At 73.5% G+C, this 57,671-nt stretch carries 35 protein-coding genes and 3 pseudogenes (1 of these 38 running past the window's edge); 16 read left to right on the top strand and 22 right to left on the bottom strand.

Features of this window, described 5'->3' with window-relative positions; genetic code table 11:
• The 6 genes from ACPFP2_RS20950 to alr all read right to left on the bottom strand — a co-directional run.
• A protein-coding gene (locus ACPFP2_RS20950; RefSeq protein WP_424090864.1) for an FAD-dependent oxidoreductase crosses the window boundary here: on the bottom strand, nucleotides 1–693 show its 5' portion. 522 nt of this gene lie to the left of the window's left edge; the window shows 693 of its 1,215 coding nt (coding positions 1–693); it begins with the start codon at nucleotides 691–693; its stop codon lies beyond the left edge, outside the window.
• Nucleotides 680–14,638: an amino acid adenylation domain-containing protein gene (locus tag ACPFP2_RS20945; RefSeq protein WP_424090863.1), complete on the bottom strand. Its 13,959-nt coding sequence runs from the start codon at nucleotides 14,636–14,638 to the stop codon at nucleotides 680–682. The genes ACPFP2_RS20950 and ACPFP2_RS20945 overlap by 14 nt, the downstream gene beginning before the upstream one ends.
• Nucleotides 14,639–14,712: 74 nt before the next feature.
• A complete protein-coding gene (locus ACPFP2_RS20940; RefSeq protein ID WP_424090862.1) occupies nucleotides 14,713–17,937 on the bottom strand; it encodes an amino acid adenylation domain-containing protein in 3,225 nt (1,074 codons plus the stop codon).
• Nucleotides 17,937–19,052 (bottom strand): acyltransferase domain-containing protein, encoded by a 1,116-nt coding sequence (locus ACPFP2_RS20935; protein ID WP_424090861.1) that lies wholly within the window; start codon nucleotides 19,050–19,052, stop codon nucleotides 17,937–17,939. Before ACPFP2_RS20935 ends, ACPFP2_RS20940 begins: the two co-directional genes overlap by 1 nt.
• A gap of 239 nt (nucleotides 19,053–19,291) precedes the next feature.
• Nucleotides 19,292–20,065, bottom strand: a complete 774-nt coding sequence (locus ACPFP2_RS20930; RefSeq protein ID WP_424090860.1) for a tryptophan 2,3-dioxygenase family protein — start codon at nucleotides 20,063–20,065, stop codon at nucleotides 19,292–19,294.
• Between the two features lie 178 nt (nucleotides 20,066–20,243).
• Nucleotides 20,244–21,347, bottom strand: a complete 1,104-nt coding sequence (alr, locus tag ACPFP2_RS20925; protein WP_424090859.1) for an alanine racemase — start codon at nucleotides 21,345–21,347, stop codon at nucleotides 20,244–20,246.
• 311 nt (nucleotides 21,348–21,658) lie between these two features.
• Between alr and ACPFP2_RS20920 the strand changes: the two genes are divergently transcribed.
• The 3 genes from ACPFP2_RS20920 (at nucleotide 21,659) to ACPFP2_RS20910 (ending at nucleotide 24,182) form a co-directional block, all read left to right on the top strand.
• Nucleotides 21,659–21,907: an acyl carrier protein gene (locus ACPFP2_RS20920; protein ID WP_424090858.1), complete on the top strand. Its 249-nt coding sequence runs from the start codon at nucleotides 21,659–21,661 to the stop codon at nucleotides 21,905–21,907.
• Nucleotides 21,904–22,452, top strand: a complete 549-nt coding sequence (locus tag ACPFP2_RS20915; protein ID WP_424090857.1) for a ferritin-like domain-containing protein — start codon at nucleotides 21,904–21,906, stop codon at nucleotides 22,450–22,452. The genes ACPFP2_RS20920 and ACPFP2_RS20915 overlap by 4 nt, the downstream gene beginning before the upstream one ends.
• A 113-nt stretch (nucleotides 22,453–22,565) precedes the next feature.
• Nucleotides 22,566–24,182, top strand: coding sequence for an AMP-binding protein (locus ACPFP2_RS20910; RefSeq protein WP_424090856.1), 1,617 nt, complete (start codon nucleotides 22,566–22,568; stop codon nucleotides 24,180–24,182).
• Between the two features lie 49 nt (nucleotides 24,183–24,231).
• Here the strand turns inward: ACPFP2_RS20910 and ACPFP2_RS20905 are convergent, their stop codons facing one another.
• From ACPFP2_RS20905 to ACPFP2_RS20895, 3 genes are read right to left on the bottom strand one after another with little or no spacing between them, the layout of a single operon-like run.
• On the bottom strand, nucleotides 24,232–25,413 hold the full coding sequence (locus ACPFP2_RS20905) for an acyl-CoA dehydrogenase family protein (protein ID WP_424090855.1): 1,182 nt from the start codon (nucleotides 25,411–25,413) through the stop codon (nucleotides 24,232–24,234).
• Nucleotides 25,410–26,312: a branched-chain amino acid transaminase gene (locus tag ACPFP2_RS20900; protein ID WP_424090854.1), complete on the bottom strand. Its 903-nt coding sequence runs from the start codon at nucleotides 26,310–26,312 to the stop codon at nucleotides 25,410–25,412. The genes ACPFP2_RS20905 and ACPFP2_RS20900 overlap by 4 nt, the downstream gene beginning before the upstream one ends.
• On the bottom strand, nucleotides 26,312–27,073 hold the full coding sequence (locus ACPFP2_RS20895) for a LuxR C-terminal-related transcriptional regulator (RefSeq protein ID WP_424090853.1): 762 nt from the start codon (nucleotides 27,071–27,073) through the stop codon (nucleotides 26,312–26,314). The genes ACPFP2_RS20900 and ACPFP2_RS20895 overlap by 1 nt, the downstream gene beginning before the upstream one ends.
• A gap of 367 nt (nucleotides 27,074–27,440) precedes the next feature.
• On the opposite strand from ACPFP2_RS20895, the gene ACPFP2_RS20890 reads away from it, so the two are divergent.
• Nucleotides 27,441–28,679, top strand: coding sequence for an alpha/beta fold hydrolase (locus ACPFP2_RS20890; protein ID WP_424090852.1), 1,239 nt, complete (start codon nucleotides 27,441–27,443; stop codon nucleotides 28,677–28,679).
• A 467-nt stretch (nucleotides 28,680–29,146) separates the two neighbouring features.
• Here ACPFP2_RS20890 and ACPFP2_RS20885 read toward each other — a convergent pair whose 3' ends face one another.
• Nucleotides 29,147–30,148, bottom strand: coding sequence for a beta-ketoacyl-ACP synthase 3 (locus ACPFP2_RS20885; protein ID WP_424090851.1), 1,002 nt, complete (start codon nucleotides 30,146–30,148; stop codon nucleotides 29,147–29,149).
• A 303-nt stretch (nucleotides 30,149–30,451) separates the two neighbouring features.
• On the opposite strand from ACPFP2_RS20885, the gene kynU reads away from it, so the two are divergent.
• Complete coding sequence (gene kynU, locus ACPFP2_RS20880) at nucleotides 30,452–31,717, top strand: kynureninase (RefSeq protein WP_424090850.1); 1,266 nt, start codon at nucleotides 30,452–30,454, stop codon at nucleotides 31,715–31,717.
• A gap of 102 nt (nucleotides 31,718–31,819) precedes the next feature.
• Nucleotides 31,820–31,945, top strand: a complete 126-nt coding sequence (locus ACPFP2_RS20875; RefSeq protein ID WP_424090849.1) for a hypothetical protein — start codon at nucleotides 31,820–31,822, stop codon at nucleotides 31,943–31,945.
• Between the two features lie 112 nt (nucleotides 31,946–32,057).
• Here the strand turns inward: ACPFP2_RS20875 and ACPFP2_RS20870 are convergent, their stop codons facing one another.
• The 4 genes from ACPFP2_RS20870 to ACPFP2_RS20855 form a co-directional block, all read right to left on the bottom strand.
• Nucleotides 32,058–32,765: a VOC family protein gene (locus ACPFP2_RS20870; RefSeq protein WP_424090848.1), complete on the bottom strand. Its 708-nt coding sequence runs from the start codon at nucleotides 32,763–32,765 to the stop codon at nucleotides 32,058–32,060.
• 32 nt (nucleotides 32,766–32,797) lie between these two features.
• Nucleotides 32,798–34,801, bottom strand: a complete 2,004-nt coding sequence (locus tag ACPFP2_RS20865; RefSeq protein ID WP_424090847.1) for a putative bifunctional diguanylate cyclase/phosphodiesterase — start codon at nucleotides 34,799–34,801, stop codon at nucleotides 32,798–32,800.
• 181 nt (nucleotides 34,802–34,982) lie between these two features.
• Nucleotides 34,983–35,534, bottom strand: a complete 552-nt coding sequence (locus ACPFP2_RS20860; protein ID WP_424090846.1) for a hypothetical protein — start codon at nucleotides 35,532–35,534, stop codon at nucleotides 34,983–34,985.
• Nucleotides 35,535–35,761: 227 nt separating this feature from the next.
• On the bottom strand, nucleotides 35,762–37,846 hold the full coding sequence (locus ACPFP2_RS20855) for an RICIN domain-containing protein (RefSeq protein ID WP_424090845.1): 2,085 nt from the start codon (nucleotides 37,844–37,846) through the stop codon (nucleotides 35,762–35,764).
• Nucleotides 37,847–38,594: 748 nt separating this feature from the next.
• On the opposite strand from ACPFP2_RS20855, the gene ACPFP2_RS20850 reads away from it, so the two are divergent.
• Both ACPFP2_RS20850 and ACPFP2_RS20845 read left to right on the top strand, forming a co-directional pair.
• The gene (locus ACPFP2_RS20850; protein WP_424090922.1) at nucleotides 38,595–40,112 is read left to right on the top strand and encodes a glycoside hydrolase family 27 protein; all 1,518 of its coding nucleotides are present in this window, start codon (nucleotides 38,595–38,597) and stop codon (nucleotides 40,110–40,112) included.
• Nucleotides 40,113–40,207: 95 nt separating this feature from the next.
• On the top strand, nucleotides 40,208–42,019 hold the full coding sequence (locus tag ACPFP2_RS20845) for a family 43 glycosylhydrolase (protein ID WP_424090844.1): 1,812 nt from the start codon (nucleotides 40,208–40,210) through the stop codon (nucleotides 42,017–42,019).
• Between the two features lie 88 nt (nucleotides 42,020–42,107).
• On the opposite strand, the gene ACPFP2_RS20840 is transcribed toward ACPFP2_RS20845, so the two are convergent.
• Nucleotides 42,108–42,659, bottom strand: coding sequence for a hypothetical protein (locus ACPFP2_RS20840; protein ID WP_424090843.1), 552 nt, complete (start codon nucleotides 42,657–42,659; stop codon nucleotides 42,108–42,110).
• Between the two features lie 157 nt (nucleotides 42,660–42,816).
• On the opposite strand from ACPFP2_RS20840, the gene ACPFP2_RS20835 reads away from it, so the two are divergent.
• Nucleotides 42,817–43,188, top strand: a complete 372-nt coding sequence (locus ACPFP2_RS20835) for an ArsR/SmtB family transcription factor (RefSeq protein WP_424090842.1) — start codon at nucleotides 42,817–42,819, stop codon at nucleotides 43,186–43,188.
• 53 nt (nucleotides 43,189–43,241) lie between these two features.
• On the opposite strand, the gene ACPFP2_RS20830 is transcribed toward ACPFP2_RS20835, so the two are convergent.
• Nucleotides 43,242–45,425: an MMPL family transporter gene (locus tag ACPFP2_RS20830; RefSeq protein WP_424090841.1), complete on the bottom strand. Its 2,184-nt coding sequence runs from the start codon at nucleotides 45,423–45,425 to the stop codon at nucleotides 43,242–43,244.
• A gap of 230 nt (nucleotides 45,426–45,655) precedes the next feature.
• On the opposite strand from ACPFP2_RS20830, the gene ACPFP2_RS20825 reads away from it, so the two are divergent.
• The 6 genes and pseudogenes from ACPFP2_RS20825 to ACPFP2_RS20800 all read left to right on the top strand — a co-directional run.
• Entirely contained in the window at nucleotides 45,656–46,885 is a 1,230-nt protein-coding gene (locus ACPFP2_RS20825) for a sensor histidine kinase (protein WP_424090840.1), read from the top strand.
• Nucleotides 46,882–47,559, top strand: coding sequence for a response regulator (locus ACPFP2_RS20820; RefSeq protein WP_424090839.1), 678 nt, complete (start codon nucleotides 46,882–46,884; stop codon nucleotides 47,557–47,559). The genes ACPFP2_RS20825 and ACPFP2_RS20820 overlap by 4 nt, the downstream gene beginning before the upstream one ends.
• Before the next feature lie 172 nt (nucleotides 47,560–47,731).
• On the top strand, nucleotides 47,732–48,574 hold the full coding sequence (locus ACPFP2_RS20815) for a MerR family transcriptional regulator (RefSeq protein WP_424090838.1): 843 nt from the start codon (nucleotides 47,732–47,734) through the stop codon (nucleotides 48,572–48,574).
• On the top strand, nucleotides 48,574–49,563 hold the full coding sequence (locus ACPFP2_RS20810; protein ID WP_424090837.1) for a BtrH N-terminal domain-containing protein: 990 nt from the start codon (nucleotides 48,574–48,576) through the stop codon (nucleotides 49,561–49,563). The genes ACPFP2_RS20815 and ACPFP2_RS20810 overlap by 1 nt, the downstream gene beginning before the upstream one ends.
• A 140-nt stretch (nucleotides 49,564–49,703) precedes the next feature.
• Nucleotides 49,704–50,645: pseudogene (locus ACPFP2_RS20805) on the top strand (ATP-binding cassette domain-containing protein).
• Nucleotides 50,642–50,887: pseudogene (locus ACPFP2_RS20800) on the top strand (ABC transporter permease); the annotation flags it as partial. The pseudogenes ACPFP2_RS20805 and ACPFP2_RS20800, both read left to right, overlap by 4 nt.
• Here ACPFP2_RS20800 and ACPFP2_RS20795 read toward each other — a convergent pair.
• Nucleotides 50,847–51,074 (bottom strand): annotated as a pseudogene (locus ACPFP2_RS20795) (AfsR/SARP family transcriptional regulator); the annotation flags it as partial. The pseudogenes ACPFP2_RS20800 and ACPFP2_RS20795 sit on opposite strands and share 41 nt — an antisense overlap.
• A 135-nt stretch (nucleotides 51,075–51,209) precedes the next feature.
• Nucleotides 51,210–52,289 (bottom strand): cation diffusion facilitator family transporter, encoded by a 1,080-nt coding sequence (locus ACPFP2_RS20790; protein WP_424090836.1) that lies wholly within the window; start codon nucleotides 52,287–52,289, stop codon nucleotides 51,210–51,212.
• A 60-nt stretch (nucleotides 52,290–52,349) separates the two neighbouring features.
• On the opposite strand from ACPFP2_RS20790, the gene ACPFP2_RS20785 reads away from it, so the two are divergent.
• Nucleotides 52,350–52,709, top strand: a complete 360-nt coding sequence (locus tag ACPFP2_RS20785) for an ArsR/SmtB family transcription factor (RefSeq protein ID WP_424090835.1) — start codon at nucleotides 52,350–52,352, stop codon at nucleotides 52,707–52,709.
• A 72-nt stretch (nucleotides 52,710–52,781) separates the two neighbouring features.
• On the opposite strand, the gene ACPFP2_RS20780 is transcribed toward ACPFP2_RS20785, so the two are convergent.
• The 4 genes from ACPFP2_RS20780 to ACPFP2_RS20765 form a co-directional block, all read right to left on the bottom strand.
• Nucleotides 52,782–53,624 (bottom strand): PhzF family phenazine biosynthesis isomerase, encoded by an 843-nt coding sequence (locus tag ACPFP2_RS20780; RefSeq protein WP_424090834.1) that lies wholly within the window; start codon nucleotides 53,622–53,624, stop codon nucleotides 52,782–52,784.
• 322 nt (nucleotides 53,625–53,946) lie between these two features.
• The gene (locus tag ACPFP2_RS20775) at nucleotides 53,947–54,954 is read right to left on the bottom strand and encodes a sugar phosphate isomerase/epimerase family protein (RefSeq protein ID WP_363875258.1); all 1,008 of its coding nucleotides are present in this window, start codon (nucleotides 54,952–54,954) and stop codon (nucleotides 53,947–53,949) included.
• 293 nt (nucleotides 54,955–55,247) lie between these two features.
• A complete protein-coding gene (locus tag ACPFP2_RS20770; RefSeq protein WP_424090833.1) occupies nucleotides 55,248–57,347 on the bottom strand; it encodes a ThuA domain-containing protein in 2,100 nt (699 codons plus the stop codon).
• A partial coding sequence (locus ACPFP2_RS20765; RefSeq protein WP_424090832.1) for an RICIN domain-containing protein occupies nucleotides 57,344–57,671 on the bottom strand: 328 nt, incomplete at its 5' end. The genes ACPFP2_RS20770 and ACPFP2_RS20765, both read right to left, overlap by 4 nt.

Here is a 57,671-nt window from a genome sequence, read left to right as displayed (position 1 = left end):
CGGGGCGTGCCAGGACAGCGTCCACGCGGCCCGGTCCCCGCCGATCGGGTAGACGCCCCCGCCGATGCGGGTGCTCTCGTCGTGGAACAGCAACGGCACCTCGGGGACCAGGCCCTGGGTGCCGGCACACACCCCACGGTAGGTGCTGCGGCCCAGGTAGACCGCGGGCACGTCGCCGCGCAGCCGGCGCAGCACGGTGGAGCGGACCCCGTCCGCGCCGACCAGCGCCGCCCCGGTCACCACGCCGCCGTCGACCTGCACCTCCACGCCGTCGGCGGTCTGCCGGTACCCGGTCACCCGACGGCCGTGGTGCACCGGCACGCCCCGTTCGGCGCAGGCGGCCAGCAGGATGTCCGCCAGGTCCATCCGCCCGACGGACAACGACGGCAGCGCGTCGGCATGGATGTACGGGTGGGTGCGCATGGCGAACCGCATCCGCCCCCGGGAGTCGAAGTTGCGGATCTCCACCACCCGCTCGGCGGCGGCCAGCAGCCGGGCCCCGAGACCCAGCCAGCCCAGCGGGGTCGAGGCGTTGCTCCACAGCGTCAACCCGCTGCCCGGCGCGGTGCGGATCTCCTCGGCGGTGCGGCGCTCGTACACCTCGACCGGGAGGCCGTGGCGGGCCAGGGCGAGCGCGGTGGTCAGGCCGCCCACCCCCGCCCCGGCGACGACGATCGGCCTACGCGGAACCATCGGTGCTCCCTTCGTCCGGGTGGCTCGGGCCGTCTGCCGGCGTATCGGCGCTCGCGCCGGGCGGCGGTGGCAGGAACCCGTCGGCGACCAGCGCGTCGAGGTAGCGGCCGAGCAGGGCGGTGTCGACCCGGGGCGGTGGCAGCAGGTCACCGGTCAGCTCCCGGGTGTTGCGGTCGTCGAAGGTGGGCTCGCCGGCACCGGTGACCCGTCCCTCGGCCAGCGGCGCGTACATGGCGAGCACCGGGCCGAGCCCGTCGTCGCCGGCACGAGCGGCGGCGGCGACGGCGTCGTACCACTCGGCGAGCGGCACCCGGCGCACCGGCCAGCCCCGGTCGGCGAGGGTGTCGGCCAGCAGCACCAGCGGCACCTTCGCGTCGAGGGCGAAGTGGAAGGTCCGGCCCAGCGCCTCCGGGCGTCGGGCCAGCGCCGTGATCGCGGCGGCGAGGTGGTCGACCGGCACCAGGTCGGTGGCGAGCCCGGTGTCGGGGACCGTTCCGGTGGCCACGCAGGCCCGGATCACCTGGCATACCAGGTCGTCGGCGCGCCAGGTGCCGGTGCGGGTGTCCCCGGCGATGCGGCCCGGCCGGTGGACGGTGACCGGGACGCCCCGGGCCCGCGCCAGCGCCACCACCTGCTCGGCGACCCATTTGCTGTGGTTGTAGCCGGTGTCGGTGGCCGGCGGCGGAACGTCCGGCAGCTCGTCCTCGCGCAGCACCGCGGTGGCGGGGTCGGCGTCGGTCGCGGCGAGCCCACCGAAGACCGACATGGTGGAGACGTAGTGCACCGGCACCGGCCGGTCCAGGGTGGCCAGGCGCAGGATCTCCACCGTGCCGGTCACGTTGCCGTCGCGGAGCATCGCGTACGGGCGCAGGAAGTGCACCACCGCGCCGCAGTGGTAGATCTCGTCCACCTCGCGGGCCAGCGCGGTGAACCGGTCCGGGGTGAGGCCGAGGCGGGGCGCGGCCAGGTCACCGGGGAACGCCCGGACCCGGTCCGTCCACTCCTCGCGCCAGCAGCGGTAGCGGCGCAGCTGCGCCACGAGCCGGCGGTGCGCGTCCGCCTCGTCGGCGCCGCGCACCAGACAGAGCACGGTGGTCCCGGCCTCGGCGAGCTGCCGCAGCAGGTACGCCCCGAGGAACCCGGTGGCGCCGGTGAGCAGCACGGTGCCGGGCCGCTCGGTGAACCGGGGTGCGCCGACCGGCCGGACGTCGTCGGGCAGCGCCACGTCGGCGCGCAGCGCTGCCGCGTGCTGCGCCTCGGCGGCGGCCACGTCGATGCTGCCCTGCTCGTCGAGCAGGTCGGCGAGCGCCCCGATCCGGGAGCGTTCGAACAGGACCCGCACGGGCAGGTCGACACCCCAGAGCCGGCGGATGGTGGCGTGCAGCCGGGCCGCGAGCAGCGAGTGCCCGCCGAGGGCGAAGAAGTCGTCGTCCAGGCCGACCCGTTCCACGCCGAGGGCCTCGGCGACCAGCCGGGTGAGCCGGTGCTCGGTCGGGGTGAGCGGCGGCACGTACCCGCTCTCGCCGACCGGTCCGGCCGGGGCCGGCAGCGCCCGGCGGTCCACCTTGCCGTTCGGGGTGAGCGGCAGGGCGGGCAGCGACACCACGGCGGCCGGCACCATGTACTGCGGCAGCCGCTCGGCGACGGCGGCACGGGCGGCGCGGACCAGGCCGTCGTCGGGGGCGTCCGAGGCGGGGACGACGTAGCCGACCAGCCGCTTGTCCCCCGGGCGGTCCTCCCGGACCACGGCCACCGCCTCGGCCACCCCCGGCGCGCCGCGCAGCGCCGCCGCGATCTCACCCAGCTCGATCCGGAAGCCACGCAGTTTCACCTGGTCGTCGAGGCGGCCGAGGAACTCCAGGTTGCCGTCGGGCAGGTAGCGGACCAGATCGCCGCTGCGGTACAGCCGCTCCCCGGTCGCCGGGTGGGTGACGAAGGCCGCCGCGGTCAGCTCCGGGCGGTGCAGGTAGCCGCGGGCCAGCCCCGCCCCGCCGATGTACAGCTCCCCGGGGACGCCGATCGGGCGGGGGCGCAGCCGCTCGTCGAGCACCCGCAGGACCGTGTTGACCACGGGACGGCCGATCGGCGGGTGCCCGCCGCCGACGATCTCGTCGGTGACCGTGGCGTAGACGGTGGCCTCGGTCGGGCCGTACCCGATCAGGAAGCGTTTGCGGCCGCCCCACCGCTCGGCGACCTCGGCGGGACAGTCCTCGCCGCCGGAGCCGAGCACCTCCACCGTGGGCAGGTGCTCCGGGTCGAGGTGGGCCAGCAGGGACGGCGGCATGAAGGTGAAGGTGACCCGCTGCCGGTTGATCAGGCCGACGATCTCCACCCCGCCGGCCAGGTCCTGCGCGGCGGGCACCACCAGCGGCACCCCGCCGAGCAGGGAGATCACCATCTCGAAGACGGAGACGTCGAAGCTGAACGGGGCGAACTGGAGCACCCGGCTCTCCTCGTGCAACCCGGCCAGGTAGCGGGTCAACCAGAGGTTCGTCACCGACCGGTGGGTCACCGCCACCCCCTTCGGGGTGCCGGTGGAGCCCGAGGTGTAGATGACGTAGGCCAGGTCGTCGGGGCCGCTGCGGCGGGGCAGGTCATCCTCGGGCAGCGCGGCCAGGTCGGCGGCGTCCACCGCGATCACGGTGGCGGTGGTCCCGCTCGGCGCGTCGGCGCGACCGGACCGGGTGAGCAGTACCGGCGCGCCGGAGTCGGCGAGCATGAACGCCACCCGGTCGGCCGGGTAGGCGGGATCGATCGGCACGTACGCGCCGCCGGCCTTGAGCACGGCGAGCACCGCGACGACCATCTCCACGGACCGCTCCACGAGCACCCCGACCAGCACGTCCGCCCCGACACCCAGCTCGACCAGCCGGTGCGCGAGCCGGTTGGCCCGGGCGTTCAGCTCGGCGTAGGTGACCGTCTCGGCGCCGAAGAGCACGGCGGGCCGGTCCGGGGTGGCGGCGACCTGGCGGGCGAACAGCTGCGGCCAGGTCGCGTCCGGCAGCTCCCGCACCGGGCCCCGCCCCCACGACTCCAGCTGGGTGGCCTCCTCGGCGGGCAGGTCCGGCAGCGCGGTGACCTGCCGCTGCGGGTCCTGGGCGAACTCGGCCAGCAGCATGCGCAGGTGGGCCAGCATCCGGTCCACGGTCGCCGGGTCGAACAGGTCGACGTCGTACTCGGCGAGCAGCCGCCAGCCGCCGTCGTCGGTGGGGACCAGGGTCACGGTGAGGTCGGTCTTGGCGGTGCCCGGGTCGAACGGCAGCGGCTCGGCGCGCACCCCGGCGAACTCCCGGTCGCCGGCGGCGACCCGCTCCACCAGTGCGAAGCCGACCTGTGCCAGCGGGGTACGGGACAGGTCGCGGGCCTGGCCGAGCCGTTCCACCAGCACGTCGAACGGCGCTTCCGCGCGGGCGTACGCCGCCAGGCACGTCTGCCGGACCCGACCGATCAGCTCACCGACTCCCGGCTCGCCGGCCAGGTCGGCGCGGAGCACCACAGTGTTGGCGAAGAAGCCGACCAGATCCTCGGTCTCCGGCCGGTCCCGCCCCGACACCGGTACGGCGACACCGAAGTCGGTCTGCCCGGCGTACCGGGAGAGCATGAGCTGGTAGGCGGCGAGCGCCACCATGAACGCGGTGGCGTCGTGGCGGCGCCCCACCTCGGTCAACCGGTCGACGAGCCCCGCCGGCACTCCGGCCTCCCGCTGGCCGCCCCGGTGGTGGCGGGTGGCCGGGCGGACCCGGTCGGTCGGCAGGTCCAGCACCGGCAGCCCGGTCAGCCGGTCGGTCCACCAGCGCAGGTCCTCGTCGAGGTCGCCGCGGTCCAGCCGGTCGCGTTGCCAGGCCGCCACGTCGGCGTAGCGGAGCTGCGGGGCCGGCAGGTCGACGGTGTCCCCGGCGACCCGGGCCCGGTACGCGGCGACCAGGTCGCGGACGATCACCTGGGTGGACCACTGATCGCCGACCGCGTGGTGCAGGGCCAGCAGCAGGTGGTGTTCGTCGTCGGCGACCCGGAGCAGGGTCGTGCGGACCAGCGGCGCCTCGGCGAGGTCGAACGGCGCGGTGAGCCGCTCCCGGGTGAGCGCGGCGAGCGCGACCGGGTCACCGCTCAGGTCGATTTGCTGCATCGGCACGTCCGACGCGGGGTGGATCCGCTGGGCGGGTTCGCCGTCCACCGTGTCGAAGCTGGTCCGTAGCGCCTCGTGCCGGGCGACCACGTCGGCGAAGGCGGCGTGCAGCGCCGCCGCATCCAGCGGGCCGCGCAGCCGTACCGCGCTGCCGATGACGTACGCCCCGGCGCTGTCCGGGTCGAGCTGGTGCAGCAGCCAGAGCCGGCGCTGGGCCGGGGAGGCGGGCAGCAGCCCGTCGCGAGGCGTCGCGGTCGGCAAGGGCTCGGTGCCCGTGCCGCCGAGCCGGTGGCGGAGCCGCTCGGCGAGCCCGGCGACGGTGGGCCGGTCGAACAGGTCCCGCACCCCGGCGTCGACGTGCAGGGCGGTGCGGGCACGGCTCATCGCCCGGGTCGCCAGCAGCGAGTGTCCACCGAGGTCGAAGAAGTCGTCGTGCACGCCGACGTCGTCGACGTCGAGCACCTGCCGCCAGATGTCGGCCAGGGTGGCCTCCACCTGGTCGCGGGGGGCGACGTGGCCGGCCTCGTCGCCGCCACGCCGGGGCCGGGGCAGGGCCCGCAGGTCGAGCTTGCCGTTGCCGGTACGGGGCAGCGCGTCGAGCAGGGTGAGGCTGGCCGGCACCAGGTACTCGGGCAGCAGCCGGCGGGCGTGCGCGCGCAGGTCGCCCGGCGACGGGTCGGCGCCCGGGCGGGGCACCACGTAGCCGGCGAGTTCGGTGTCGTCGGCGCGGCCGGCCCGGGCCACCACCACCGCGTCGGCGACGTCCGGGTGCTCCCGGAGCACCGCCTGCACCTCGCCCGGCTCGACCCGGAAGCCGCGGATCTTCACCTGCGCGTCGGCGCGGCCGAGGAAGTCCAGTGAGCCGTCGGGCAGCCAGCGGGCCAGGTCGCCGGTGCGGTAGAGCCGGCCGTCGAGACCGGCGTACGGGCTGGCGACGAAACGCTCGGCGGTCAGCTCGGGCCGGCCGGCGTAGCCGAGGGAGACGCCCGGGCCTGCGATGGCGACCTCGCCCGGCGCGCCGAGCGGCACCGGCCGCCCGTCCGGGTCGAGCAGCACGATCCGCAGATCGGGCAGGGGCCGACCGACCCGGTGCCGGCCGGGTTCGGCCAGCTCGGTGGCGTGGACCCGGTGGAAGGTGGCGTGCACGGTGGTCTCCGTGGTGCCGTACATGTTGATCAGCTCGGGGTGGTCGTCGCCGTACCGGTCGAACCAGCCGGTCAGCGCCGGCACGTCGAGGGCCTCCCCGGCGAGGACCACGTAGCGCAGCGCGGTCAACCGCTGCGGCTCGACGGCGTCGGCGGCGGCGAGCTGGCGGAACGCGGTGGGGGTCTGGCTGAGGACGGTGACCCGGTGCCGGGCCAGCAGCGCCCGCAGCTCGGCGGGCTCGCGGGCGGCCAGGTAGGGCACCATCACCACCCGGGCGCCGGTGAGCCACGCCCCCCACATCTCGAAGACCGACACGTCGAAGGCGACCGAGTGGAACATGCTCCACACGTCGTCGGGTCGGAACGCGAAGCGGGTGGCCGCGGCGGTGACCAGCCGGGCCACGTTGCGGTGGGTGACCATCACCCCCTTCGGACGGCCGGTGGAACCGGAGGTGTAGATCAGGTACGCGACGTCGTCCGGTCCGGCGGGTTCGTCCGCCGTCGGTTCCGGCTCGGCGGGCTCACCGGTCGGGGCGAGGACGGGGCCGGTGAAGCCGGGCGGCGGCACCACCGCGACCAGCGCCCGCACTCCGGCGTCGTCGAGGACGTAGCTCATCCGGGCGGCCGGCCAGCCGGGGTCCAGCGGCACGTAGGCGGCACCGGCGTCCAGCACACCGAGCACCGCGACGAGCAGGTCGAGGGTACGGTCGAGGTGGATGCCGACCCGGTCGCCGCGGCGGACCCCGGCGGCCCGCAGCCGCCGGGCCAGGCCGGCCGCCCGGGCCAGCAACCCGGCGTAGCTGAGCCGGTCGTCGCCGCATTCGGCGGCCACCGCGTCGGGCGTCCGGGCGGCCTGCTCACGGAACCACGCCGCGAGGCCGGGACGGTCGGGCTGCGGGTGCTGCCGCACCCACTCGTCGAGCAGCAGCCGGCGCTCGTCGTCGGTGAGGGCGGCGAGGTCGCGCACCGGGCGGGCCGGGTCGCCGGCCAGCTCGGCGAGGAGCAGGCGGAACTGGTCGGCCATCCGGTCCACGGTGACGGCGTCGAAGAGCTCCGTGTCGTACTCGACGCGCAGCCGCAGGTCACCGCCGTCGGGGTCGGGCACCAGCATGATCGACAGGTCGAACTGGGTGGTGCCGGGGCGCAGGTCGACGGGGGTCACCTCGACCGGGCCCATCGACCGGGCGGCCGGCGGGGTGTTCTGCGCCGCGAACAGCACGGTGAACAGCAGGGTCTGGGCCCGGTCGCGGGCCGGGCGCAGCTCTTCGACGAGCTGGTCGAAGGGGACGTCGGCGTGCGCGTACGCGTCCAGGCAGGCGGCGCGCACCCGGTCGAGCAGCTCACCGACGGTCGGGTCCCCGTCGAGGTCGGCGCGGAGCACCAGGTTGTTGACGAAGAACCCGACGAGGCCCTCCAGTTCGGTGCGGGAGCGGCCGGCGACCGGTGAGCCGACCGCGAAGTCCCGCTGCCCGCTGTAGCGGGCGAGCATCAGCTGGCAGGCGGCCAGGCCCACCATGAACGGTGTGGCCGAGCGACGCCGGGCGGCGTCGGTGACCCGGGCGACCAGGTCGGCGGGGATCCGGTGCCAGCGCAGGTCACCGCGCCAGGCGCGGGTGGCGGGGCGGGGCCGGTCGGTCGGCAGCTCCAGCGCCGGCAGTCCGGCGAGGCGCTGCCGCCAGTACGCCAGCTGCGCGGCCGCCTCCGGGCCGGTGCTCCACTGCCGTTGCCAGGCCGCGTAGTCGCCGTACTGGATCGGCAGGGCGGCCGGGGCGGCGCTGTCCGTGCCGGCGGCGTACGCGGCGACCAGGTCGCGGGCCAGGACCTGCACCGACCAGCGGTCGCAGATCGCGTGGTGCAGGGCCAGGTGCAGCACGTGCTGCGCGGCGTCGACCCGGATCAGGGTGACCCGCAGCAGTGGCGCGCTGCGCAGGTCGAACGGGACGCCGGAGAGGGCGGTGAGGGTCTCGTCGAGCCGGCCCGGGTCGGCCAGCTCGGTCACCTCCAGCGGCACGGTGAGGGCGGGCGCGATGACCTGCACCGGTTCACCGTCGGTCTCGTGCAGCGAGGTGCGCAGCGTCTCGTGCCGGGCCACCACGGCGTTCAGTGCGGCGTGCAGCACCTCCCGGTCCAGCGGCCCGGTCAGCCGCACCGCGCCGTCGACCGTGTACGCGCCCGCGCCGCCGGCATCGAGCTGGGCGAGGAACCAGAGCCGGCGCTGACCGGAGGAGGCGGGCAGCACGTACCGGCCGGCGAGGTCGCCGCCGACCTGCGGCATCCGGAACTGCGCGGGGATCGGCGGCGCGGTGGCGTCCCCGGCCGGCGTCGTGCTCGCCGGCGCGCCGGTGGGCGTGCCCTGCGGCAGGGCGGCGGCCAGGCCGGCCACCGTCGGGGTGGCGAAGACCGCCCGCACCGGCAGGTCCACCGCCACGGCGTCGCGGATGCGGGCGACCACCCGGGTGGCGAGCAGGGAGTGCCCGCCGAGGGCGAAGAAGTCGTCGTCGCGGCCGACCCGGTCCAGGCCGAGCACGTCGGCGAAGATCGCGGCGAGGTGTTGCTCGGCCGTCCCGCGGGGCGCGGCGTACGCGCCGACGTCCGGGCGCAGCCCGTCCGGGGCGGGCAGCTTCGCCCGGTCGACCTTGTTGCGGTTGGCGGTCAGCGGCAGCGCGTCGAGCAGCACCAGCGCCGACGGCACCATGTAGTCGGGCAGCCGTTCACGGCAGGCGGCGTGCAGCGCGGCGACCAGGCCGGTGCGGTCGGTGTCGTCCGGGTGGTGCAGGTCGGCGTAGCCGACGAGCCGCTGGTCGCCCGGGGTGTCCTCGCGGACCACCACCACCGCGTCGCGTACCCGGGGATCGGCGCGCAGCACCGACTCGATCTCGCCCAGTTCGATGCGGTGGCCGCGGACCTTGACCTGGAAGTCGATCCGGCCCAGGAACTCCAGCGTGCCGTCGCCCCGCCAGCGCACCAGGTCCCCGGTCCGGTACACCCGGGCGCCCGGCACCTCCGGGTGGGCGACGAACTTCACCGCGGTCAGCTCCTCGCGCCGCCAGTACCCGGCCGCCACGCCCGCGCCACCGATCCACAGCTCCCCCGGCACGCCCACCGGCACCCGCCGGCCGGCGTCGTCGACCACCAGCAGTTCGGTGTTCGCCACCGGCCCGCCCAACGGCAGGGGGTCCTCCCCACCACGGACGCGGTGCACCGTCGACCACACCGTCGTCTCGGTGGGCCCGTAGAGGTGCCAGACGCGTGCGCCTGCGACGTGCAGCCAGTGCGCCAGGTCGGCGGGGACCCGCTCCGCCCCGGCCAGGGCGGTGAACCCGTCCGGTGGCCGCCAGCCGGCCTGCTGGAGCAGCCGCCAGGTGGTCGGGGTGCCTTGGAGGTAGGTGACCCCGCTGCGACGCAGCCGCTGCGCCAGCCGCTCGCCGTCGACGACGGTGGCGTGCGGGATCATCTCGATGCGCGCGCCGACCAGCAGCGGCAGGTAGACGTCGAGGACCGGCATGTCACAGGAGAGGGTGTTGGCCGCGCCGACCACGTCGACGCCGGTCAGCCCGGGCTCGCGCATCATGCTGAGCAGGAAGTTCACCACCGGCCGGTGCGGCAGCGCCACGCCCTTCGGGTGGCCGGTGGAGCCGGAGGTGTAGATCAGGTACGCCAGGTCGTCGGGGCCGGGCCCGTCGGGCAGCGGATCGGTCGGGCGGGCGGCGATCGCCGTGCGGTCGGCGTCCAGCCGGACCACCGCGACCGACTCGGGCAGCTCGGGCAGCAGGTGGGCCAGGTCGGCCTGGGTGAGCACCGCCGAGGCGCCGGAGTCGGTGAGGATGAACGCCACCCGATCCGCCGGGAAGGCCACGTCGACGGGGACGTAGGCGGCCCCGGCGCGGAGCACGCCGAGCAGCGCGACCAGCACGTCGCAGCCGCGCTCGGCGAAGAGCGCCACCCGGTCGCCACGGGTCACGCCGAGGGCGCGCAGGTGCTGGGCGAGCTGGTGGGCGCGGACGTCGAGCTGCGCGTACGTCAGCGACCCGGCCTCGTCGGCGACCGCGGTCCGGTCGGCGAACGCCGGGAACCGGACGGTGACGTACCGGTCGAGGCTGGTCGCCGGCACCGGCGGCCGGACTCCGGTGCCCCAGGTGGTGAGGCGGGCCCGTTCCTCGGCGGGCAGCGCCGGCAGCGCGGAGAGCCTGCGGTCGACGTCGGCGGTGAGGGCGTCGAGGACCAACCGGTAGTGGGCGAGCAGCCGGTCCACCGTCGCGGCGTCGAAGAGGTCGGTGTTGTACTCGGCGACCACCTGCTGGGCGGTGGTGTCGGGGCCGGCGGGGAAGACGGTGAGGGTCAGGTCGTACTTGGCGGCGCTGTCCGGGGCGCGCAGCGGCGCGGCGGCAACGTCGCCGAGGCGCAGCGACGGGGTCGGCAGCGGCGCGGCGATGAACATCACCTGGAACAGCGGGCTGTGCGCGAGGTCGCGGTCCGGGCGCAGCCGTTCCACCAGCCGCTCGAACGGCACGTCGGCGTTGGCGTAGGCGTCCAGGCAGGTGTCGCGGACCCGGTCCAGCAGCTCCCCCACCGTCGGGTCGCCGGTGAGGTCGGTCCGCAGCACCAGGTTGTTGGTGAAGTAGCCGATCAACGGCTCCAGCTCGGGACGGTACCGGCCGGAGACCGGGGAGCCGACCGGCACGTCGAGGGTGCGCGCGTACCGGGACAGGGTGAGCGCGTAGCCGGCGAGCAGGGCCATGAACAGGGTGCCGCCGCGCCCGGCGGCGAGGGTGGTGAGGTCGGCGACGAGGCCGGCCGGGAGCTGCGCGGTGCGGGTGGCGCCGCGGTAGGTCTGTACCGCCGGGCGCGGCCGGTCGGTGGGCAGGTCCAGCACCGGCAGGTCGGCGAGCTGGCGTCGCCAGTGTTCGAGCTGGCGCCGCTCGGCGGGGCCGCCGGCCCAGCGCTGCTGGGCGACGGCGTAGTCGCCGTACTGGACCGGCAGGTCGGGCAGCGCCGGTTGCGCGCCGGCCGCCAGCGCGGTGTACGCGCCGGAGAGCTCGGTGGTCAGCGCCTCCACGGCCAGCCGGTCGCCGACCGCGTGGTGCAGGGTGACCAGCAGCGCGGCGTCGTCGTCGTCGAGGGTGGCCAGCACCACCCGCAGCAACGGCGGGGCGGTCAGGTCGAACGGGCGGGTGGCGGCGTCGCGGAGCAGGTCGGCCAGGGCCGCGTCGCGGTCCGCGGCCCCGGTCAGGTCCACCTCGGACAGCGGGGTCGGCACGTGCGGGTGGATCACCTGCTCCGGATCGCCGTCCACCGCCGCGAACCCGGTGCGCAGCGTCTCGTGCCGGCGGACCACCAGGGCGAGCGCGGCGCGCAGCGCGTCGGTGTCGAGCCGGCCGCGCAGCCGCAGCCCGCCGTGCAGGTGGTACGCGGCGGCGGTGTCCGGCTCGAACTGGGCGAGGAACCACACCCGGCGCTGCTGGAAGGAGGCGGGGAGCCGGAGAAGGCCGTCGGCGTCGGATGCTCGGGACGCCGGGGTGAGCTGCGGGGAGCCGGGCGGGCCGGCCAGGTCGAGCACGGCGGCGAGGCGGGCGACGGTGGGTTGGGCGAAGACCGCGCGGACCGGCACCTCGACGTCCAGGTCGGCGGCGATCCGCCCGACCAGTGCGGTGGCGAGCAGGGAGTGCCCGCCGAGGGCGAAGAAGTCGTCGTCGCGGCCGACCCGGTCCAGGCCGAGCACGACGGCGAAGATCCTCGCGAGTCGGTCCTCCACGGCGCCGCGCGGCGGCTCGTAGCGTCCGGCGTGCTGAGCGGGGTCGGGGGCGGGCAGGGCACGCCGGTCCACCTTGCCGTTCGCGGTGAGCGGCAGCGCCGGCAGCGCCACGAAGGTCGCCGGGACCATGTAGCCGGGCAGCCGGGCGACGCAGGCGTCACGCAGCGCGTCGGGCTCGGCGTCACCCACGTGGTACGCCACCAGCCGCTGGTCGCCGGGGGTGTCCTCACGTACCACCACCACCGTGTCGCGCACCCGCGGGTCGGCGCGCAGCACCGACTCGATCTCCCCCGGCTCGATCCGGTGCCCGCGCACCTTCACCTGGAAGTCCAGCCGGCCCAGGAACTCCAGCCGGCCGTCCGGCCGCCAGCGGACCACGTCCCCGGTGCGGTACACCCGGGCGCCCGGCGTCTCCGGGTGCGGCACGAACCGGTGCCGGGTCAGCTCGTCGCGCCGCAGGTACCCGGCCGCCACGCCCGCGCCGCCGATCCACAGTTCCCCCGGCACCCCGAGCGGGGTCCGGCGTCCCGCCCGGTCGACCACCAGCAGTTCGGTGTTCGCCACCGGCGATCCCAGCGGCACCGGGTCCTCCTCACCGGACACCCGGTGCACGGCCGACCAGACGGTCGTCTCCGTCGGCCCGTACAGGTTCCACACGGCGGCGCCCGTGCCGGTCAGGGCGCGGGCCAGGTCGGGCGGGAACGCCTCGCCGCCGCACCAGACGGCGAAGCCGGGGCCGGGGCGCCAGCCGGCGGCCAGCAGCAGCCGCCAGGTGGCCGGGGTGGCCTGCACCACGGTCGCCCCGGCCTCGGCCAGGTGGGCGGCGAGCCGGGGCCCGTCGGCGGCGACGGCGCGGGGCACCACGTCGACCCGGCCGCCGACGAGCAGCGGGCCGAGCAGTTCCAGGGCGGCGATGTCGAACGAGAGCGTGGTGACCGCGGCCAGCACGGTGTCCCCGTCGAGGCCGGGGCGCTCGGCGAGGGTGGTCAGCAGGTTGACCAGGGCCCGGTGCGGCACCGCGACGCCCTTCGGCGTTCCGGTGGAGCCGGAGGTGTGGATGACGTAGGCCAGGTCGTCCGGCCCGGGCCGCGCCGGCCAGTCGGCGGCGTCCGGCAGGTCGTCGTCGAGGCGCAGCACCGGCGGGCCGTCGGGAAGGGCGTCGGCGCTCGCCGCGTCGGCGAGCACCAGCGCGGCGTCGCCGTCGGCGAGCACGAAGCGCAGCCGCTCGGCCGGCAGCGCCGGGTCCACCGGCAGGTACGCCGCCCCGGCGCCGAGGACGCCGAGCAGCGCCGCCGGCAGGTCGACGTCGCGGTCCACGGCCACGCCGACGAGCTGCCCGGGGCGTACCCCGGCGGCGTGCAGGGCGGCGGCGATGCGCTGGGCGCGACGGACCAGGTCGGCGTAGCCGAGCCGGCCGGAGACGCCGGTCACCGCGGTGCGCTCGGGGTGGGCGGCGGCCCGGGCGGCGACCAGGGCGGGCAGGCTTTCGGCGGGCAGCTCCCGCCGCGGCCCGCGCCCCCGGTCGACGAGCAGCTCGCGCTCGGCGTCGGTGAGCAGCGGCAGCGCGGACAGTGGCCGGTGCGGGTCGGCGACCACCGCGTCGAGCACCTGGCGCAGGTGGGCCAGCAGCCGCCGGGCGGTGTGCGGGTCGAACAGCGCGGTGTTGTGCTCGACGGTGACGGTCAGGGCGCCGTCGGCGCGGGGCACGCAGGTGACGAAGAGGTCGAACTTGGCGGTCCCCGGGTCGACCCGGAACAGTTCGGCGGTGAACCCGGTGGCGGTGAGCGCGGGCAGTGGCACGTTGCCGAAGACGAACATCACCTGGAACAGCGGGCTGCGGGCCAGGTCCCGCTCCGGGCGCACCCGCTCCACCACCCGCTCGAACGGCACGTCAGCGTGGGCATAGGCGTCCAGGCAGGTGCCACGGACCCGGTCGAGCAGCTCGGCGAAGCCCGGGTCGGCGCTCGCGTCGATGCGCAGCACCAGGTTGTTGACGAAGAAGCCGACCAGGTGTTCCAGTTCGGGCGCGCGGCGCCCGGCGACGGGGGTGCCGACGGCGAGGTCGTCCTGCCCGGAGTGCCGGGCCAGCACCGCGGCGAAGCCGGTCAGCACGGTCATGAACAGGGTGGCCTGGTGGTCGCGGCCCCGCCGTTCCAGGGCGGCGACCAGCTCGGCGGGGAGGACCGTCTCGACGGTGCCGCCGTCGAAGGTCTGGGTGCTCGGCCGGGGGTGATCGGTGGGCAGATTCAGCGGCGGCAGGCCGGCCAGTCGCCGCTGCCAGTGGTCGAGTTGCCCGGCCTCCTCGTCGCCACCGACCCACTGGCGTTGCCAGGCGGCGAAGTCGCCGTACTGCACCGGCAGCTCGGGCAGCGCCGGTGGCACCCCGGCCAGGGCGGCGTCGTAGCAGGCCAGCAGTTCCCGGACGAAGACCGCGCCGGACCACTGGTCGTAGACGGCGTGGTGGAAGGCCACGACGAGCACCTGGTCGGCCGGGCCGAGGCGGTAGAGCACCACCCGGAACAGCGGCGGGCGGGTCAGGTCGAACGGGCGGCGCAGCAGTTCGCGGATCTCTGCGGCCAGGGCGGCGTGCACGGTGGCGGTGTCCGCGCCGGTGGGGACCCGGCCGGTGGCGTCGACCTGCTCCACCTCGACGGTCAGCTCGGTGGTGACGGCCTGCACGGGTTCGCCGTCGACGAGGACCAGCCCGGTGCGCAGGGTCTCGTGCCGGCGGACCATGGCGGCCACCGCCGCGCCGAGGGCGTCCACGTCCAGCTCCCCGGTGACGCGCAGCGCCCCGTGTTCGGTGTACGACGCGGCGCTGCCGGGTTCGAGCAGGTCCAGGAACCAGAGTCGGCGCTGCCCGTACGACGCCGGCAGCAGGTACGCCTCCCGGGTGCTGACCGGGTTGTCATCGACGCTCACGCGGACACTCCTCGCTGTGGTGGCACGGACGGTGCGGGGCCCGCGCGTCGGCCGGGACGCGCGGGCCGTCGGGGTCAGACCCGCTGGGCCAGCCGGGGTTGGCGGGTGATCACCGGCGCGGCGGCGCCCGGGCGCTGCGCCAGGTCGTCGATCGCGGTGGCCAGCCGCTCCAGGACGGGGTGGTCGAAGACCGCGCGGACGGGTACCTCCACACCGAGGCTGCCGCGCAGCTTGAACGCGACCCGGGTGGCGAGCAGGGAGTGTCCACCGAGGGCGAAGAAGTCGTCGTGCGCCCCGGCCTTCTCCACGCCGAGCATCTCCCGCCACGCCGCCGCCACCGCCTCCTCGGTGGGGGTGCGCGGCGCGACGTACTCCCGGTCGAGGTCGGGGCGGGCCCCGTCGAAGCCGGGCAGCGCGGCCCGGTCGGTCTTGCCGTTCGGGGTGAGCGGGAACCGGTCCAGGGTGACGAGGTGGGCGGGGACCATGTACTCCGGCAGCAGGGCGCGCAGCCCGGCGGTCACCTCGGCGTCCAGCACGGTCGCCCCGTCCGCCGGCACCAGGTAGGCCACCAGCCGGGTGTCCCCGGCGATGTCGCGGGGCAGCACCACGGCGTCGGCGATCTCCGGCCGCTCCCGCAGCACCGCCTCGATCTCGCCCGGTTCGACGCGAAAGCCGCGGATCTTGACCTGCTGGTCGGCGCGACCGAGGAACTCCAGCTCGCCGTCGTCGGTCCACCGGGCCAGGTCGCCGGAGCGGTACATGCGCTGCTCGCCCTCGCCGGCGTACGGGTCGGGCAGGAAGCGGGCGGCGGTCAGGTCGAGCAGGTTCCGGTAGCCGAGCGCGACCCCGGCGCCCGCGACGTGGATCTCGCCCCGCATTCCCGGCGGCACCGGCATGCCGCGCTCGTCGAGCAGGTAGATCCGCAGGTCGGGCAGGGGTCGGCCGATGTTGCTGCGGACCGGGCCGGTGAGGTCGGCCCGGGTGATCCGCCGGTAGGTGGAGTGCACCGTGGTCTCGGTGATGCCGTACATGTTGACCAGGTGAGGTTGCTCGTCGCCGTACCGGTCGACCCAGGGGGTGAGGGCCGGGATGTCCAGGTACTCCCCGGCGAAGATCACGTAGCGCAGCGGCAGCCGGGGCGCGCCCTCGGCCAGGGCCGGCGGCATGAACTGGCGAAACGCCGACGGGGTCTGGCTGAACACGGTGACCCGCTCGGCGGCGAGCAGGGTCAGCAGCGCCTCCGGGTCGCGTACCGCCTCGTGGGGCACGACCACGAGCCGGGCGCCGGTGGCGAACGCGCCCCACATCTCGAACACCGACACGTCGAAGGCGTACGAGTGGACCATGCTCCACACGTCGTCGCCGGTCAGCTCCATCCGGGTGCCCGCCCCGGCCACCAGCCGGGCCACGTTGGCGTGGCTGACCAGCACTCCCTTCGGGTGGCCGGTGGAACCGGAGGTGTAGATCAGGTAGGCGACGTCGTTCGGGGCGGGGCCGTCCGGCGGCGGGTCGGCCGGGCGGGCCGCGATGGCGTCGGCCTCGGCGTCCAGGTCGACCACCCGCCCGGCGAACTCGGGTACGACGTCGGCCGCCGCCCGGTGGGTCACCAGCACACTCGCGCCGGCGTCGGCGAGGATCCAGCGCATCCGTTCGGCCGGGTGGCCCAGGTCCAGCGGCACGTACGCGGCCCCGGCGGTGAGCACCCCGAGCACCCCGATCACGGTCTCCACCGACCGGTGCAGGCACAACCCGACCCGGTCGCCGGGGCGTACCCCGTTCGCGCGCAGGTGGTGGGCGAGCCGGTTGGCCCGGGCGGCGAGTTCGGCGTAGCTGAGCCGCTGTCCGGCGCAGACCACCGCGGTGGCGTCGGGCGTGGCGGTGGCCGAGCGGGCGAACAGCTCGGGCAGCGCGGCGACCGGCTGTGCTTCGGTGCTGTTCCAGTCCAGCAGGACCTGACGCCACTGCTCGGTGGGCACGATGTCCATGTCGCCCAGCCGCAGGCCCGGGTAGCGGGTCATGTTGGTCAGGGTCGTGGTGAACTGGTCGACGAGCCGGCGCACCGCGGTCTCGGTGAACCGGGTCCGGTCGTAGACCAGGCGGGGCACCGGCATGGCCTCCCCCGGCATGACGATCATCGTGATCGGGAAGTGCGGACGGCCGTCGTAGGTGGACTCCACCAACTCGACGCCGTGCAGCCCCAGGTCGGGCACGGGCACGTTCTCGAAGGCCAGGTCCAGTTCGAAGAGGGGGCGGTTGCCCGGCAGGTCGGCAAGCCGGCGCAGGTCGGTCAGGGAGATGTCGGCGTGCTCGCGGGCCTGGGCCATGTCGGTCTGCAACTCGTGCAGCCAGTCGATGAGCGGGGCGTCGTCGCGGACCCGGGCGCGCACCGGCATGGTGGCCAGCATCGGCCCCATGATGCGTTCACTGCCGGTCAGCGTCGCCGGTCGCTGGGTGCCGGTGGAGCCGGCGAGGACGTCGGCGCGGCCCAGGTGGCGGCTGAGCACGAGCATCCAGGCGCCCTGCATGACGGTGTTGAGGGTGAGGCCGTGCTCGCGGGCGAAGGCGGTCAGCGCGGGGATCTGCTCCAGCAACTGCGGCGTCGGCAGCACGGCGTGGGTGGGTTCGTCTACCGGCGCCGTCTCCGTCGGGCCCAGGCCCAGTTCCAGGGCGTCGGGGGCGGTGTAGCCGGCGAGGTGTTCCCGCCAAAAGGTCTCCGTCGCCGACCGGTCCTGCTGGGCCCACCAGGACAGGTACGCCCGGTACGGGCGGGCCGGCGGCAGGTCGGGGGTGCCGCCGGTGGCGTACGCGTTGTAGAGGGTGGTCAGCTCGGCGAAGGCCAGGCCGAACGACCAGCCGTCCATGAGCAGGTGGGAGAAGCTCCAGAAGAACTCCCACTCCTGGTCGGCGAAGCGGATCAGTCGCCCGCGCATCAGCGGGGCCTCGGCGTAGTCGAAGCCGGTCATCCGGTCGTCGTGGGCGAACCGGGCGAACCGGGCGCGCTGCTCGGCGGGGTCCGCGTCGCGCCAGTCCAGCACCTCGATCGGGAACGTGACGTCGCGATGCACCACCTGCAGGGCCTTGTCGATGCCCTCCCAGTGGAAGCTGGTGCGCAGCACCGCGTGCCGGTTGACGATGCTCTGCCAGGCGGCCCGGTACGCGTCGACGTCCAGCGGGCCGCGCATGCGCATGGTGACCTGTTCCAGGTAGATGCCGCTGCCCGGCGAGTACAGGTTGTGGAACAGCAGCCCCTCCTGGATGGGGGACAGCTCGTAGACGTCCTCGATGCCCTCGAGCTCCATCACTTTCTCCTCCCGGGCCGGGACGTGCCGGCTCGCGTGTGGTCGGGCGGGTGGGGTCGGTCCCGCCGGGAGGCGGGGTCGGCGAGCAGCGCCCGCACCGCCGCGACGGGATCCGGGTGACGCCGCGGGTCGGTCGGTCCGCCCTCGGGGCGCGGTGACAGGACGGACAGTGTCGGCAGGTCCGGGGTGACATGGCGCAGCAGGGCGGTCAGCGTGCTGCCCGGTCCCACCTCCACCGCCACGTCCCGGTCGGCGAGTTGCCCGGCCGCCTCGGCGAAGCGGACGGGTCGCCCGGGCAGTCGCAGCCAGTGCTCCCGGTCGACCGCCTCGTCGGCGCTGACCGGGCGCCCGCTGACCGTGCTGAGCCATCGGAGCCGCGGCGGGCGGGGCGTGGTCGCGGTCAGCGCCGCGGCGACCGGCCCGAGCCGGGACGGCACGTCGTCGGGGTACGCCGCGACCGGCACCGCCGGCCGGTGGCAGGTCACGTACAGCTGGGCGAGGGTGCGTTCCCACCGCCGCAGCTCCGGCCCGGGGCCGGCGACCACGCAGGACTCTGGCGTGTCCACGGCGACCAGCCGGACCTCGGGCGGCAACTGGCGGGCCGCGTCGACGGCGGACAGCCCGACCGTCATCGTCGCGGTTGGCGGCAGGTCGGCGCTGAGCCGGCCGTACGCGACCGCCAGGTGCAGCGCGTCGGCGGGGTCGAGGACCCCGGCCACGCAGGCGGCGGTGACCTCACCGACGCCGTAACCGAGCACGGTGTCGGGGGCCAGCCCGGCGGCGACGAGCAGCCGGGTCAGCGCGTATTGCAGGACGAACAGCGCCGGGGCGGCGCAGTCCGGTGGCACGACCCGGCCCGGCGGGCCGAGCAGCGCCGCGCGGACCCGGTCGTCGAGGTGTCCGGGCAACGCGGCGAGCGCGGCGTCGACCTCGGCGCGGACCGCCGGCTCGGCGTCGTACGGAGTTCGGCCCATGCCGGCGCCCGCGGCGGCCGGCCCGGGATAGAGGAAGACCAGCCGGGGTCGGCGGGGAGCGGCCAGGGTGACGTGCGGTGCCCCGCAACCGGCCGGTTCGGGCCGGTCCGCCCGCGCGGTGGGCCTCGGCGTCTCACTCATCAGGTCCCCTCTCCGCCGTGCCCGCGCCGGTCGGGGCGGATGCCGTCGGCTGCGGCGCCGGTCGCCGCAGCGCCGCCCGTGGGTCACGTTGCCGTCCGGTGCGCGGCCCGGCCGCCCTCGGACGGGGGCTCCGCCCGGGCACGTCCCGGCGGGGCCCGCCGGCGGTGCCCGAACGGCTACCCGCCGGGCGTCCGCCCGGCGGGTAGCCGTTGGGACGGACCGGGCGGCCACGGTGACGGTCACAGTCGGGTCCGCATCTCCCACAGCTCGGGGAAGAACCGTTCGTCGCGGCGGGACCGGAGATACTCGACGCCGGTGGAGCCGCCGGTGCCCGGCCGGTGACCGATCAGCCGCTCCACCGCCAGGGCGTGCCGGGAGCGCCAGAGCGCCCACGCCTCGTCGTGGTCGAGCAGCGCCTCGGCGACGGCGAGCGGGTCGCGGTGGGTGCGGCCGTCGCGCAGCAACCGGACCGGGTCGTCGACGCCCCGGCGGCGCAGCACCACCCGGAAGGCGTCACCGAGGCTCGGCTCGCGCAGCCGGCGCTCGAGCCGGGCGGCACCGGCGCTGCCCGGAGCGGCCACCCCGGCGTGTCCCCTGCGCCGCAGCCCGGACAGGTATTCGATCTCCCGGTAGCGGACGGACTGGAACCCGCTGGCGCTGCCCAGGTGGGGGCGCAGGCCGGCGAAGCCGGTAGGGGTCAGGGTGGCGAGGGTGTCGAGCTGGGTCACCAGCAGCCGGTCCACCGCGGCCACCCGACGCAGCCGGTGCAGCGCGTCGGGCAGGGCGTCGGCGAAGAGGGCGGCGCGGGCGGCGACCAGCTCGTGCAGGATCAGCTCGAACCACACCTCGAACGCCTGGTGCACCAGCACGAAGAACCGTCCGTCGGGGTGGTCCGGCACCGGTTCGGTCGCCGCCATCAGGGCGTCCAGGTGCAGGAAGGAGCCGTAGTCGACGGCCGCCGGGGCCGGCACGACTCCCCCGGGCTCCGCGCGCTGGTCCTGGTGCAGGGTCATCGCCGCGAACCGCCTCTCCGTCCCGGTCGGCGGCGCGGGCCGCCGCCGACGCCCGGCCGTGAATCTCGCACCGTCCCGACGCGGCGGACAGCCACCAACGCCCACGACGATCGGCGCGCGCCGCCCGCCCGGTCGACCGGCCCGATCGGGGCAGGCCCGGTACGCGACCCCGGGACGGTCAGCGGTAGACCCGGCGCACCCGCGCCCCGAGCCGGGTGAGCAGTTCGTTGGGGATGGTGCCGACGGCCGCAGCCAGCTCGACGAGCGTCGGCTCGCCCCCGGTGCCGGGGCCGAACAGGACCACCGGGTCACCGGCGAGCACCGGCGCGTCGGGCACGTCGAGCACGAACTGGTCCATGCAGACCCGCCCGCTGATCCGCCGGCGCCGCCCGGCGAGCAGGACCTCCGCCCGGTTCCCGGCGGCGCGGGGCACGCCGTCGGCGTACCCGGCGGCCACCAGGGCGAGGGTGGTCTCCCGGGTGGTGACGTACTCGTGGCCGTAGGAGACCGGTGTGCCGGCCGTCACCTGGCGGGCCAGCACCACCGGGGCGCGCAGGGTCATCGCCGGGACGAGCTCCACCGGGGGTGGTCCCGGCAGCGGGTTGACGCCGTAGATGGCGATGCCGGCGCGGACCAGATCGTAGGCGGTCGCCGGCGCGGCCAGCGCTGCGGCCGAGTTCGCCAGGTGGCGTAGCCGGGGGGTGATCCCGTGGGCGACGGCCACCTCGAGCGCCTCGGCGAAGAGCGCCACCTGCCGGTCGATGGACGGATGCCCCGGCTGGTCGGCGTTGGCCAGGTGGCTCCAGACGCCGACGACGTCCAGCTCGTCCCCGGCGGACTTCCCGGCGGCGAGCACCAGCTCCGGCCAGCGGGCCGGGATGGCACCGGCCCGGGCGCAGCCGGTGTCGACCTTGAGGTGCAGTCGGGCCGCCCGTCCGGTCCGGCGGGCGGCGGCGAGCAGTTCGTCGAGCACCCAGCGGTCGGAGACGGACACGTCGACGCCGGTCCGAACGGCCGGGGTGAGGTCTTCGCCGGGTCGGGGCAGCCAGCACAGCACCGGGGCGGTGATCCCGGCGGCTCGCAACGCCATCGCCTCCGGCAGGTACGCCACGCCGAGCCAGGTCGCGCCGCCGGCGAGGGCCGCCCGAGCGGCGGGGACCAGGCCGTGGCCGTACCCGTCGGCCTTGACGACCGCCATCACCTCCGCGGCGCGTAGCCGGCACAGCGCGGAGACGTTGTGCCCGATGGCCGCAAGATCGATCACCGCTTCGCACCCGAGCATGTCGCGACTGTGACCGAGGGTCCGGTGAGGACGCAGTACCTGATCGGGGCGTCCGGTGTGGCGCTCCGCGTGGTCGCGGGCGGCGCCGGAGCGCGGTCGCGCCCGGATGGGGGTCGGCGCGATCCGGTACCCCGACCGGGCCTGGTCGGGCACTCCGACCGCCACGCCCGGCCGGCCGCGACGAAGTGGGTCCCTCTTCCGGGGGTTCGCTGCCACCGGGGCCGGCCTAGCGTCCGGGACGCGGCTGCCCGTCCGCTCCGGACCGGGACGCCGACAGGTATCCGCGTGTGGCAGACCGGTGGGAGCGTGCAATGGACGAACAACAGGCGGTGGAACTGGTCATCCGGTTGGTGGCCCGGGGCCGGGGGGTGGACGCCCGGGCCCTGAGCCCCGCGACGAACCTGGTGGAGGACCTGGGTTTCGACTCTCTGGACGCCTCGGAGCTGCTCGCGGCCGTGCACACCGAGACCGGCACCCACCTTCCTATGTCCGACCTGTCCGACCTCCGCACGATCGGGGACATCGGGCATGCGCTGACCCACCAGGAGGCCACCCCGTGATCACTGCCACCGGCCGGCACATCGACCCCGAGGATCCGGTGTGGATCCTCAACCAGTACCGCGCCGCGGAGGTGCACGGCGCGGGCGCCATCATGCGGATGGCCCGGCTCGCCGACACCGCTCGGCTGCGCAGCGACCTGTCGCGGCACCTGCGCGACGAGGCGGTGCACGCCTGGCTGTGGACCCGCGCGATCGAGGACTTCGGCGGTGAGGTGGTGGAGGTGGCGCAGCCCTACCAGGCGCGTCTGTCCGCGCACTTCGGCATCCCCAGGACGCTGACCGACATGCTGGCGCTGACCCTGGTGTCGGAGCAGCGCGGCCTGTCCGAGTACGAGCTGCACGTGGGACAGGAGGACCTGCCGCAGGCGGTCCGGCGTCCGCTGCGCGCCATCATCCGCGACGAGGCCTGGCACGTCTCCTACATCGAGGAGGCGCTGCTCGAACGCGCCCGGGAGGACCGACGGGTCCACGACATCATCGAGCGGGCCCAGGAGGCCGACGTGCGGGCCGTGGCCGAACTGGAGGCCGAGGGGGCGACCGCCTGACGCCAGGTCGTGCCGGCTGCGCCCGCCGTGCGGGCGCAGCCGGTGTCCCGGCCGGCACCCCGCACCGGGGGCCGGCCGACCCGCCGTAGCCCTCGACGACGATTGGCGACCCCATGACCGAGCTCGACCTCTCCCCCACCCCTACCGTCACCTGGCCCGACAGCTACGCCACGGAGCCGGGCCTGAGCCTCGAAGAGATCGTCCGGCCGTACGGGTCGTCGACGGTGGTCAGCTTCCTCGCCGCCGACGGCACCCGCGACTCGGCCAGCTACGACCTGCTGGCCCGGCGGATCGCCACCGCCGCCCACCGGTTGCGGGCCGCCGGCCTGCGTCCGGGGGACCCGGTGGCGGTCACTCTCGCCAACGACCTGCCGACGGTGACCGCCGCGCTGGGGGTCTGGGCCGCCGGCGGCACCCTGGTCTCGCTGCCGCCGGCACCCCGGCGCAACCGGGAGGGGTACGCGGAGCGGTTCGGCGCGGTGCTCGACGCGATGGAGTGCCGGTTGCACCTCACCGAGGCGCCGGACGTGGCGCCGCTGACCGCCCGGGTCCGGGCTCTGCCGATCGCCGCCCTGCAGGGTGAGGAGCGCGTCGGTGACCCGGAGCCGGCCGTTCCGCGTACGGCGCTGGTGCAGTTCACCTCGGGCAGCATCGGCGCGCCCAAGGGGGTCGCGGTCCGCGGCGACACCTTCGCCGCACACGTCAAGATGATCAGCCGCTGCTTCGACCTCGACCCCGCCCGGGACACGGTGGCCACCTGGTTGCCGCTGTACCACGACCTCGGCTTCGTGTGCTTCTTCGGCTCGGCGCTCTACGCCCGGACCACCCAGACGCACACCGACCCGAAGGCGTTCGTGCTGGACCCGAGCCGCTGGCTGAGGCTGCTCGCGGAGGAGCGGGCCACGGTCAGCGGCGCGCCGAACTTCGGTTTCCGGCTCGCCTCCCGGGTGCCGTACCCGCAGGGGCTGGACCTGTCGGCGATGCGTTGCTGCCTGAACGCCGCCGAGCGGGTGGTCTGGTCGGACCTGCTGGACTTCCACGAGGTGGCCGGCCCGATCGGATTCCGGTGGGAGGCCGTCATGCCGGCGTACGGGCTGGCGGAGGGGACGGTCGGGGTGTCCTGCACCCTGCGCGACCGTGGTCCGGTGCTCGGGCCCGACGGGCACGTCTCGCTCGGCCCGCCGCTGCCCGGCAACCGGTACACCGTTTCCGGCGGGGAGGCCCCGGGCAGCCTGCTGCTCGACTCCGACTGGCTCTTCGAGGGCTACTGGACGGCCGACGGCTTCCAGCGGCGGGAGCCGGGGCCGTTCGACACCGACGACGCGGCCTTCGTGCGCGACGGCGAGTTGTTCGTGGTCGGTCGCCGGGCCGACGTGGCCTCTGTCTCCGGCCACAACGTCTTCGCCGAGGACGTCGAGGCGGTGGCGCTCACCTCGGGCGGCGCGGAGCTGCTGGGCTGCGCGGCGTTCAAGCACCGGGCCGAGGGCGGTGAGCGCTTCGGGCTGGTGCTGGAGATCTCCCCGCGGATGCGACAGGCCGCCCCGGAGTTGGCCCGCGCCGCGCGGCGGGCGGTCAGCGAGGCGCTCGGGACCCGGACGGCGCCGGTCCTGGTGGTGCAGCGGGGAGCGATTCCGCGGACCACGTCCGGCAAGCCGCGCCGGTCGGCGCTGCGGGAGGCGGTCCTGCGCGGTGAGCTGCCGCCGCGTCGGGTCCTGGCCACGCTGACCTGACGGCGGACCGAGGGGGTGGGGCGCAACCGGGCGCCGCACCCCTCGGCGTTCACGGTCGGGGTGTGTCGGCGGCGGTCAGCAGGTCCAGCTCCGCGTCGAAGCGGGGATCGGGCCGGAACAGCCGGCTGGCCAGCAGTTCGGTGAGCACCTCGTCGGCGCCGCCGCCGATGCGGGCCAGCCGCACGTCGCGCCACCAGCCCTCCAGCGGGAAGTTGGTGGTGTAGCCGCGGGCGCCGAAGACCTGGAGGCAGTCGTCGGTCACCCGCTCCACCGTGTCGCAGACGACCAGCTTGAGTGCGGCCACCTCGTGGGCGAATCCCTCCCCGGCGACCGCCCGGGCGACGGTGTCGCGCAGGGCGGCGGCGGCCACGCCGAGCCGGGCCTGGGCGTGGGCCAGTCGGTGCCGCACCGTCTGCTTGTCGAGCAGCGGCTTTTCCTCGATCACCCGGCGGCGGGCGTACGCGGCGGCGAGGCCCAGCGCCATCCGGCCGGCGGTGAGCAGCTGCGCGCAGATGGAGAGCCGTTCGAACTGCAGCAGCCGGCTGGCGTACGCCAGACCCATGCCGGGCGCGCCGAGCAAAGCGTGCGGGCCGAGCGGGGTGTCGAGGCCGACCTCGCCCACGTCGCACGAGCGCAGGCCGGCCGTGGCGAAGAAGCCCTCCACGCGCACGCCGGGCGCGTCCAGGGGCACCAGGAACAGGGCGAGGTCGCGAGGGCCGCTGCCGGCGACGCGAGCCACGGCCAGCAGGTGCGTCGCGGCCCCCAGGTTCGACACGTAGCGTTTGCGGCCGACCAGGCGCCAGCCGTCGGGCTGCGGGGTCGCGGTGGTGCGCAGGCCCGCAAGGTCCGAACCGCCGTGCGGCTCGGTCGCCCCGAAGCAGCCGACGGCCCGCCCGTCGAGCGCGTCGTCGAGCAGCGCCTGCTGGGCGGCGTCGGCGCCCAGCCAGCGCAACGCCCCGATGAAGACCTCGCTGTGCCCCATCGCGGCGAGCGCCAGCCCGCTGTCGAACTCGCTCAGTTCCTCGGCCATGGCGATCAGTCGGGGCACGCCGGCTGCGGCGCCGGGCAGCCACCGGTCCCGGAACACCCCGTGGTCGGCCAGGGTGGTGAGCACCTCCCGGGGGAGGTGCCCGGCTACCGCCCAGTCCCGCCGGTCGGGGCCGATGGCGGCGAGCGCGGCCCGCACCGAGTCCCGGTACGCCCGCTCGGTCACGGTCGCCGGCGGGCTCATCCCACCAGCTCCCGCCACTCCGGGTGAGCGGTGTCACGCCCGGTCGTGAGGTCGGCGTAGGCGGCCGCGAGCCGCTGGGTCACCGGGCCCACCTTGCCGCCGCCGACCGGGCGTCCGTCCACGCTGAGCACGGGGACGATCCCGGCGGCCGTGCCGGTGAGGAAGCACTCGTCGGCGTGGTACAGGTCGGTGCGGACCAGGACGTCGGCGCGGGCCGGTACGCCGGCCTCCGCGGCGAGGGTGAGGACGGTGTCGCGGACCACGCCCTCCAGGGCGCCCGAGGCGAGGTGCGGGGTACGCAGTTCCCCGTCCCGCACCACGAAGAGGTTGTGCGCCCAGCCGTCGGTGACGTGCCCCTCGGTGTTGAGCAGAATCGCCTCGTCGTACCCGCTGGTCAGGGCCTCCATCTGGGCGAGGTAGGAGTTGAGGTACTGGCCGGTGGCCTTCGCCGCGGGCGGCAGGACGTGCGAGGGCATCCGCTGGAAGCTCGCCACCTTGGCCTTCACGCCGTGCTCCTTGGTACCGCCGGCGAGCGGCCCGTCGGTGGAGGCGAGCACCGCCACCCGGTACGGCGCGGTGAGCGGGCTCTGGCCGGGGCCGAGGAAGACGATCGGCCGCAGGTACGCGTCGGTGAGCCCGTTGGCGCGGACCACCGCCCGGCAGGCCTCGGCGAGGTCGTCCACGCCGTAGGGCAGTCGGACCAGGTAGGTGGCGGCGGATCGGGCGAGCCGTCGCAGGTGGTCGGTGAGCCGGAAGATGGCCGGCCCCTGGGGGGTGCCGTGGCAGCGGACCCCCTCGAAGAAGCCGATCCCGTAGTGCAGGCCGTGCGCGCTGACGTGCACCTGCGCGTCGTCCCAGTCGACCAGGGAACCGTCCAGCCACACCCTGGCATCGGTCATCACGCTCTCCCTCCGTTGCCCCACTGCTGCTGCTCCGGCGCGGACACGATGCGACGGCGAAGGTTCACCACGGCAGGATCCGGAGGAGCAGCGCGCTCCTCGGCCAGCAGGCCGTGGTTCAGGGCGACGGTGACCGCGACCGTCCGGTTCGGACAGTTGAGCTTGGCCAGGACGTTGCCGACGTGCCGCTTCGCGCCGTGCTCGGAGATGCCGAGCCGACGGGCGATCTGCTTGTTGCTGAGCCCTTCGGCGAGCAGCTTAAGGGCCTGCCGCTCACGGGGCGTGAGCATGAACGGCGGGTCCGACCGGGGCTTGCCAGCGGTACGCAGCTCGTCGAGAATGCGCCGCGCCAGCGAGCCGGGGATGGGCATCTCGCCGTGCCGCAGCTTGCGCAGGCTGTCGGCGAGGATCGCCCGGTTCAGTCCTGGCTCGAGCAGGAACCCGTCCACGGGCAGGGCCGCGACCTCGGGCAGCAGCGCGTCCTCGGTCCGGCGCAGCAGGAACAGCGTCGACGTGCCGGCACGGGCGGCGGCGGCGAGCATGACGTCCGTGCCCTGCGCCGGCCCGTCCACCGCGACGATCAGGATCTGGTACCTCCCCGTCTCCAGCAGTCGGGTCGTGGCGTGCGGCTCGCCGCCCGCGTGCACGGCCGTCACCATCGGCAGGTCGGCCAGCATCTGGCTGAGACCGCAGCGGGTCAACTCGTTGTCGATGGCTACCAGGACCGCGACGTCGGCCGCCTGCGGTCGTGCCTCGCTCACCTCGTGCATGCTTCTCCTCCCCCGGGCCGGTGATGGCCCCTTCACGCACCTGGCATGCGGCATCGGCGGCCGGGAGCCCGGCCGCGTTTCGCCGACACTGTCGAGTGGGAACGTGACTGACCGAACGGACAGGGGCAGATATCCGTCCGCATCAATCATTTCAGCGAATGCTAACGGCGATCGGCCGTTCGCACCAGAAAAGCGAAATAGAACTGGGGGCGGGTCCGCGACGGCTCGGTGGGATCACGGTCTCGCTTAGCGACTTTCGCCACGGAGCCGGGGCGTGCAAGCATGCGTTGTGCCGACGAACTCCGCGACGAGGCGGGCGATAATGACCGTTCTGCGCACAGCAGGTGCATTAGCTTCGATGGCGATCGCGATCGGAGTCGGCTGGGCCGCGACCTTCGGCGCCGCGCGGTTCACCGAACGCCCTGCAGTCTTTCTCACCGCCGGCCTGTCGGGCTACGCGCTCGCGCTGGCGCCGGCCGTCTGGTGGCTCACCCGTCGCCCCGGCGGCGAGCCGTCCGGACGGCTGCGCGTCACGGCCGCCGCCGTGGCGGCGGCCGTGGTGCTCGTCCCGGCGGCGTGGGCCGCCCTGCACCCCGCGTACCCGAACGTCCCGGCCGCGCCGGCCGGTACGCGCTTCTGGACGCTGCCGGACGGCAGCCGGATCGCCGTGCTGCGGGTGCCCGCGCGCCCTCGGGTGACCGCCGATCCGGTGGTGTTCCTGCACGGGGGTCCGGGCGTCGCCGACATGGACCATGACGCGGCGGTGCTGGCCCGGCTGGCCGGCAGCGGCCGTGACGTCTGGCTCTACGACCAGGTCGGCGCGGGTCGGTCCAGCCGCCTGGCCGACCCGCGCGGGTACTCACTGGAGCGGGACGTGACGGACCTGGAGCAGGTCCGCCGCCTGATCGGCGCACCCCGGCTGGCGCTGATCGGCCATTCCTACGGCGCCACGCTGGCCGCCACGTACCTCGCCCGCCACCCCGAGCGCGTCTCCCGCGTGGTCTTCTCCTCGCCGGGGCGGCTGGTGCCCGAGGTGGGGGACGTGAGCGGGACCGGCATGGTGGGACGGTTGGACCTGCGGCACCGGCTGGCGGTGTTCGGCACCCTCCTGCGACCTCGGGCGATGTTGACCTACAGCCTGGTCAAGGCCGACCCCCGGGCGGCGTACGCGCTCTCCGGCGACGACGAGATGGACAGCCGGTTCGTCACCCTCCACCGGCAGTCGGCGCCCGGTCTGGTGTGCCCGGGCAGCCCGGCGCCGCCCACTGCGGTCCGGCCCGGCTTCTACGCCAACCAGGTGCCGCTGAGCAGCACCCGCGCGGCCCCGGACATCCGCCCCGCCCTGAGTCGGGTGCGCGTACCGGCCCTGGTCCTCAAGGGAGGCTGCGACTACCTGCCCTGGTCGTTCGCGGCCGACTATCGGCACAGCGTCCCGGGCAGCCGGTTGCTCTACTTCGACGACTGCGGTCACCAGCTCCACCAGGAGCGGCCCGACCGGTTCCTGGCCGTCGTGGGCGCGTTCCTGGCCGACACCCCGGTCCCCTGGCCGGCCTGGTCCGGCACCGGACCCCCCGCCGGCTATCGCGGGGCCCGCTGACCGGTTTCGCCCATCGACGGGCGGTGCCCCGGCAGTCAGCCGCGGGGCAGCACGGAGGCCGCCGAGCAGGAGGTTTTCCAACGTTGCAAATTGTGCTAGTTTCTGGCTACCCATCCGCCGCTCACCTGGTCATCGCGCGGTTTTTACATGCTGCGCGCAACCATTCGCGGTGCGCTCCACCAGAAGGTAGGGAACACCCTTACCCTGCGTTAAGGCAGGGTCGCCTCAACGCCCGATCGACACGCCCGGTTAACGCCACGCCCCACCGACTGGATTGTTGATCCGGCAACTATTGGTGGTCCCGCCTGCGCGATCAGCGCCCGTCCATGTGACACGGGCTGACGGTCGATACGGACCCGTCGGCGGGCCAGGTGACGTGGCCAAGTGGCGCAACCCGACGCCCGAGCGGCAACTCCGGGCCGGCGACTACGCGGCGACAGCCCCGCCGGCCGGCCCACCCCCGGTCCTCAGGGGAGCCGGACGACCTGACCGGCGTAGAGCAGCCCGGCGCCGAAGCCGAGCAGCAGGGCCAATCCCCCGCCCACCTCGGGTGCCCGAGCCACCAGCCGGTCCATCGCCAACGGCACGGAGGCGCCGGCGGTGTTGCCCAACTCCACCACGTCGCGCGCCACCACCACCGACGGCGGCAGCTCGAGCGCGTCCACCAGCGCGTCCGTGATCCGGTCGTTGGCCTGGTGCGGGATGAACGCGGCGAGTTCGGCGACCTCCACCCCCGCCGCCGCCAGTGCCGCCCGGGCCACCCCCTGCATCCGCGTGACCGCCCAACGGAAGACCGCCGGACCCTGCAGGCGCAAATAGGGGAAGCTCGCGCCACGGTCCTCCCGCAGCACCGACCACGATCGCGGCTGGGCGATGGCGTCGCCCCGGCCGCTGTCGGATCCCCAGACCACCGGCGAGATGCCCGACACCCGCGACGGTGCCACCACCACCGCCCCGGCACCGTCGCCGAAGAGAAAGGCCGACGACCGGTCGTGCGGATCCACGATGTCGCTCATCCGCTCGGCCCCGACCACCAGGACGTGCTCGGCGGAGCGGGAGGCGACCAGGTCCCGCGCCACGCCGAGGGCGTAGCAGAAGCCGGCGCAACCGGCGTTCAGGTCGAAGGCCGCCGCCACGTCCGCCCCCGGGCCGAGCAGCTGCGCGATCCGGGTGGACAGCGCCGGAGCCTGTCTCAGGTGGCTCATCGTCGTGGCGACGACGCAGTCGATCCGCTCCACCGGCAGGCCGGCGGCCGCGAGCGCCTTCGTGCCCGCGACGTACCCCATCACCGCCAGGCTCTCCTCCGGTCCGGCGAAGCGTCGCTGCCGGATGCCGGACCGCCGCACGATCCACTCGTCCGTCGAATCAATCCCGGCGCACACCTCCTGGTTGCTGACCACCCGCTCGGGCAGGTAGCCACCGACACCGACGATCGACGCATGCCGCACGGTCTGCCTCGACACCTCCATCAGCCCCTCCCTGCCCGAGGTCGGGCGCGGCGCCCGGCCGCGGGCGTCGTGCGCAGCCTGACCCGCCGTGGGCACCGCGGCGATCCCCGCCCGTGTGGCCCATCCGAGCCGGTGCCACCGAGACGATCGGGGTGCCCGTTCGCACTCCCCCGCGCGGTCACCCCGGCGATACCCGTCCTCCCGGGACGGACGCCCCCTCCGACCGGCTCGGTCGCGGCGGACCCGGCGGACCGGTCGGACGATCCGATCGGTCCCCGCGCCGCGTCCCCGGCTCCGGTAGAGCTGACGGTGAGGAGGCGGCCCATGAGCGACGACCATCCGCGGTACCTGGCGAAGGAACTGGACGCCAACGACCCGCTGGCGCACCTGCGTGACCGGTTCCTGATCGCCGACGACGACCTCATCTATCTCGACGGCAACTCCCTGGGGCGGCTCCCCGCAGCAACCCCGGCGCACCTCGACCGGGTGATCCGTCACGGCTGGGGGGACCGACTCGTCCGCTCCTGGACGAGCTGGATCGACTGGAGCCGCCGTATCGGCGACCGGCTCGCCGCCACGGCGCTGGGCGCCCGGGAGGGCGAGGTGGTCGTCTCGGACTCCACCTCCGTCAACCTCTACAAACTGGCCAGCGCGGCGCTCGACGCCGCCCCGGCCGGTCGGCGCACGGTCCTCGTCGACGCCGAGGACTTCCCCACCGACCGCTACGTCCTGCAGGGTCTGGCCGACGCCCGGGGAATGACGCTGCGGGCCCTGCGCTCCGACCCGGACGACGGGCTTCAGCCGGGCGAGCTGCGGGCGGCCCTGGACGGCGACGTCGCGCTGGTGCTGCTCTCCGCCGTGAACTACCGTTCCGGGGCGCTGCTCGACACGGCGACGGTCAACACCGCCGCCCGGGAGGCCGGGACGGTGGTGCTGTGGGACCTGTCGCACGCGGTGGGGGCGATCCCGGTCGACCTGGACGGCACCGGGACCGACCTGGCGGTCGGCTGCACCTACAAGTACCTCAACGGCGGCCCGGGCGCGCCCGCCTTCCTCTACGTACGCCGGGAGCTGCAACACCGGCTCCGCCAACCCATCCAGGGCTGGTTCGGCCAGCGTGACCAGTTCCGCATGGCCGCGGACTACGACCCCGCCCCCGACGTCGACCGGTTCCTGGTGGGCACCCCGCCCATCCTCGCGCTGGCCGCCCTCGACCCCGCCCTTGACGTCCTCGACGAGGCCGGCGTCGACCGGGTACGGCAGAAGGGGCAGCGCCTCGGCCAACTGATCATCGAGCTGACCGACGCCTGGCTCGCACCGCACGGCTTCCGGGTGGCCTCCCCCCGCGACCCGCGGCGGCGCGGCAGCCACGTCAGCCTGCACCACCCGGAGGCACTACGCATCTCCCGCGCCCTGGTGACGCAGGGCCGGGTGGTCGGCGACTTCCGCACCCCGGACCGGCTCCGGCTCGGCCCCGCACCCCTGTACACCCGCTACGTCGACGTCTGGGACGCGATGGACCGGCTGCGCGACATCGCGGAACGACGCGCCTGGGAGCAGGTGGCCGACGAGCCCACCCGGATCACCTGAGCTGCCGCTCGGCACGCCGGTGGCCGGTCGGGACCTGCCTCTGGAGGGCGGCCGGCCACCGTATCGCCGACCTGAGCGGACGTCCGGCGCTGGCTGCCCGTCGTGCGGTGGATCCAGAGCGCCGTCGGGGTGCGCGACCGTCGGGAGCATCTGCGGGCCGGGATGGCGACCACCCTGCAACGGCTGGACGCGGCGTTGATGCGGGAGAGCGCCGAGCGCACCGGCTGATGCCTGCCGCGCCGCAGTCGCCGGCCCAGGCAGCGGAGCCGGCAGTGGCCGCAGCCGGAGAACCGCGCGTCGACCCGGCTCCGGCCACGCGACCGGGTCGGCGCGCGGGTTGTCAGCTGCCGATCTTGGCCGGCCGGATGACGGTGAAGACGGCCCCGGCCGGATCGGCGAGCGCACAGACCCGGCCGGTCACCACGTCTCGCGGTGGCACCAGCAGCCGCCCACCCTGGCGTCGGGCCCGCTCGGCGACATCGTCCGGGTCCGCCACCGCGAGGTAGACCATCCAGCCGGACGGTAGCAGGGTGTCCAGCGGCGGGGGCGTCGCGAGACGCCCGGCGACAGGTGCTCCACCGACGGTGAACAGGGCGTACGAGTCGTCGGGGGCGCCGGGCGGCACGTCGGCGCGCAGGCCCAGGGCGTCGGCGTGGAACCGGTCGGCCCCGGCCGGGTCGTTGGTCATGTACTCGTACCAGCAGGGCCGGCCGGGGCCGGGGATCGTCGGGGTCGGGCCGGTACGCAGCCGGAAGCTCCCGCCGAGCGGGTCGTGCACCTCGTCCTCGGTCACCCGGGCTCCGGCCCGACCGGCTGCGGCCTGGACGCCCGCCACGTCAGCGGTGCCGAAGACGGTCCACCAGCGGGCCGGGGCGGGACCGGGGCGCAGCTCGGCGGCGGGAGCGCCGTTCACGGACGCGGTGAAGCCGTCGGCGGTGGCGGTGTACGTCCAGCCGAGCAGGTCGTGGTAGAAGGTGCGGGCGGCGTCGAGATCGCTCGTGACGAGTTCGGCGCCGGCGGGGATCGGTGATGTGAGGGGTGCGTTCACCTGATTCTCCAAACCGGACGGCTGATCAGCGTTCAGGATGCCCTATGGGCGGACTCGACGGTGCTGCTGCCCCGCCACTCGTCGGGTCCTCGACGCAGCAGCTCGTCCAAGGGGATCGGCCGGCCGAGGTGGTAGCCCTGCCCGGCGTCGACGCCGAGCATTCGCAGCGCCGGCACCAGCGCGGCGTGCTCGACCGACTCGGCGACCGTGCGCATGCCCAGGCCGTGCGCGGCGCGGACGATGGCGTCGATGAGCACGGGATCGGCACCGCCGTGATCGGCCTGGCGAACGAAGTCACCCGCTATCTTCACGGTGCTGAAGGGCAGGTGCTTGAGATAGGAGAACGAGCCGAAGCCGGCGCCGAAGTCGTCCAGGCTCAGCCGGCAGCCGGCGTCGCGCAGGGTGCTGGCGAGGTGCCGCACCGCGGCGACGTTGGTGATCGCCGCGGTTTCGGTGATCTCCAGACCCAGCCGGCTCGCCTCGATGCCGGCGGCGCGCAGCGTCCGCACCACCCAGTCCCCGAAGCCCGGCGACTCGAGGGAGCGGGCGGAGATGTTGATGTCGAAGCGCATCCGTGCCGTCATGGCCACCGGGTGGGCCAGCGCCGCCGTGGCGGTGGCGACCACCCAACGGTCGAGTTCGCCGATGAGGTCGTCACGTTCCACCGTCGGCAGGAACTCGGCCGGCGACAGGGTGGGCTCCTCGCCGTCCCGCAGCCGGATGAGCAGCTCGTGACTGACCACGTCACCGGTGCAGAGGTCGATGATCGGTTGGGCGTCGAGGCGCATCCGGTTCTCGTCGAGGGCCTTGCGGACCCGGGTGACGACGTTGACGCGCTGCACGGCGTGCCGGTACTGCTCCGGCAGGTAGAGCCGGGCGCGGTTGCGGCCGGCGTTCTTCGCCTCGTACAGGGCGAGGTCGGCGTGGGCGAGCATCGTGTCGCGGGTGTCGCCGGGTTCCAGCGAGGCGGCCCCGATGCTCAGGGTCACCCTCAGCCCGGTGCCGGCCAACGGTACGGGGGTGCGGACGGTGGCGTTGCACAGCGTCTCGGCGGTGGCGAGGGCGTCTTCGGCGTACGCCCCGGGCAGGACGACGGCGAACTCGTCGCCCCCGAGCCGGCCCAGCACCGTACCGGGCGGCAGTTCGCGCAGGAGCAGCCGGGCCAGGACGCGCAGCACGTCGTCGCCGACCGCGTGCCCGTGCACGTCGTTGATGTCCTTGAAGTTGTCTATGTCGATCAGCAGCAGCGCGCCGGGCCGCTCCCGCGGCTCCGCGAGCAGGTCGTCGAGGCGGGCCAGCAGGGCACGCCGGTTCGGCAGGTCGGTCAACGGGTCACGCTCGGCCAGCCGGGTCAGCTCGTCCTGGGCGCGCTGCATCGCGGTGATGTCGTGGGCGGTGCCCAGCACGCGCACCGGCGCGCCGGTGGGGTCGGTGAAGACCTCGCCGTAGCACTCGAAGACGCGCAACGTCACACGGTCGGCCAGGTACATCCGATGTGTGTAGGAGAAGGACCCACCGGTGCGCAGCGCCGTCTCGAGCGTCCCTTCGATCATGGCCACGTCGTCCGGGTACAGCATCTGCCGGTACGATTCGTAGTCGAGGTCCGTGCCGGGCGGCAGGCCGAACATCTGCAGCAGCACATCGCTCCAGATGACCGCGCCGGTCAGGACGTCCCACTCCCAGGTGCCCACCTTGGCGAGCTGCTCGATGTGGGCCAGCCGCCAGCGGTAGTTGCGCCCACGGTCGCGTTCCTGCCGCTCTGCGCTGACATCGCGCATCTCGTACAGTCGCAGCGGCTGCCCCTCGTGCTCCACGCCCTGACACCGCACCTGCAGCCACCTGGTGGCCCCGTCGGACCCTCTGACGGGCAGCTCCACAGCGGACTCGCCGGGCTCGACCTGCCCCAGTGGCAACTCCCCCAGCCCGACGCCCAGCCGGCGGCCCGCCAGGTTGCACCAGAGGCACCTGCCGTCAGGGGCGAGTATCGCCAGGCCGGTGGAGGCGGTGTCCGCCGCGAGTGCCGGCAAGGTGCTCAACTGGGGGCCACCCACTTCCTCCGCCGATTTGGGCGCAGCACGACGACCACCCACGGACGGTCATCCTGGCGCGACGGGGAGTCTACCGACCCGACCCGTCGATCCGCTCGATGCACCCGGGACGAGTAGGGGTACCGACGCCGGCGCGGTCTCGTTCGTCCCCGGCCTGGAGCCGCCCTGATCAGAACCACTGCTGGACGACAACCGCCGCGCCGCCGCCGTTGTCGCCCAGGTTGTTGTCGTTGAAGGTGAAGACCAGCTGCGGCGCCGGATCGCCATTGCTGGAGAACAACATGCAGTCGCTGTCGGTGCCGACCGGGAACCAGGAGCTGGACCCGTAGGTCCGGCTGGTCTTCTTCATCCACACCGAACCCCCGGTGACCCGGGCTATGAGCGCGTACCGGGGAGCACCGGGCGCCGGCCATCCGCCGGCGGTGGGCGCGGCCGGTAGCTCGCCGGCGATGCTCTTGGTGGTGCCCCACGCGTCGATCCGGATGCTGCCCTGCGCCTTCACCCGGAAGGCGTCCCCGTGGATGATGCTGATGGGCGACGCCCACGTCGTCTGCCGGTTCCCCGGCGCGGGCCAGGCGGCGGGGTCCTGGTGCTGCGCGGTGGTCGAGTCGTAGCAGCTGCCCAGGGCGGTGTCGGCCGCCGCCGGAGCAGCCGGCAGCAACGTGACCGTGAGCGTCAAGGTGAACGCGGTGACGGTCGAGATGATGGTTCTGGCCCGCATGGCGGCTCCTGTTGGAGAGCCCGCCCACGGCGGTCGCGGGCGGTGGAGCCCAGTGTGTCCCACCCCGACAAGCAACCTGCGGCGCGGGAGGTCCGTTCAGCGCCTGCGGCAGCGCGGAACGGACCTCCCGGCAGGTGCCGGCCGGGGTGGGAGGGTCCAGATGCGTCTCCTCGCCCGTCCCGGACAGATCCGGGCGATCCCGTACGATTTCTAGATCCTGACCGGTGTCACGGTGTGGTCAGGGCGAAGCGGCGCACCGTCACCGCACCGCCCAGTGACTGGGTGGCGTAGTTGAACATGCCGAACCGGTATCCCATGAAGAACTGCCAGGCGTTGTTGAGGGTCAACGCGTTGCCCAGCGGTGTGAACGTGACCCCGTCCGTGCTGTACGAGAACCTCGCCTGCCGACCCGAGCCGGGCCGGATGTCGGCGTTGGCCCGCAACCAGATCCGCCCGCCGGACACCGGGGCGCCGGCGATCTCGGTGCCGGTGCCGGTGGTGTTCCAGTTGTCGGTGCCCATGGTCAGGCCGTTGGTCATGACCACGCGGGTGGCGCCGTTGTCCCGTTTGACGCCGATCCACGCCGACGTGTCGCGCAGCATCGCGAGCCCGGCCCGGTCACCGTCGCGCATCGTGGAGTAGTCCAACTCGATGGTTCCCGTCGAGGTCGGTCCCTGGATCCGGTGGGTCAGTGTGTTGCGGGCGCGGTAGAGGTCGTTGGTGACCGAGGCGGTCTGCAGGCGTAGGCCGTTGTTCACCGACCACCGGCTGTTGTCCGGGTTGTGGTTCCATTCGTACTGGACGCCGAGGGTGGTGCCGGGGAAGGTGTCGGTGCCGGTGAGCGGCTTGACCGGACGCAGCGGCAGCGGGTTGGGGTAGTTGACGCCCCAGGAGCCGTTGACCGTCTTCACCTGCGGCCAGCCGTCACTGGTCCAGGTGATCGGCGCCAGCGTCGGCATCCGGCCACCCGGGTACGCGTCGGTGAAGGCCATGTAGTACCAGGCGCCGTTCTGGGTCTGCACCAGACCACCCTGGTGGGGCACCCCGCCGCCGGTGATCGGACCGGGCATGTCGAGCAGCACCTGCCGCTGCTCGTACGGGCCGAACGGGCCGTTGGTGGACTTGAGCACGTACTGGCCGTTGGCGGGGCGGGTGAGCCAGATGTAGTAGGCGCCGTTGCGCTTGTAGAACCGGGCTCCCTCCAGCGTGCCGATGCTCGACGGCGTCTGGTACACCTGCTGGGCCCGCACCTGGGTACGTCCGTCGGCGGACAGCTGGGCCACGCTGATCGTGCCGTTGCCGTACGCGACGTACATGGTGTCGTTGTCGTCGATCAGCATCCCGGCGTCGTAGTAGCAGTTGGGGATGGTGGCGTGCCGGCTCCAGGTGCTGTCGACGGCCGACGCGGTGTAGATGTGCGTCTGGGCGAAGTCGATGCAGCCGGCCCAGTAGAAGGTCCGGTTGCTCGGCCGGTAGTTCAGGGTCGAGGCCCAGATCCCGTCGACGTACGCGTGGCTGCCGTTGGCCATGTCGTACTTCGATCCGAAGTCCAGCCGGGGCACCGAGTGCCCGGCGAACTCCCAGTTCACCAGGTCCCAGGACCGCAGCACGGGCGCGCCGGGCGAGTAGTGCATGGTGGAGGCGGACATGTAGTAGACGTCGCCGACCCGGATGATGTCGACGTCGGCGAAGTCCTGCCAGACGGCCGGGTTGGTGAAGGTGCCGCCAGGGTTGCCGGGGTCGCCGACGCGGACGAGTTGCCACTGCTGGTGGCTGCCGTTGAAGTCGTCGTACTGCACGATGTTGCCGCCGTCGGCGGTGGACGCGTTCTGCACCTCCATCACCTTGTTCGAGTTCCGGTTGATCAACCGGACGTGCCCGTCGGTCGAGTCCGCCAGCCGGAACTGCTGGTTCGTCCCGTTGTGGTCGGCCCACTGCACGATGCTCGCGCCGTTGGCGGTGGAGAAGTTGTAGACGTCCAGCACCTTGCCCGAGTGCCGCGACTTCAACCGGTAGAACCCGCCTCCGGAGTCGACGAACTGCCACTGCTGCTGGTTCCCGTCGTTGCGCGACCACTGCGTGATCCGCGCCCCGTCGTTCGTGGCGAGGTTGTACACGTCGAGGGCCTTGCCGCTGTTGCGGTTCACCAACACGTACCAGGCGTTCGTATCCACCGTCGCCGCCGAGGCCGGCGACGGCGCGATGCCCACCAGGGCACCACCCGTCACCATCGCCGCGGCGGCGGCAGCGACCCGCCACAGCCATCCGCGTCGACGCGGTACGGCTCGCGGGAGCCCACCGATGGCAACCATGACTCTCCTTCGATGACAGGGACTGGAAGCACGGGTCGCCGTCCCGGCTGCCCGGACCGGCCGGGTCGGCGGCGCCGTGCGGCGCGATCGCTGACGTGGGCGCCCCTGCCCGGGAGGCGCACGGCGGGATCGGCGGTGCCGGATCAGCCTCCGGCCCGGCTCGGCGCCGACTTACCCGTCCATCGACTGTGAGCGATAACATCTTGCTAGTCAAGATGTAACGCTCAGGTGAGCACGGCCGTCCGGCCGCGCGCTCACCGTGACGACCGGCCAGGATGGACCCCGCCGGCCTCCGACTCCCCACATCAGCGACGGCTCGCTCGCCATTGATTTACATTGATTGATGTCAGCGCTAACATGCTTGCCATCACCACGCGGTACCGGCCACCCACCACGGCAGCCGCCACCAGGGCCGACGGACGACGACCGACACGACTCGACGTCGTCCCGGTGATGCCCGGCCACCACCCCCTGCGGGAGCGGCGGACCGGGGCGGGCCCGCCGTGCACGATGACGCCGGCGCAGGGCACGCGGGCGCCGCGTCCGGGCCGCCCCACGGCGGTCACTCCCCGGTGCCGGTCACCAGCACTGACGAATCGACGAGGAGGAGCACGTGCGTAGACCGAGCAGATGGCTCACCGCCGTCCTGGGGGTCCTGGCGGTGGCGTTCGCGTCGACCGTCGCCGGGACCGTCGTCTCGCCCCGCGCCGCGCAGGCGCTGAACAACGGTGTCGCCCGCACGCCGCCGATGGGCTGGAACACCTGGAACACCTTCGGCTGCAACATCGACGAGACGCTCATCCGGCAGATGGCCGACGCGATCGTCGACCACGGTCTGCGCGACCTCGGCTACAAGTACGTGGTCGTCGACGACTGCTGGTTCGACCCGAACCGGGACGCGCAGGGCAACCTCCGGGCCCACCCGCAGCGCTTCCCGAGCGGGATGAAGGCCCTCGGCGACTACCTGCACTCCCGGGGCCTGTTGTTCGGCATCTACCAGGCGCCGCTGGACCAGACCTGCGCCCAGTACTTCGACGCCTTCCCCGGCTCCACCGGCAGCCTCGGGCACGAGTACCAGGACGCCCGGCAGTTCGCCGCCTGGGGCGTGGACTACCTGAAGTACGACTGGTGCTCCCCCACCGGGACCATCAACGACCAGGTGGCGAGGTTCGGCATCATGCGCGACGCGCTGGCGGCCACCGGCCGGCCGATCGTCTACAGCATCAACCCGAACAGCATCCACGAGAAGACCGGGCCGCAACGCAACTGGAGCGACGTGGCGAACCTCTGGCGGACCACCGAGGACATCACCAACGCGTGGAACACCGGCCAGACCAACGGCTACCCGATGGGCATCCAGAACATCGTCGACGTCAACGTGCCACTGGCCGGCTACGCCGCACCGGGCGGCTTCAACGACCCGGACATGCTGGAGGTCGGCAACGGCGGCATGACCGACACCGAGATGCGCAGCCACTTCGCGCTCTGGGCGATGATGGCGGCGCCGCTGATGATGGGCAACGACCTGCGCTCGGCCAGCACGGCGACGCTGAACATCCTGAGGAACCAGAACCTGGTCGCGATCAACCAGGACACCCTCGGCCGCCAGGCGGTCCAGGTGTCCCACGACGGCACCCGGCGGGTCCTGGCCAAGCGACTGGCCGACGGCGACGTCGCAGTCGCCCTGTTCAACCAGGGCAGCGCCACCACGACGATCTCCACGACGGCGGCGGCGGTCGGCAAGACCGGCACCTCGTTCACCCTGCGCGACGCCTGGACCAACGGCACCTCCACCACCACCGGGGCCATCTCCGCGAGCGTCCCGGCGCACGGCACGGTGGTGTACCGGGTCACCGGCGGCGGCACCACCGACCCGCCGGCCCCCACCACGTTCCGGCTGCGCAGCGAGTCGGCCGGGCGGTGCCTGGACGTCGACAACGCCAACACCGCCAACGGCACCGGCACCCTGATCTGGGACTGCCACGGCAACGCCAACCAGCAGATCAGCCAGAGCGGCCAGACGCTGCGGATCCTCGGCAAGTGCCTGGACGTGCCGACGAACGCGGCCAACGGCACCCGGGTGCAGATCTGGGACTGCCACGGCGGCACCAACCAGCAGTGGACGTCCAACGGCAACGGCACGGTGAGCAACGTCCGCTTCCCGTCCCTGTGCCTGGACGTCAACAACGGCGGCACCGCGAACGGCACGACGGTGATCCTCTGGTCCTGCCACGGCGGCACCAACCAGCGGTGGACCCGGGTGTGACCGGCGGCTCGAGGAGCACCAGCGCAGCAGCCCTCGACCGTCGTGCGGTGGTCGACGGATCCGGAATTCCGCTCACGACACCCTGGGGGTACGCCGTGAAACCGACAGTCGCACGCCGGGCCAAAACGAGACTCCGGTCGGTCGTCGCCGCGCTCGCCGGCCTGATCTGCGCCGTCGCCCTGCTCCCGGGCACGGCGCAGGCCGACAACCCGATCGTCCAACACATCTACACCGCCGATCCGGCACCGATGGTGCACAACGGCCGGGTGTACCTCTACACCGGTCACGACGAGGACGGCTCCACGTACTTCACCATGCGCGAGTGGCGAGTGTTCTCCTCCGCCGACATGGTGAACTGGACCGACCACGGCTCGCCGATGAACCTGGGCACCTTCTCCTGGGCGGACGCCAACGCCTGGGCCGGGCACGTGATCCCCCGCAACGGCAAGTTCTACTGGTACGTGCCGGTGCGGCAACGCTCGAACGGGCAGATGGTCATCGGGGTCGGCGTCGCCGACAGCCCGACCGGCCCCTTCCGCGACGCCATCGGCAGGCCCCTGGTCGGCAACGGCGAGATCGACCCGCACGCCTTCATCGACGACGACGGCCAGGCGTACCTCTACTGGGGCAACCCGAACCTGTGGTACGTGCGCCTCAACCAGGACATGATCTCGTTCTCCGGCGGCCCGACGCAGATCCCGCTCACCACCGCCGGCTTCGGCACCCGCACCGGCAACCCCAGCCGCCCGACCCTCTACGAGGAAGGGCCGTGGGTCTTCAAGCGCAACGGGCTCTACTACACCGTCTTCGCCGCGGAGTGCTGCTCGGAGTTCATCGGCTACTCGACCGCGCCCGGCCCGACCGGGCCGTGGACGTACCGGGGGACGATCATGCCCCGACAGGGCACCAGCTTCACCAACCACGCCGGCGTGATCGACTTCAGCGGCGGGTCGTACTTCTTCTACCACAACGGCGCGCTGCCCGGCGGTGGCGGTTACACCCGCTCCGTCGCGGTGGAGCGCTTCACCTACCAGGCCAACGGCATGTTCCCGACGATCACCATGACCACGGCGGGCGCTCCGCAGGTGGGCACGCTCAACCCGTACGTGCGCCAGGAGGCCGAGACGATCGCCTGGGGGTCCGGGATCGAGACCGAACCGGCCGGCGAGGGCGGCATGAACGTCGGTTGGATCGACAACGGCGACTACATCAAGGTCAAGGGCGTCGCGTTCGGCACCGGCGCGACCTCGTTCTCCGCGCGGGTCGCCTCCGCCACCGCCGGCGGCCGGATCGAGGTGCGGCTGGACAGCCCCACCGGCCCGACCGTCGGCACCTGCGCCGTCACCGGCACCGGCGGCTGGCAGAACTGGGCGACCACCACCTGCGCGGTCAGCGGAGCCACCGGCACCCGGGACCTGTACCTGCGGTTCGCCGGCGGCAGCGGAAGCCTGTTCAACATCAACTGGTGGCAGTTCGGCGGTGGCGGCGTCACGACGGCGTACCGGATCACCAACCGCAACAGCGGACAGGTCGTCGACGTCCAGCAGCCCAACCTCGACAACCTCGCCGTGATCGGCCAGTGGACCAGCAACGGCGCCGCCTGGCAGCAGTGGCGCTTCCTCGACGCCGGCAACGGCGCCGTGCGCCTGCAGAGCGTCAACAGCGGCAAGTGCGTCGACGTGCTGAACGTCTCGACCGCCGACGGGGCGCAAATCGTCCAGTACACCTGCCACGACGGCCTGAACCAGGCCTTCACCTGGCGGTCGACCGGCGACGGCTACCACCAGCTGGTCAACGTCAACAGCAACAAGTGCCTCAACGTGGTCGGCGGCTCCACCGCTCCCGGCGCCGCCCTGGAGCAGCGGACGTGCAGCTCCGCGACCAGCATGCAGTGGTCGCGCGGCTGAGGGCGTCACCCGATCGTGATCCCGGCCGGTCGGGCCGGCCGGGATCACCCCGGGCTACCGTCCCGCCGCTCGACGCCCGTCGAGCGGTTCAGAACCACTGCTGTACGACAACCCCGGCGCCGCCCCCGTTGTCGCCGAGGTTGTCGTCGTTGAACGTGAAGACCAGCTGCGGCGCCGGATCACCATTGCTGGAGAACAGCATGCAGCCACTGTCGGCGCCGACCGGGAACCAGGAGCCGGACCCGTAGCTCCGGCTGGTCTTCTTCACCCACATCGAGCCGGCGGTGACCCGGGCGATGAGCGCGTACCGGGGCGCACCGGGCGCCGGCCACCCGCCGGCGGTGGGCGCGGCCGGTAGCTCGCCGGCGATGCTCTTGGTGGTGCCCCACGCGTCGATCCGGATGCTGCCCTGCGCCTTCACCCGGAAGGCGTCCCCGTGGACGATGCCGATCGGCGACGCCCAGGGCGTCTGCCGGTGCCCCGGCGCGAGCCAGGCGGCGGGGTCCTGGTGCTGCACCGGGGTCGAGTCGTAGCAGCTGTCCAGGGCGGTGTCGGCCGACGCCGGACCGGCCGGCAGCACCGTCACCGTGAGCGCCACGGTGAGGGCGGTGACGGCGGAGAGGGTGGTCCTGACCCGCATGGCGGCTCCCGCTGCCGGGCCCGCCGACGGCGGTGGCGGGCGATGGCACCCAGTGTGTCCCACCCCGGCAAGTCACCGGTCGGCACGGCCTCCCGGTCGTGAACTGACGGCGACACGGTTGCGGAACCGCCAGTCAATCGATGCGGCGGGTGCAACTATGGGTGCCGTGGGAACTGCCAGAACTGCTGCGCCTGCCATCTCGCCGCTGACCGGTGAGCCGATCAAGCGTGCCGATGCCGAACGGCTCGCCGGAGTGCTGAAGGCACTCGCCGACCCCGCCCGGCTACGACTGCTCAGTCTGATCCAGTCCGCCCCGGAGGGCGAGGCGTCGGTGAGTGACCTGACCGCGCCGCTCGGGCTCTCCCAGCCGACCGTGAGTCATCACCTCCGGATCCTCACCGAGGCCGGTCTGCTCGAACGTGACAAGCGCGGCGTGTGGGCGTACTACCGCATCGTGCCGGCCGCGATCGCGGCGATCGCCGACCTGTTGACGCCACCACGTAAGCGGGCGACGAAGAAGGTTCGCTGAGCGGCGATCGCACGGCTACGTCACGAGCGACCCGCCGGACTCACGCCGGGCCACTACCCGGGAACGTGTAGCGAACCGGCAGCCGCGGGTGAGTCAGGTGACGACGGCTCGGGTGGCGGTGCGAGGTCGACGCGGTCCGCGCCCACGTGCGGCAGTCGCCGGTCAAGCCAGCGGGGCAGCCACCAGTTCGCGTGGCCCAGCAGCGCCATGGTCGCCGGGACCAGCACCAGCCGGACGATCGTCGCGTCGAGCACGATCGCCGCTGCCAGACCGAGGCCCATCATCTTGGTCAGCGGGGAGGGACTGGCGACGAAGCTGAGGAACACCACCGTCATGATCAGCGCAGCGGAGGTGATCACCCGCCCGGTGCCCGCCATGCCCCGCGCCACCGACCGGGTGTTGTCACCGGTGGAGTCGTACTCCTCGCGGATGCGCGAGAGCAGGAACACCTCGTAGTCGATGGAGAGGCCGAAGAGCACCGCGAAGAAGATCGTGGGCATCGGGGAGACGATCAGATAGGTCCCGTCCAGGCGGAAGAGGTCGCTGAACCAGCCCCACTGGAACACGGCGACCACGACACCGTACGCGCCGCCGATCGACAGCAGGTTCACCATGACGGCCTTCAGCGGCACCGCGACGGAGCGGAACACCACCATCAGCAGCAGGAACGACGCGGCCAGGATCACGGTGACGAAGATCGGCAGGGTGTCGGCGAGCTGACGGGTGAGGTCGTCGGTCACAGCGGTGAGGCCTGACACCGCGACATTGCCAGGGACGAGGTCACGCACGCGGGCGAGGGTGTCGGCCGTGGCGGCGTCGGACGGCGCGGTGGTGGGCAGCACGGGCAGCACGGCCGTGTCCGCAGTCGGGGAGATCTGCGGCTCGCCGACCGTGGCGATGCCCGGGTCGGCGGCAATGCGCCGGGAGAGTTCCGGGATGGTCTCGAGATCGACGCCGGGGGCGCGCAGGTCGGCGACGAGCAGCAGTGGGGCGTTGACACCCGGGCCGAAGCCCTCTGCCAGCAGGTCGTAGGCGCGGCGGTGGGTGGTGCCGGTCGAGTCGTCGCCTGCGTCCGGAAACCCCGTCTGCATCTGCAGCGCCGGGGCGGCGAGCACGAGCAGCACGGTGGCGGCCACGCCCAGACAGGGCCATGGCCGGCGGGAGACGCGATGGGCGAAGCGCCACCACACCGTGTCCTGGACCGGTCTGGTCGGGCGGCGGCGCCGTCCGAGCCGTCCCGCGTCGATGCGTTCGCCGAGCAGTGACAGCAACGCCGGCAGCAGGGTGAGGGCAGTCGCCACGGCGAACAGCACCACCAGCGAGGTGCCGAGGCCGATCGAGGCGAGGAAGCCCACCCCGGTCAGCGTGAGGGCGGCCATCGCGACGATGACGGTGCCGCCGGCGATCAGGACGGCGGTGCCCGACGAGCCCATGGCGTCGGAGAGTGCGAGGCGGTTCTCCTGGCCGGCGGCCCGGTTCTCGCGGTAGCGGGCCACGATGAACAGGGCGTAGTCGATACCGACACCGAGCCCGATCATCGCGGCGATCGTCGGTGCCGCGGTGGAGACGTCCATGACATCGGTCAGCAGCACGATGGCGCCCATGCCGGTGGCGACCGCCACCACCGCCAGCAGGACCGGGACGAGTGCGGCCACGACCGTACCGAACGCCACGACCAGGACGACCAGCGCGGCCAGCAGGCCGGCCAGCTCCGCGCCGGACGTCTGCGTCTCGGCGTTGATGAACGCGGCGTCGCCACCCAGCTCCGCCACGACGCCGGCGTCCCGGGCCGGGCCCATCGCGTCGACGATCGCGGCGAGTGTCTGCGGGTCGACCTCCGCCGCCGACATGTCGAAGGTGATCACGGCGTAGCCGATGCGTCCGTCCGGGGACACGGTGCCGGTGGTGAAGGGGTTGGCCACCGCGATGACGTGCGCACGGTCGGCGATCCGGGCGACCGCCTCGTCGACGGCGGGTCGGTGGTGTTCGAGGCGCTGTCCCGTCGGTACGGCGAACACCGCCATGGCACTGCCGCGCGACGCGTCGGGAAAGCGTTCCTCGAGCAGTTCCATGGCCTTCTCGCTCTGGCTGCCCGGAGCGACGAGGTCGTCGACGAACGGACCGCCGAGCGTACCGGCCAAGGCCAGGACGACGGCGGTGAGCAGCCCCCAGATGGCGATCGTGAACCTCGGTCTACGGGCGCTCGCGTCACCGACGCGGCGGACGAGCTGATTCATGGCAGTGCTCCTGTGCGACAGGCGGCACCCGCTCATCGGGCACCGCGCCGTGGATGTCGACTGTGCGCGTCGGCACCCGGTGCTGTCGCCCGCCCGCAGAGGGTGCGGTGTTCCCCCGCAGGACGGGATCCTGCCGGGCGGATCCGCCACCGGCCTCCGCCTCGCGGCGGAGGCCGGGATGCGTCTGACGGCGGGTGACCACGACTTCGGTCCTCACGTACGGTGAGCCGGTGTCCGCTGACGCAGTGATGGCGAGCCGTGCGAAACTGCCCTTCGGTGCGGTGTCCGGAAGCACCCCGAAGGGGTTCCGGGGCCCGTTCGCGCGCTGGCCGCGCGTCGCGGACGGCGTCCTCGCGGTGGTGATCTTCCTCGCGACGGTGTTCCTGGTGGACGGCCCCGGCGACACGATCGCCGTCCGGGAGGTCGGCGACGTCCCGGTTCCCGCCCTCCTGATCTTCGCCCTGGCCGGCGCGGCGTTGTGCTGGCGTCGGCGCGCGCCCACGCTGGTGCTGGGCGTGGCGGTGCTCGCCTGGACGACGACACTCGGAACCGGCTACGCGGACCTGGGCGGGGTGACCATCATCGCCCTGTACGGCGTCGGGCGGTACCGCGCCCCCGACCGGTGGAACTACGTGAGTCTTGCCGCGGCCGTCGCCCTGGTCGTCGTCGACGGCCTGACCCGCCCCACCCCGGTGGGCGAGGTCGTCACCGGCGGCGTCGTGATGCTGGGGGCGTGGTATGTCGGGCGTCGCCTGCGACTGCGCCAGGAACGCGCCGCTCAACTGCTGCGGGACCAGCAGGCCGAGTCCCGCCGGATCGTCACCGAGGAGCGGGCCCGCATCGCGCGGGAGCTGCACGACGTGGTCGCCCACCGGGTGAGTCTCATGACCGTGCAGGCCAGCGGGGCCAGGGCGATCGCGGCCGAGGACCCGCAGGCTGCCCATGACGCGATGGGAGCGGTGGAGGAGGCGGGACGTCAGGCGCTCGACGAGCTGCGTCATCTGCTCGGCGTGCTGCGCCCGGAGAGCGACAGCGACGGCCTGGGCCCGCAGCCCGGACTCACGGGTCTGCCCCGCCTCGTCGAGCAGATCCGCCGTGCGGGGGTCGACGTCACGCTGGTGACGGACGCGCTGCCGGACAGGCTCGCGGCCCGCACGGAGCTGTCCGCGTACCGGATCGTCCAGGAGGCGCTGACCAACGTGCTCAAGCACGTCGGTCCCGGCGCCCGCGCCGAGGTCCGGCTGCGCGCCGAGCCGACCGCGCTCGTCATCGAGGTACGCGACGACGGTCGCGGCAGCACGCTCGTGCCCGAGCCGGACGTCGCCTCGGCAACCGGCCATGGCGTCGTCGGGATGCGTGAACGGGCACTGTTGCTGGGCGGCAGCCTCGAGGTGGGGCCGAGCGCGGAAGGAGGCTTCCGGGTACGGGCCCGGCTGCCGATCGCCGGTGAGCCGACGTGAGCATCCGGGTCCTCGTCGTCGACGATCAGGCGCTGGTGCGCGGGGGCTTCGCGATGGTCCTGCGGGTCCACCGCGACATCACGGTCGTGGCCGAGGCCGGGACCGGCGTCGAGGCGATCGAGGCGGCACGCCGGCATCGTCCGGACGTGATCCTGATGGACATCCGGATGCCGGAGATGGACGGCCTCGAGGCGACCTCGAGGATCCTGGCCGAGGCCGACTGGGACGTACGAGTGCTGATCCTGACCACGTTCGACCCCGACGAGTACGTCTACCAGGCGCTACGCGCCGGCGCGAGCGCCTTCGTCCTCAAGGACATCCCCGCCGACCAGCTCGCCACCGCCGTACGCACCGTCGCCGACGGCGGGGCGCTGCTGGCGCCGACGATCACCCGGCGGCTCATCGGCCGGTTCACCGAGCACCACACCGTCGCCCCCGCCGTCTCGCGTCGGCTGGAGCGCCTCACCGACCGGGAGCGCGACGTGATGGTCGCCGTCGCCCGAGGAGCCAGCAACACCGAGATCGCCCGGCAGCTCTTCATCGGACCCGCGACCGTCAAGTCGCACGTGTCGAGCATCCTCACCAAGCTCGGTCTGCGTGACCGCACCCAGGTTGTCGTCTTCGCGTACGAGAGCGGACTGGTCAAGGCCGGTGACCACGACATCGGCCGATGAGCCGGGCGGTGGTGCGGACGCCGATCGCCGGGAGCGCGGCCCGGAAGCACGCGCCCGCGGCACCTGGCTCACCGGACTCGTTGCGCCATGATTCGTTCCGTGGCCGGTGCGGCGGGGACCGGGCCGGGTTGACTCTCTCCCGAGGGGAGGGTCGAGGGTATGGGAGGCGTCGGTGACGGGCTTGATGCCGATCGGGGTGTTCGCGCGAGCGACCCGGTTGTCCGTTCGGGTGCTGCGCAACTACGACCGGCTGGGTCTGCTCGTCCCGGCGAGGGTCGATCCGGACACCGGCTACCGCCGGTACAGCGTCGAGCAGTTCCCGCGCGCGGGGCTGGTCCGGCGGCTGCGAGAGTTGGAGGTGCCGTTGCCCGAGATCGCCGAGATCCTGGCGGCCGACACCCCGGAGCGGGCCGGCGCCGTCATCGCGCGGCACCGGGAACGCGTGGCCGCGCGGGCGGCCCGGCTCGACGAGATCGCCGGCCGGCTGGAGGTGGTGCTGGCCGAGCCGGGGCGGGTGTCGGGCTGGCTGGAGGTGTACGAACGGTGGCGCGGCGCCCAGCCGACCGCCCGCATGCTGGTGCGTACCCCGCTGAGTGGGCTGGCCGAGGTGCTGGCGCCCGGGTTCGCGCGGCTGTTCGCCGGCCTCGCCGAGCAGGGGATCGCCCCGGCGGGACCGGCCGGGACCCGTTACCTCGGCGACGACCTCGACGCGGCGGAGGTGGAGGTCGAGATGTTCGTGCCCGTGGCGCGAGCGCCCCGCACGACCGCGACGGTCGCGGCCGGGCAGCTGCCGGCCTGTCTGCTCGCCGCGACCGTGCACGAGGGTGGCTACGACGCCATCGACACCGCCTACCGGTCACTGGGGCGGTGGATCGCCGAGCAGGACCGGGTGCTGGCGGGCCCGGCCGAGGAGCGCTACCTCGTCGCACCCGCGTCCGGCGTACCCGCGGCCACGCTCCGTACGGAGATCGCCTGGCCGGTCCGGCCCGTTCCGACAACAGATCAGGAAGCCTGATGATCATCGAGAAGGTGTCGTTCCCCGGCGGACAGCACTGCGAGACCACCACGCTCGGCGCCCTGCTGCGCCACGAGGGGATCGACCTGTCCGAGCCCATGCTGTTCGGCCTCGGCGAAGGTCTGGGCTTCGTCTACTGGGACGCCAAGAACATGGGCTTCCCGTTCCTCGGCGGCCGTACCAAGCCGGCCACGATCACCCGGACCGTGGCCGAGCGGCTGGGCCTGACGTTGCACGTCCAGGAGACCGCCTCGCCCCGCCGGGCGTGGCAGAACGTCGTCGCCGCCCTGACCGCCGGACGGCCGGTCGGTCTGCAACTCGACTGCTACCACCTGGACTACTTCACCACGAAGGTCCACTTCGGGGGTCACTTCGTCGCGATGTACGGCTACGACGACACCCACGCCTACCTGATCGACACCGCCCAGCAGGGCGGCGCCGTGACGACCACCCTGCCGAACCTGGCACTCGCCCGTGCCGAACGCGGACCGATGACGGCCCGCAACCTGTCGTACACCGTCGTCAACCCTGCCGAGCGGCCCGGTCTGGGCGACGCGATCCGGACGGCCGTCCGCAGCAACGCGCACACCTTCCTCGACCCGCCCATCGCCAACCTGGGCCACCGTGGCATCGGCAAGGCGGCCCGGCAGGTGACGCGGTGGCTCGAGCGCGCCGGCGACCCGGCGCGCGACCTCCCGCTGGCCGCGTCGCTGATGGAGCACGGCGGGACCGGCGGCGCCCTGTTCCGCGCCATGTACCGCGACTTCCTCGCCGAGTGCGCCACGATCGTCGACGACGACAACCTCCGCCTCGGTCACCGGATGTACGCCGAGATCGCCCCGCTGTGGACCGAGGTCGCCGGCCACATCACGGCCGCCGGAGAGACCGGCGACCCGGACCAGCTGACCCGCGCCTCGGCGGTCCTCACCGAACTCGCCGACCGGGAGCGCCGTGCCATGCAGGTGCTGACCGGTATACCGGCGGCCTGACCGTCTCCCGATCGTCGCGCCGGGCCGCCCGCGTTGTCGACGGCGGGCCGTCCCGCACAGGGTCACGGCCGCGCACGCTGTCAGTGCCCGTGTCAGCGGCGTGTCAGGTGGGTGTCAGGCCGAGCGCCGATCGTGGTGGCATGACACGCACAGGGATTGCCGCATCAGGGCTGCGGAAGGCCTTCGGGGACAAGGTCGTCCTCGACGGTATCGATCTGGAAGTTCGCGAAGGCACGGTCTTCTCCCTGCTCGGCCCAACGGGGCGGGCAAGACGACCACGGTGAACCTGCTGACCACGTTGATGAAGCCCGACGGTGGGACCGCCCGCCTCGCCGGGCACGACCTGGCGACCGAGACCAGGGCGGTGCGGGCGGCCATCGGGGTCACCGGCCAGTTCGCGGCGGTCGACGAGCTGCTGACGGGCCAGGAGAACCTGCAGCTGATGGCGGACCTGAAGGGTCTGGGCGCCGGCGAGGGCAGGCGGGTCGGCACGGAGTTGCTGGAGCGCTTCGACCTGGCCCAGTCGGCGCGGAAGATGGTGGCGACGTACTCCGGGGGTATGCGCCGCAAGCTCGACCTGGCGATGACGCTGATCGGTAAACCCGCGGATCATCTTCCTGGACGAGCCGACCACGGGACTGGACCCGCGCAGTCGTCGCACCATGTGGTCGATCGTCCGTGACCTGGTGGCCGACGGCGTGACCATCTTCCTCACCACCCAGTACCTCGAGGAAGCCGACCAACTCGCCGACCGGGTCGCGGTGCTCGACCGGGGCCGTCTGGTCGCGCAGGGCACCCCCGACGAGCTGAAGCGCCGCATTCCCGGCACCCACGTCCGGCTCAGGTTCGCCACCGCCGCCCAACTCGACGCGGCCGCCCGGCTCTTCACCGACCACACGCGCGACGCCGAGGCACTGACCCTGCGGGTCCCCAGCGACGGCGGGACCACCTCGCTGCGGACGCTGCTGGACCGGCTCGACGAGCACTCGCTCAGCGCCGAGGAGTTCTCCGTGCACACGCCGGACCTCGACGACGTCTTTCTCGCCCTGACCGGCCACACCACGGAGGTGGAAGCGAAATGAGCACCAGATCCCACACGATGGTGATGTTGCGTCGCAACTTCAGGCACGTGGCCCGGAACCCGACCTCGGTGTTCAACTCGGTCCTGATGCCGATCGTGATCATGTTGATGTTCGTGTACGTGTTCGGGGACGCCTTCGACGTCGGTGTCGACTACATCGACTACGCGACGCCGGGGCTGGTGCTGCTGGCCGTCTGTTACGGGCTGGGAGCCACCGCGACGGCGGTGAACTCCGACATGACAGGGCGTTCGTCGCGTCGGCGGGCGGCTGTTCGCCCCAGATCCAGTCGACGAGCGTCGCCTTGCCCACCACCCGTCCCGGTTCGAGCGCGAGGGCGGTCAACAGCGCGCGCAGCCGTGGTCCCGGCACGTCGGCGAGCACGCCGCCGTCCGTGCGCACCTCGAACGGTCCGAGCATCCCGATCTGCACCCGCCGATCTTGCCACGGCCGATGCCCGGCCCCGCGCCTGCTGACGCCGCACCACAGTGGTGAGTTCGGCACCCCCGGATCACCTGACGAGGCGGCGCGGTCTCCGGGTGGGGGGGCGATGGCCGAGCGCGCGGGTCAGGCGTGCCGCGTCGCGGAGGGCTCGGCCGGTCGGTGGGCGGCCTGCCGGCGTCGGTGGGACAGGGCGGTGTGGTGGTGCCCGCCGGGGTGGCTGTCGGGGTCGGTGTGGACGGTGGCGGTGGTCAGCCGGGGCACGGCGTGGGTCAGTTGGTGCTCGGCGTCGGCGGCGATCTCGTGTGCGGCGAGGAGACTCAGGTCGGCGTCGACGACGAGGTCGGCTTCGGCGTGCAGCCGGTGGCCGATCCAGCGCAGTCGTACCGCGGTGACGTCCCGGACGCCGGGCACGGCCCGCAGGGTGGTCTCGGCCCGGTCGACGAGGTCGGGGTCGACGGCGTCCATGAGGCGCCGGTAGACCTCGCGGGCGGCGTCCTTGAGGACGACGGTGATGGCGACGGCGATGACCAGGCCGATGACGGGGTCGGCCCAGCGCCAGCCGCGGGCGGCGCCGCCCGCGGCGGCGACGACGGCGAGGGAGGTGTATCCGTCGGTGCGGGCGTGCAGGCCGTCGGCGACGAGCGCGGCGGAGCCGATACGCCGGCCCACCCGGATGCGGTACCGGGCCACGGTCTCGTTGCCGACGAATCCGACGAGGCCGGCGGCGGCGACCCAGGGCAGGTGGGTCACGTCGGCGGGGTGCAGCAGCCGGGCGACGGCGGTCCAGGCCGCGGCGACGGCGGAGCCGGCGATCACCAGGACGATGACGATGCCGGCGAGGTCCTCGGCGCGGCCATAGCCGTAGGTGTAGGCGCGGGTCGCGGCGCGGCGGCCGAGCAGGAAGGCGATGGCCAGCGGCACGGCGGTCAGCGCGTCGGCGACGTTGTGCAGGGTGTCGCCGAGCAGGGCCACCGAACCGGAGAGCACCACGACGACCGCCTGGGCGACCGCGGTGGCCCCGAGGCCGAGCAGGGAGATCCACAGGGCGCGCAGGCCGTCGCGGGACGATTCCAGCGCGGGGTCGATCTTCGTACGGGAGTCGTGCGAGTGCGGGACGACGTGGGTCAGCCGGTGCCACCGGCCGGCGGCCCGTCCGCCGTGGTCGTGGTGCTCGTGTGGGTGGCCGTGGTCGTGGTCGTTCACCGTTCCCCCAGGTCCGCCGGTCGCACCGACGCGCGGTGCCAACGGCGATAATATGTGCTCATGTACGCACGCGACAACGTGGCAGGTGCCAGTGACCTGCAACAACGCCTGCCCGACCAACGGGAGGTCGAGGCGGCCACGCAGATGCTGCAGATGCTGGCCGACCCCACCCGGTTGCGGCTGATGTCGCTGCTCGCCGAGGGCGAGCACGACGTGACGGCGCTGGTCGCGGCGGTGGGCACGGCCCGACCGGCGGTGTCGCAGCACCTGGGCAAGCTGCGGCTGGCCGGGCTGGTCAGCGTCCGGCGCGACGGCCGTCGGGCGCTGTACCGGACCCGGGACGGACACGTGCGCCGCCTGGTGGCCGAGGTGCTGCAGGCGGCGGGTCACCGGGTGACCGGCGAACCGGAGCACGACTGAGCGGGGGAGCCGCAGGTCGGGGGCGCAGCCTGCGGTCGGGACGACACGAAGCCCCGCCCGGCGGGGCAGCCGCTACGGCACGAGTGCCACGGCGGTGCCGGTCACCTCGATGCCGGTCTGCGGACCGGGGCGGATCCCCACCGTCAGCAGGCTGGGCCGGCCGAGGTCCTGACCCTGGTGCACGGTGACCGTCGCCGGCGGTGTGACAAGTGCGAGTTCGCGCAGGTAGCCGCCGAGCGCCGCGGCTGCCGCGCCGGTGGCCGGGTCCTCGACCACGCCGCCGGGAGGAAACGGGTTACGGGCGTGGAACACGTGCCCGGACTCGCGCCAGACGAGGTCGACCGTCGTCCAGTCCCGCCGCCTCATCAGCGGCGCCAGGGCGTCCATCTCGTAGGCGAGGTCGGCGAGGCGGTCCCGGGTCGCCGCCGCCAGGATCGGATGCCAGGCTCCGGCGAACGCGACGCGCGGCGGCAGCGCCGGGTCGAGGTCGTCCGGAGACCAGCGCAGCGCCGCCAGCAGGGCCGCGAGGTCGGCAGGGGCGATCGGCGCGGTCCGCGGGGGTACGGAGACCAGGGTGGCGCTGGTCGTGCCGTCCGGCGCGACGCTGGTGGTGACGTCGACCCGGCCGGCCCGGGTGTCCAGGCGCAGCGGGCCCGGTCCGTGCCGCTCCGCGTACGCGACCGCGGACGCGATGGTGGCGTGACCGCAGAAGGGCACCTCGGCCAGGGGGCTGAAGTAGCGCACCTCGAACCGTCCGCCGCCACGCGGGACGAGGAACGCGGTCTCGGAGTATCCGACGTCGGCGGCCACCCGGAGCATCCGGGCGTCGTCCGCGCCGGTGGCGTCGAGCACGACACCCGCCGGGTTGCCACCTGCCGGGTCGTCACTGAACGCGGTGTAGCGCAAGATCTGCACGAGTGGACCATACAAGGCCGGCACGGTGCCACCAGAGCCGGTCGGGCGGCGGTGACCCGCGACGACGACCAGGCTTCGTGTGGGCGGTGGCGTGGCGCGGACGGCAGCGGCGGGGTGGTGCGGACCCGGATCTGCGCCGCTCGTGGTGCGGGGGCGTGCGCGTGGGCGCTCAGATCGGCCGCGCGTCACCGGTCCCCGGACGCGCACAAGGTGCTCCTGCCTAACCTGGCCGCCCGGCCGGCGCATTCGTGCGGCGGCCGGGCGGCACCGGGTCGGCGCACCACCTCCCGCCGGTCGGTCTCGGCGGGCGGGGGCCGGTGGCTCAGTCCTTGCTGCTGAAGGCGGCGTCGAACGCTGCCGCCGGGGCATCGAAGGCGAGCCGACGGACGAACTGGAGCGCCTCGGGCGCGCCGACGAGCCGGTCCATGCCGGCGTCCTCCCACTCGATCGAGATGGGGCCGGCGTAGCCGATCGCGTTCAACGCCCGGAAGCAGTCCTCCCACGGCACGTCCCCGTGGCCGGTGGAGACGAAGTCCCAACCCCGCCGCATGTCGGCCCAGGGCAGGTGGGAGGCGAGCCGGCCACGCCGGCCGTCACCGGTACGGACCTTCGCGTCCTTGCAGTCGACGTGGTAGATCCGGTCGGCGAAGTCGAAGATGAAGTTGACCGGGTCCAGCTCCTGCCACACGAAGTGCGACGGGTCCCAGTTCAGGCCGAACGCGGGCCGGTGGTCGACCGCCTCCAGCGTCCGCTTCGTCGTCCAGTAGTCGTAGGCGATCTCGCTGGGATGCACCTCATGGGCGAAGCGCACCCCCACCTCGTCGAAGACGTCGAGGATCGGGTTCCACCGGTCGGCGAAGTCCTGGTAGCCGCGCTCGATCATCGACGGGGGCACCGGCGGAAACATCGCCAGGGTGTGCCAGATCGACGAGCCGGTGAACCCGACCACCGTGTCCACCCCGAGTCGGGCCGCCGCGCGGGCGGTGTCCTTGATCTCCTCGGCGGCGCGCCGGCGTACCCCCTCGGGTTCGCCGTCGCCCCAGATCCGGGCCGGCAGGATGCCCTGGTGCCGCTCGTCGATCGGGTGGTCGCAGACGGCCTGGCCGACCAGATGGTTGGAGATCGCGTACACGCCGAGGTGGTGCTTGGCGAGGGTCTCCCGCTTGCGCTCGACGTACGAGTCGTCGGCGAGTGCCTTGTCGACCTCGAAGTGGTCGCCCCAACAGGCGATCTCCAGGCCGTCGTAGCCCCACTCGGAGGCGAGCCGGCAGACCTCGTCGAACGGTAGGTCGGCCCACTGGCCGGTGAAGAGCGTGATGGGTCGCGCCATTGTCCTTCTCCCCTGTCGTGATGGGGGGATTCCTTGCGGGACCGGGGCGAGGGTGACCGGGACGGGCCGGTGCGGCGGCGCGCCGGGCGTGCGGACCGGTGGGCACGAGGACGCGCCTGGGCCCGACGGGTTGCGCCTCCCGTCGGGTCACCGGCCACCTGCACGGTCGCCGCCCCTCACTCTAGGTCCACCACCACCTGCGCGGAAGGGCGATCCGCCGGGAGTGCGAGCCGGCACGGGGCCCCTGCCGTGACAGGGGCCCCGTGCCGGATCGGTGTCGCCGGTGCGTCAGGTCAGGGCAGGACCCACTTCTGGTTGGCGCCGGTGTGGCAGGTCCACAGGTGCACCGCGGTGCCGTCGGCGGAGTTGTTGCCCGACACGTCCAGGCACTTGCCCGACTGCGGGTTGCGCAACGTGCCGTCGGCCTGGGCGGACCAGTTCTGCGCCCCGGTGCCGTTGCACGTCCAGAGCTGGATCTTCGTACCGTCGGCGGAGCCGCCACCGGAGACGTCCAGGCACTTGCCCAACGCCTTGACCGTCGAGTTCGGCGTCACCGTCCACGTCTGCGCGGCCGAGCCGTTGCAGGTGTAGATCTGGATCTGGGTGCCGTCGGCGGTGGCGCCGTTGCGGACGTCGAGGCACTTGCCGGCCAGGCCCTTGACGGGGCCGGCGCCGCCGCCGGTGCCCTTCACCAGGGTGAAGTCGTCGACGTCGAAGAGCCCCGACCCGGAGCCGGTGAAGGTCAGGTAGAGGTTCTGGGTGCCGGACGGCACCCCGGACAGGTTCGTGGTGACGTCGGCGAAGGTGGTCCAGCTGCCGGTGTTCGGAACGGCGACCGAGCCGAGCACGGTGCCGGTGGTGGAGCCGGTGCGGACCTGGATGGTGCCGCCGGGGCCGCCGGAGACGACGCGCGCCTTGAACGACGTCACGCCGGTCAGGTCCAGCCCCTGGTAGGCCGCCCAGTCGCCCGGGTCGATGTAGCCGAGGGTCTGACCGCCGTTGGCGCCGGTCTTGGTGAACGGGGTGACCCCGCCGGCGGAGCTGAACGACTCGGCCTGCACGGTGGTGTTCCCGCCCGGGGTGGAGCCCAGCTCCTTGATCCGGATGTTACGGAACGACACGTCGTCGCCGGTGCCGTGGTTCTGGATGCCGACGTGGCCGGCCAGGGAGCGGGCCGGGTCGGTGTTGGTGAAGTCGTTGATCTTCGCGCCGTTGAGGAACACCTGCAGGCGTTCCCCCTCGACCAGCAGCTCGTAGGTGTTCCACTCCCCCGGCGGGTTGAGCGCCGCGTCCCGGGCGGCGATGTCGGCGGACTTGAAGGTGTAGACGGCGCCGGTGGTGCGATCGGCGGTGTCGGTGGCGTCGATCTGCACCTCGTAGCCGTTGTTGATCGCCGAGTACGGGTCGCTCGACGGTGGGAAGCCGATGAAGACGCCGGAGTTGTCGTCGCCGGCGAGTCTCCAGTCCAGCTTGAGCGAGTAGTTGGTGAACTGCTTGGCGCTGTACCAGTACAGGCCGAGCCCACCGACGGAGGTGAGGGTGGCGTCGGAGTTGGTGAAGCTGCCCGGCCCGGCCTGCGACCAGCCGGTGGTGGAGCCGCTGTACAGCGTCGTGTAGCCGCTCTCCGCGCGACAGTCGGCCTTGGCGCGGCCGGCCGCGTACCGGATGCCACCGAGCAGATGGGCCCGGAACGCCGGGTCGGAGTAGGACGCCTGGGTGTGGCCGCCGCCGGTGTAGAAGGCCCGGCCGCCGCTGTAGGCCTTGCACCAGGCGTGCGGGTGGTCGGCGCCCATCGAGCCGCCCGAGTAGGAGGACTCGTCGAGGGTGGCCAGCACGCGGGCGGTGGAGCGGGCGTTGGTCTGGTAGTTGTACCACTCGTCGGTGCGGGTCCAGGTCTGCGGCAGGTGGGCGGTGCCCGGGTGCGCCCGGTTCTCCACCTTCACGTTGGCCTGCTGGATGGCCGGGTGCGAGGCGAAGTACGCCCCGACCAGGTTGCCGTAGAAGGACCAGCCGTACTCGGTGTCGGCGGCGGAGTGCACGCCGACGAACCCACCGCCGGAGCCGATGTACGACTCGAAGGCGGTCTGCTGGGTGGCGTTGAGCACGTCGCCGGTGGTGTTGAGGAAGACGACCGCCTCGTACTGCGCCAGGTTGGCGGTGGTGAAGGCGGCGGCGTCCTCGGTGGCAGTGACGGTGAAGCTGTTCGCCGCGCCGAGGTCGCGGATGGCCTGGGTGCCGACGGCGATGGAGTCGTGCCGGAAGCCGGCGGTCTTGGAGAAGACCAGCACGTCGTACGGGGCGTCGGCGGCGCTGGCCGGGGTGGCCGGGGTGGTGCAGGCGAGGACGGCGAGGACGGCGGTGGCCGCGCCGAGGACGGGTCGCAGGATTCTCATGGCAGGGTCCACTTCTGGTTGGCGCCGGTGTGGCAGGTCCACAGGTGCACCGCGGTGCCGTCGGCGGAGTTGTTGCCCGACACGTCCAGGCACTTGCCCGACTGCGGGTTGCGCAACGTGCCGTCGGCCTGGGCGGACCAGTTCTGCGCCCCGGTGCCGTTGCACGTCCAGAGCTGGATCTTCGTACCGTCGGCGGAGCCGCCACCGGAGACGTCCAGGCACTTGCCCAACGCCTTGACCGTCGAGTTCGGCGTCACCGTCCACGTCTGCGCGGCCGAGCCGTTGCAGGTGTAGATCTGGATCTGGGTGCCGTCGGCGGTGGCG

Source organism: Micromonospora citrea, assembly GCF_049629545.1.
Taxonomy (GTDB): domain Bacteria; phylum Actinomycetota; class Actinomycetes; order Mycobacteriales; family Micromonosporaceae; genus Micromonospora; species Micromonospora citrea_A.
This window is presented reverse-complemented; position numbering and strand designations above follow the sequence as displayed.

Bases quoted from the DNA above. Each gene is read 5' to 3' on its own strand.
- alr (WP_424090859.1), bottom strand. From the start codon at position 21,347: ATGCTCGGGTGCGAAGCGGTGATCGATCTTGCGGCCATCGGGCACAAC.
- ACPFP2_RS20930 (WP_424090860.1), bottom strand. From the start codon at position 20,065: ATGACCCTGCACCAGGACCAGCGCGCGGAGCCCGGGGGAGTCGTGCCG.
- ACPFP2_RS20920 (WP_424090858.1), top strand. From the start codon at position 21,659: ATGGACGAACAACAGGCGGTGGAACTGGTCATCCGGTTGGTGGCCCGG.
- ACPFP2_RS20900 (WP_424090854.1), bottom strand. From the start codon at position 26,312: ATGACCGATGCCAGGGTGTGGCTGGACGGTTCCCTGGTCGACTGGGAC.
- ACPFP2_RS20905 (WP_424090855.1), bottom strand. From the start codon at position 25,413: ATGAGCCCGCCGGCGACCGTGACCGAGCGGGCGTACCGGGACTCGGTG.
- ACPFP2_RS20785 (WP_424090835.1), top strand. From the start codon at position 52,350: ATGTACGCACGCGACAACGTGGCAGGTGCCAGTGACCTGCAACAACGC.
- ACPFP2_RS20860 (WP_424090846.1), bottom strand. From the start codon at position 35,534: ATGCGGGCCAGAACCATCATCTCGACCGTCACCGCGTTCACCTTGACG.
- ACPFP2_RS20850 (WP_424090922.1), top strand. From the start codon at position 38,595: ATGGGCTGGAACACCTGGAACACCTTCGGCTGCAACATCGACGAGACG.
- ACPFP2_RS20890 (WP_424090852.1), top strand. From the start codon at position 27,441: ATGGCGATCGCGATCGGAGTCGGCTGGGCCGCGACCTTCGGCGCCGCG.
- ACPFP2_RS20835 (WP_424090842.1), top strand. From the start codon at position 42,817: ATGGGTGCCGTGGGAACTGCCAGAACTGCTGCGCCTGCCATCTCGCCG.
- ACPFP2_RS20910 (WP_424090856.1), top strand. From the start codon at position 22,566: ATGACCGAGCTCGACCTCTCCCCCACCCCTACCGTCACCTGGCCCGAC.
- kynU (WP_424090850.1), top strand. From the start codon at position 30,452: ATGAGCGACGACCATCCGCGGTACCTGGCGAAGGAACTGGACGCCAAC.
- ACPFP2_RS20855 (WP_424090845.1), bottom strand. From the start codon at position 37,846: ATGGTTGCCATCGGTGGGCTCCCGCGAGCCGTACCGCGTCGACGCGGA.
- ACPFP2_RS20775 (WP_363875258.1), bottom strand. From the start codon at position 54,954: ATGGCGCGACCCATCACGCTCTTCACCGGCCAGTGGGCCGACCTACCG.
- ACPFP2_RS20830 (WP_424090841.1), bottom strand. From the start codon at position 45,425: ATGAATCAGCTCGTCCGCCGCGTCGGTGACGCGAGCGCCCGTAGACCG.
- ACPFP2_RS20935 (WP_424090861.1), bottom strand. From the start codon at position 19,052: ATGAGTGAGACGCCGAGGCCCACCGCGCGGGCGGACCGGCCCGAACCG.
- ACPFP2_RS20885 (WP_424090851.1), bottom strand. From the start codon at position 30,148: ATGGAGGTGTCGAGGCAGACCGTGCGGCATGCGTCGATCGTCGGTGTC.
- ACPFP2_RS20770 (WP_424090833.1), bottom strand. From the start codon at position 57,347: ATGAGAATCCTGCGACCCGTCCTCGGCGCGGCCACCGCCGTCCTCGCC.
- ACPFP2_RS20840 (WP_424090843.1), bottom strand. From the start codon at position 42,659: ATGCGGGTCAGGACCACCCTCTCCGCCGTCACCGCCCTCACCGTGGCG.
- ACPFP2_RS20940 (WP_424090862.1), bottom strand. From the start codon at position 17,937: ATGGAGCTCGAGGGCATCGAGGACGTCTACGAGCTGTCCCCCATCCAG.
- ACPFP2_RS20810 (WP_424090837.1), top strand. From the start codon at position 48,574: ATGATCATCGAGAAGGTGTCGTTCCCCGGCGGACAGCACTGCGAGACC.